Genomic DNA, 57,671 nt, shown 5'->3' with positions numbered 1-57,671 from the left:
GCCTCGCTCCACACGCCTTCCTTCGGGCGCCCCAGGTGCGAGGTGACCATCACCGCCGCGCCCTGCTCCAGCGCGCGCTTGAGCGTCGGCAACGAAGCGGTGATGCGCTGTTCGGAGGTGATGCGGCCATTCTCGATCGGCACGTTCAGATCCTGGCGGATCAGCACGCGCTTGCCGGAGAGGTCGAGGTCGGTCATGCGGACAATGGACATGGGCAACTCTTTGGCTCGGGGACGGGATGCCGGTCTGCGGCAGACGGCCATTGTATCGGGTGCGGCTGGCGGGAGGGCCGATGCCTGCGGCAGGCAGAGGCGCAGGGCAAATGCAACAGCAACGGCAACGGCCAAAGCGCTGGCGCTTCGTGGTGCTGTGAGTGGGCCGGGGTGGTGTGGGCTGGCAGGGGACGCCGTGAATCCGTCCCTGGAGGCTTGGCAGCCGCATCCATGCGGCTGACACCCCTGCCACCCCACACCACCCCGGCCTCGACAGGTTCATGAGGCGGGGCGGATGGCAAAGGCAGGAGCAAGAGCGCTTTCTGGTGTCGGGTGGAGAAAGAACAGGGTCAGATCCGTTTTCCTGCGGAAAACGGATCTGACCCCGCAGCGAGTGCGCGCAGCGCGCGACCCGCTTTTGCTCTTCTCTTCTTCTACGTGGGTGGACGCAACCGGAAACTGTCAGAGGCCGGGCGGGTGGGCTGGGCAGGGGTATCCGCGCCATGGATGGCGCGGCTAAGCCTACAGGGACGTACTTGCGGCGCCCCTGCCCAGCCCACCCGGCCGGCCAAGCGCGGCTTCTGCTCTACGCGACCAACCGCCCACCCACGAGGGGCTGCGCCGTTCGCTGGAACCTATTCCGAAGGTGCAGGCTTCTGCCGAAGCAGGCTGAGCGCCAGGCCACCCACCACCAGTACGCCCAGGCCCAGCAACGCCCACAGCAACCACGATTTCCAATCGCGCTGCGGCTTCAGCGCCGCATCGCCGGCCAGCAGCTCCGGGCTGCCTTCCAGGCGCGCCAGTGTTGGCTGCCACGAAGGATCGTTGCGCTGCCGAAGTTCCTCGATCAGCACCCCGATCGGCGCGTCCGTGCGGCGCGCGGTCGCGCTGCCCACCGCCAGTGCGTAGGGCGCCGCGCCCTGGCTCAGGAACACCAGCACTTCCGGCTGGTAACCCAGGCGCAGCGTCGGCGCGGTGGCGGTTTCCGCCGGATTCGCCACCAGTTTCCAGTAGCGGTCGCGGTGCACCCCGCCCAGCGGCTGTGCCGCCGACTGCTGGCGCTGGCCCTGCGTGCCCTGCTGCACCTGGTAGGCGATCCACGGCGCGCTGCGACGTTGCCATTCCGCACTCTCGTCATCGCGGCTGAACAGCGTCCATTGCACCAGGCTGTTATCGGTGCTGGCGACATCGGCACGTGCCACCGGGAACCGGCCATCCATCTCGAAGGTGTACTCGCCCTTGCCCGACGACGTCGGCTCCAGCGACAGCCATTCCCAGGGCAGCGTGGCCGGTGCTGGCGGCAGTTCCGCCAGTACGCCGCGCAGGGTCGGCAGGCGCGAGTCGCCCTGCGCCAGGATGCGCAGGTAGCGTGCAGCGCCGTCCACCTGCAGGCGGCGCTGCAGCAGGCGCTTGCCGGCGCGCTGCAGATCCACCAGCGGCACGTCGCGGCCAATCGATCGCCAGTGCTGCAGGTCGTCACTGGCATCCAGCTGCACCTGCACCTGCAGCGGCTGGCCGCTGTCGTTCCAGTCCAGCACCAGTGCCGCCAGCGGTTGCTGATCGAGCATGCTGGCGTCGATCAGCCAGCCGCCCTGCCCGCTCGACCCTGCCCCGCCACCCACCCGCGCTTCGACCCGGCGCACGCGCCCATCGGTATCACGCTCGGTCAGCAGCTGCAGGTCGTTGCGCTGTGCATCGGCCAGCGGCGGCAGCACGAACCACGGCAGTTCACGCTGCACCGGCGACTGCGCCAGCGGCTGGTCCGGCGCCAGCAGTGCCGACGGCAACAACTGGCTGGCCGCGTTGAACACCTGCAGATCGCTGAGATCGGCGGTCACGGCACGGCGGTAGATCGCCGGCTCCAGCACGATACGGTAGGCACCGGACTGCGCACTGGACAATGTGAGCGGCCATTGCTCGGCATACTGCGTGCGGTAATCAGCCGCCTGTACCACGACGGCGGCCAGCATGCCGAACATCGCCGGCAGCAGCGCCCTGCTCCACTTCCTCATTGCGATTCCTCCACGGTCGGCGCCGCGCTTGGCGGTGCCGGTGCCAGATAACCCACGACCGTGCACAGCAGGCCGTAGGCGATGAACGATGCGATGCCCAGCAGGTTGCCCAGGTGCTGGCGATCGACAATAACCAGCTTGGCCAGCACCACGCCCATCAGCACGGCACCGACCATCCACAACACACGCTGGCTGCGACGCGACCCCCACACCCAGGCAATCACACCCAGCACGCTCCACAACACGGTCAGGCTGGTCTGCGCCAGGCTGAAGCGCATCATCGAGGCATTCCACGCCAGTCCACCCCATTGGTGTACGCCATGCAGCACCAGGCTGGTCAACGCGAGGAAGGCCGCCAGTGCCAGCAGCGGCATGCGGATGTTCAGCAATGCCTGCGGTGCCTCACTGCCGTACAGCCAGCGCGCCAGCAGCAGCAGGCTCAGCCACTGGCCGATCTCGGCCGGATTCAGCACCGGCAGCCACAGCAGCGGTGCGGCGTCGCCCGGCAGCAGCTGGCCCAGCAGCCAACCGATCGCCAGCAGGCCGAACAGCACGCACTGCAGCGGGACGCGCGCGCTGTCGAAGGCCGCGCCCAGCGGCCAGCGCAATGCGTTCCAGCGCCACAGCGACAGCGCCGCCATCAGCAGCCACGGCAAGGTCACCAGCAGGGTCGTCCAACCCTGCGCCAGGCCGGCCTCGCCACTACCCCACAAGGCCAGCAACGAAAGCAGCGACGGCCACAGCAGCCACCACAGGAACTGCGCGATGCGGGCCACGGTATCGCCGCCTTGGCGCAGGCACAGCAGGGTACGCACGCCCAGTACCGCGAACACCGTCCAGGCCAGCGCGCCGTGGCCGGCGAACGGCTGGTGGTGTGCATCGCTCTGCATCAGGGCCAGCGGGAAGCCCAGCGCGAGCATGGCCAGCGCGGTCACGCCCAGCGCACGCGCTGGCTGCCGACGCTGCGCTTCGGCCGCCAGCCAGGCAGTGACCGCGGCCAGCACCAGCAACGCGTCCACTTCGGTGCGGTAAGGGAAGAAGCGGGTGATCTCATGGACCAGGCCGCCCAGCCACCACAGCAGGCCCCACAGGTAATACACCAGTGCGACCTCATGACGCGGCCTGCGCTGGTAGCTCCACGCCGACGCGAAGCCGGCCAGGGCCAGCAACAGCGCGCCAACGGCGGTCGGGTTGATCAGGAAGCGCAGGTCGTCGTGCCAGTGGTCGCCACCGGCAACGAAGGCGAATGCGGCGCCGATCTGCAGCAACGCGCCGGAGACCTGCGGCAGCCACCGCTTCTGGCGCAGCCCCAACCACGCCAGGCCAGCACCTTCCAGTGCAAACACGGCACCGGTGGCGCGCGCCGACAGCGCCAGCGGCACCGCCAGCGTGGCGAAGCCCACCGCAAGCACGGCATGCGACTGCGCCAGCATGGTGTACGACGCGCGTGCGATCAGCGCCCGTGCCAGTACCGCGTAGATCGCGGCCAGGCCCAGCGCGCACAGTGCCAGCGTCATCGGTTGCGCGTGCAGCATGCCCGCCTGCAGCGAGAAGGCGACCAGCGGCGTGCCGAACACCAGGCTGCCATCGATCAGGTCGCGCCGGCCGGCCGGCTGCCGGCGCGCGTACAGCAGCGGAATCAGCAGGTAGAACACGAAGAACAGCACCAGGAACGGCTCAGTGCTGCTGAACTTGTCCGGTGCGTACTGCAGCACGCCCCAGAAGGTGCCGATGCCGAAGGTGAAGGCGAAGCCCAGCAGGTTCAGCGCGCGCCATGGGCGGAACCAGGCAATGGCGAAGATGCCCGCATTGAGCACGGCGTAATAGCTGAACAGCCCCACGTGGTTGCCGCTGCCGGTGGACAACCACAGCGGTGCCATGAAGCCGGCCAGGATGCCCAGCACGGCCAGCGTGCGCGAGTTCTGCACCACCGCCAGCACACACAGCCCGGCCACCAGTGCAATGGAGCTGGCGAAGGCAACGCCCGGGGGAATCAGGTCGAAGCGCTTGAATGCCGCGAAGATGGTCAGCAGCAGCACGCCGATGGCACCGCCCTGCAACGCCAGCGCGAACAGGCGCCGGCGCTCGCGCTGGTGCCAGCCGAACGCCAGCAGGCCCAGCGCAGCCACGGTGATGCCGGCCAGGCGCAGTTCGATCGGCAACACCAGCCAGCCCTGGTCGCTGACGTACTTCAGCAGTGCCGCGACACCGGCCAGCAGCACCAGCATGCCGATCTTGACCGGCACGTTGCCTTCGGTGAACCAGCGCTTGACCGCACCGACGCCACGCTCGATGACATTGGGCAGTGCCGGTTCGGAAGGCAGCGGCGGCTGCACCGGCACCGGCGGCACCGGCGGTGGCGCAGCAGGACGGGGGACAGGCACCTCGGTGGCCGTTGCTTCGCGCACCGGTGGCTGCGGGGGCTGAGGCGCAGCAGCAGCAGCGGCGGGCGGCCGCAGGAACGGCGGATCGGCGCTGGCGGCAGGTGCGGCCACAGGCCGTTCAGGCGCGGGTGCGGTGGCGGCCGGCCTGACGGCGGCCGGCGCGGCGGCCATCGCGCTTTCCAGCGCAGCGACGCGGCGGCGCAGGCCGGCAATCATCACCAGCGCGACCACCAGCAACAGCGGGATGGCCAGAAGAACCAGTACGACCAGGGCTATCAGTGCTTCCATTGCGTGCTTCCAATGCGATCCCGCGCCCCAGCGGCGGCGGTCGACCGCCCCATGCTACGACAGGGTGGGTCCCATAAACGACGAACCCCGGCCAGGCCGGGGTCCGTCTGCGATCTACACCGGCCTTACTTGGCGGCGATGACCTTGGCCATTTCCAGGCACTTGTTGGAGTAGCCCCACTCGTTGTCGTACCAGGTCACCAGCTTGACGAAGGTGCCGTCCAGGGCGATGCCGGCGTCGGCGTCGAACACCGAGGTGCAGGTCTCGCCGCGGAAATCGGTGGCCACGACCTTGTCTTCGGTGTAGCCGAGGATGCCCTTCAGCGCGCCTTCGCTCTGTGCCTTCACTTCAGCGCAGATCTCGGCGTAGGTGGCTTCCTTCTCCAGCTCGACGGTCAGGTCGACCACCGACACGTCCGAGGTCGGGACGCGGAAGCTCATGCCGGTCAGCTTCTTGTTCAGTTCCGGGATGACCACGCCGACGGCCTTGGCCGCACCGGTGGACGAGGGAATGATGTTTTCCAGGATGCCACGGCCGCCGCGCCAGTCCTTGTTGGACGGGCCATCGACGGTCTTCTGGGTGGCGGTGGCCGCATGCACGGTGGTCATCAGGCCGCGCTTGATGCCCCACTTGTCATTGATGACCTTGGCCAGCGGAGCCAGGCAGTTGGTGGTGCACGACGCGTTGGAGATGATTGCCTGGCCAGCATAGGTCTTGTCGTTCACGCCGAACACGAACATCGGCGTGTCGTCCTTCGACGGGGCCGACATGATGACCTTCCTGGCGCCGGCATCGATGTGCTTCTGCGCGGTTTCCTTGGTCAGGAACAGGCCGGTGGCTTCCAGCACCACGTCGGCGCCGACTTCGTCCCACTTCAGGTTGGCCGGATCGCGTTCCTGGGTCAGGCGGATCTTCTTGCCGTTGACCAGCAGGTCGTTGCCCTGCACCGCCACATCGGCCTTGAAGCGGCCGTGCACGGAGTCGTACTTGAGCATGTAGGCCAGGTAATCCGGCTCCAGCAGATCGTTGATGGCCACGATTTCGATGTCGTCGCCGAAGTTCAGCACCGCCGAGCGCAGGACGTTACGCCCGATGCGACCGAAACCGTTGATACCAACCTTGATTGCCATTTCTCAAGCTCCTGCAGCCGCGACGGGTGCGGCGGGATGGATAGGGCCCACAAGTCTAGCAGGCCGTGGCTGGCCACCGTGGGCCAGGCCGGGCCGCCAGCAGGTCGGCGGACAGGATTTGATCCGGATCAAAGCGTTAGCGCGGCGTGAGGCCGAGACTGTCGCCATCCACCCAGCAACGAGAACACCCCCATGCGCAAGACCTCCTCCCTGATCGTGGCCAGCCTGGCCGCCGCCCTGTCCCTCGCCGCCGCCCCGGCCATGGCCCAGTCCAAGGGCGACTGGACCGTTTCGGCCGGCGTGCACCAGGTGGCGCCGAAGTCGAACAACGGCTGGCTGGCCGGCGGCACCCTGAAGGTCGACGTCGACAACGACGTCAAGCCGACCATCACCGGCGAGTACTTCATCGCCGACAACCTGGGCATCGAAGTGCTGGCCGCACTGCCGTTCAAGCACGACATCAACATCAACGGCCTGGGCCGCGTCGGCAGCACCAAGCAGCTGCCGCCGGTGGTGACCCTGCAGTACCACTTCAACAGCAAGGGCAAGGTCTCGCCGTTCGTTGGCGCGGGCGTGAACTACACCACCTTCTTCAGCGAAGATACCACCGGTGCATTGGCCGGCAGCAAGCTGAAGCTGCAGGATTCGTGGGGCTTGGCCGCGCATGCGGGCATCGACTTCGCGATCGGCGAGAAGGGCGCCCTGCGCGTGGACATGCGCTGGATCGACATCGACAGCAAGGTGAAGTTGAACGGCGAGAAGATCGGCACCGTCAACATCGATCCGCTGGTCTACGGCGCTTCGTACGTCTTCAAGTTCTAAAGCGGCGTGTTGAGTGCGGGGGGCTTCGCCCCCCCGCTCCCCCGCTATACGCAAAACCCTCGCAGCATGTTGCCCCGGTGATTGCCGGGGCTTTTTTTTGTTGCTGGGACTGAAGCGGTTCCGGAGCTGGGGCGAGGCGGGGAGCAGAGCCTGTACATCCGAGGCGTAATGGTTGCCTGCAATTGCAAAAGGCGGATTTTGATCCTGCATTTGTTCTTGATGTTGCCTTTGACGTTTGCATCCGCCTCCGCAGCCATGTTGGATGGGGCTGCAGGGGCAGGCGCTGCGGGACCGTCCGCGGCATGAATGCCGCGGCCGAGCTTACAGGGACGTACTTGCAGCGTGTCCCGCAGCGCCTGCCCCTGCAGCCAGTCCCCAGCAGACAGCAACGCGCCGCTCTTCAATCCACCTACCCCGCTAGAATATGTGCATGAAAGCCCTGCACTCCCTGTTCCTCGCCGCCGCCCTGGCGCCGGCCCTGCTGTCCGTCTCCGCCCCCGCCCATGCCTGGGGCGCGCAAGGCCACCGCCTGGTTGCCGAAGTCGCCGACGCCCGCCTCAACCCCGCCGCCCGCGCCGAAGTGGACCGCCTGCTGGCCACCGAAGCGGACGCCACCCTGGCCAGCATCGCGCCGTGGGCCGACCAGCTGCGCGCCAAGGACCCCGGCCTGGGCCGTCGTTCGGCCGGCTGGCACTACGTCAACATCGCCGAAGACGACTGCCATTACGAAGCACCGAAGCACTGCAGGAACGGCAACTGCATCGTCGAGGCCCTGAAAGCACAGAGCGCCATCCTGGGCGACCGCAGCCTGACCGATGGCGAGCGCCTGCAGGCACTGAAGTTCGTCGTGCACCTGGTCGGCGACATCCACCAGCCGATGCATGCCGGTTACGCTCATGACAAGGGCGGCAACGATTTCCAGCTGCAGTTCGGCAACCGCGGTACCAACCTGCACTCGCTGTGGGACAGCGGCATGCTCAACACCCGCAAGCTGGACGACGCCGGCTACCTGCCGCTGCTGCAGAGCCAGCGCGCGCCGAAGCTGGCGCGCCAGTCCAACCCGCAGCGCGACCCACAGACCTGGGCCGAGGCCAGCTGCCGCATTTCCATGCAAGCTGGCGTTTATCCGGCCACGCGTAAAATCGGTGACGAATACACCGAGCGCTACCGGCCGCTGGCTGAAGCGCAGCTGCGACTGGCCGGCGAGAACCTGGCGCAGTTGCTGAACCGCGTGCTCGGCACGCGCTGAGGAGAGTTCCGATGCCGGTCCAGGTGCAGTCGTTCTTCCACCGTGACAGCAATACCTTCAGCTACCTGGTCAGCGACCCGGCCAGCGGCGAGGCGGCGCTGATCGATCCGGTCCTGGACTACGACCCGGATACCGACGCCAGCAGTGAAGCGCCGCTGCATGCCGCATTGCAGGCCATCGAGCAGCAAGGCCTGCAGCTGCGCTGGCTGCTGGAAACCCATGCCCATGCGGACCACGTGTCGGCCGGGCGCCGGCTCAAGCAGCGCTTCCCGCAGGCCACGCTGGCCATCGGTGAAGGTATCCGCGCGGTGCAGGCCACGTTCGCGCCGCGCTATGGCCTGCAGCTTCCGGCCACCGATGAGATCTTCGATCACCTGTTCAGCGACGGCGAAACCTTTGCCATTGGCGAGCTGCAAGGACAGGTGATCGCCGTGCCCGGCCACACCAGCGACAGCATCGCCTACCTGATCGGCGATGCGCTGTTCACCGGCGATTCGCTGTTCATGCCCGACGGCGGCACCGCACGCTGCGATTTCCCGGGTGGCGATGCCGCGCAGCTGTATCGCTCGATCCAGCGCCTGCTGGCGCTGCCCGATACCACCCGGGTTTTCGTCTGCCACGACTACGGCCCGGGCGGGCGTGATTTCGCCAACGAAACCACCATCGGCGAACAGCGCGCGCACAACATCCACGTGCATGACGGCGTGGCCGAGGCGGAGTTCGTCAGCGTGCGCCAGGCCCGCGATGCTACGCTGGAAGAACCGAAGCTGATGCAACCGGCGGTGAAGGCCAACATCCAGGGCGGGGCCTGACGTACGCCGGGCAGACCCCGGCGCCATCGGTTTCCATCACGGACCGCGAGCGTTCATTTTCCCTGCGTGCGCACCACATGCTGGCCCCTCACGATCTCGAAGGTGAAGGCGTACTGCAGGGTGACCGCCACCGGCTCGACCCGTTCGGCGCCCCGGCAGTCACCGCGGTCGGCAGGCACCTTGCCAGCCGCGAAGTGGCAGACCGCTGCGGACGAGTACTTCCACATCGCCACGGCCTCCTGCGCAGCCTGCAGCAGGGGCGCATTCTCGCCCGCAGCACCTGCCGCGCACTCCGGGCGATCGGTCAATGGCAGGCTGCGCTCGACGACGCCGTTGGCATCAACCACCACCTGCAGGCAGATCGTGGTCGGCGCCAGTTCCGCACGCGGGTCACGATCGCCGACCTCCGGGTCCGGTGCCGCGTACAACTGCGGCATCCGGTAGCCCTCGGTCGCACCCAGCGAATACGCCTGCAACTGCCCACTGCCACCGCCCGCCTGCGGCTGCAGTCGCTGGTGGCCGACATTCTCGCTGCGGGTGTGCACGGTGGCCAGCCGTTCCTGGCTCGCACACCCCGCCATCAGCGCTGCCACCACGAGCAGCGGCGCGGACTTCACTGGGCGTCCTCGCTGTTGTCCATCGCAAAGGTGATCGGAATCTTCACTGCGCCTGCCACCGGCTTGCCGTTCTTCATCGCCGGCCGATAGGTCCAGCTGCGCGCTGCGGTGATCGACACCGCGTCGAACACGCCCGGATTGGTGGCACTGAGCACCCTGACATCGGTAGGTTGGCCGCTGGCGTCCACTTCCACGCGCAGGTTCACCACGCCCACCTGGCGTTGCTCGAACGCGGACCTGGGATAGGAGGGCGGTGGCATCTTGACGACCTGGATCTCCCGATCCGTGACCGCCGCTGCCGGTCGGCCGGCCATCGCATCGCCCTGGCTGGCCCACGCTACTGCGCCCATTCCCAGGCACAACCCGACGACCAGCACCTGCCCCGATACCCACGGCAATGCCTTCCGCTTGGACTGCTTCAACATGGCGATACGCTCCTTCAACACGGGTTGGCTGCGCCAATGGCAGACCGCTGGCGCAACCGGGTGGACCAGCTGCGCCTTCAGCAGCGTGCTGGCGTAAAGCCCGCGCAGCGCAGGCTGCGGGGCGATGGTGCGGGCATCGCAGGCCAGTTCCTGGTCGCGCAGGAAGCAGCGTGCGGCCCAGGGCACCAGCGGGTGGAACCAGAACACCGCACGCATAAGCAGCAACGCACCATTGGCCCAGTGATCGCCATTGCAGCGGTGGCTGCGCTCGTGCAGCAGGATCAGCCCCTGTTCCTGTGCGCTGAACTGTTGATCGAAGTCCGGGCCAACCACGATTCGCGGCCGCCACAGGCCAACCAGTGCTGGCAGGCCTGGGTCACCACTGGCCTGCCAGCTGCCATCGGCGCGCGGCTTCAGCGGGCCCATGCGCCGTTCGAAACGACGCTGTGCGCGCAGGTCGCGCAGCAGGCAGATGCCCATGCCCAGCGCCCATGCCAGCAGCAACAGCGGTGCCCATGGCAGCGACGGCCCTGCCAGTTCGTCCACGGCCCCTGGCTCGACTTTCAGCAGCACTGTCGGCACGTGCTGCAACAGCGCAGCCTGCGGCAACGGCAGCAGCAAGGTCACCAGCAGCATCGGCAACAACCACCAGCTGCGATAAGCCAGTCCAGCGCCCCCCATCCACACCAGCAGCGGTCGCAGCACGGCCAGCAGGATCACCCCCATGGCCAGCCACACGCTGGCCTGCCACAGTCCACCGAGCAGCTCAGTCATGGTCCAGCTCCTGGATCAGCTTCTTCAGTTCGGCAATGTCCTGCGCGCTCAACTGGCCACGTTCGCTGAAGTGCGCCACCAGCGGTGCCACGCGGCCTTCGAAGACACGGCCGATGAAGTCCCGGCTCTGCGCCTCCACCCACGCCTGACGCTGCAGCAGCGGCCGGTACAGGTAACGCCGGCCATCGCGCTCAGCGGCGATGGCGCCCTTGGTCAGCAGGCGGTTGAGCAGGGTCTTGATGGTCGGCTCGGCCCAGTCGCGGTGAGCCAGCGCAGCCACCACATCATCGGCGCTGCGCGGTGCCTGCTGCCACAGCACCTCCATCACAACGGCTTCGGCTTCGCTGATCGGGGTCATGATTTACATCCGTAATCGATAATCTGATTACGCGCGTAATCGAACCTCCTGTCAAGCCCCTCGACTCCGGATTCATCGGCTTTGCGCCAGCATCGAGCACTCCCGGCCGAGGCTTCGGATGAAAGCGCTTCCCAAGAAGGAATTCCCGGTCGAGCAGGCCCGACGCTTCCTCGAACCCGGCCCGATCGTGCTGGTCAGCACCGCCTGGCGCGGCCAGCGCAACCTGATGACGATGGGCTGGCACATGGTGATGGGCTTCTCGCCGTCGCTGGTCGCCACCTACCTGTGGAATGAAAACCACAGCCATGCACTGGCCGTCGGCAGTGGCGAGTGCGTGATCAACGTACCCGGCGTGGAACTGCTCGATACCGTGGTGGACATCGGCAACTGCAGCGGCCGCGAGGTCGACAAGTTCGCCCGTTTCGGGCTCGATGCGCTGCCCGCGCGCGAGGTCGGTGCGCCGCTGGTCGGGCAATGCCACTCGAACTTCGAATGCCGGTTGTACGACGACAGCCAGGTGGCGTCGAGCAACCTGTTCATCTGGGAGATCGTGCGCGCCCATGTTGCGTCCCGGCCGAAACTGCCGCGCACGGTGCATTACCGCGGCGACGGGCAGTTCATGGTGTCCGGCGTGGAAGTCTCGCGTCGACGGCGGTTCAAGCCCGACATGCTGTAATGCCCGCACTCCCCCGCACGCAGGACCGCCACGCATGACCGAACACCTCACCGACCTGGACGCCGCCGTCGACTGGTTGTTAGCGCGCGTGGACGGGCCGCTGCGGATCGGGGCACCGCTGGCGCTGGGCAAGCCACATCGGCTGCTCAACGCCCTGTATGCGCGCGTCGAGCACGATCCCTCACGGCCGCTGCAGCTGTATACCGCGCTGTCGTTGAATCCGCCGAAGGCGCGTGGCAACGGCCTGGAGGCACGCTTCCTGGCGCCGTTTGCGCAGCGCCACTTCGGCGACGATTTCCCGCGCCTGGCCTATGCCGATGCGATCGCGCGCGACGCGTTGCCAGCGCACGTGCAGGTGGAAGAGTTCTACATGCAGTCCGGCGCCCTGCTCGGTTCGCGGCAGGCGCAATCCAGCTATACCAGCCTGAACTACACCCACGCCGCCGATGCGGTCGCTCAGCGCGCACCGCAGGTGATCGTGCAGAAGGTGGCGATGCGGCCGAATGACCGCCGGCTTTCGCTGTCGTGCAACAACGACATCACCCAGGACACGCTCGATGCGATGACCGCGCGCGGCCTGCCGCGCCCGTTGCTGATCGCCGAGATCGATCCGCAGCTGCCCTACCTGGCCGGCTCGGCGACGGTCGATGTGTCGTTCTTCGATCTGGTGATCACCCCACCGCCACCGTACCCGGCGCTGTTCGGGCTGCCGCGGCAGCCGGTCGGCGATGCCGACTACGCCATCGGCCTGTATGCCAGCACCCTGGTGCGCGACGGCGGCACCCTGCAGATCGGCATCGGCACGCTGGCCGACGCGCTCAGCCATGCGCTGGTGCTGCGCCACACCGACAACGCGCGCTATCGCCGCGTGCTGCATGCACTTGATCCGCAGCTGGCCAGCCACCCGCTGGTGCAGGAGATCGGCGGCGTGGACCCGTTCGAAGTGGGACTGTACGGCTGCAGCGAGATGCTCAACGAGGGCTTCCGCAGGCTGGTGCAGACCGGGGTGATCAAGCGCAAGGTGCACGACGACCTGGCGCTGATGCAACGCATCGAAAATGGCAGCACGCTGTCCATCGACCATGCCACCCTGGCCGCCGAAGGCGAGTACCTGCACGGTGCGTTCTACCTGGGCTCACCGGAGTTCTACGAGTGGCTGCGCACGCTGCCGGAAGACGAATGCCGTGCGATCGGCATGCGCCGCATCAGCGAGATCAACCAGCTGTATGGCGGTAACGAGGCACTGGAGCGCCTGCAGCGCCGCCATGCGCGTTTCTTCAATTCCTGCATGATGGCTACCGCGCTCGGCGCGGCGGTGTCGGACGCGCTGGACGATGGACGCGTGGTGTCCGGCGTGGGCGGCCAGTACAACTTCGTGGCGATGGCACATGCCCTGCCGGAAGCGCGCAGCGTGCTGATGTTCCGTGCCGCACGCGATGACAAGGGCCGCCGGGAATCGAACGTGCGCTGGAACTACGGCCACACCACCATCCCGCGCCACCTGCGCGACATTTACCTCAACGAGTACGGCATCGCCGATCTGCGCGGCCTGACCGACGAAGACTGCGTGCATGCGATGACCGCGATCACTGAAGCGCCCTTCCAGGGCGATCTGCTGCAGCAGGCACACGCCTCGCGCAAGCTGCTGGCGGTGTCCCAGCCCGACCCGCAGCGCCAGCAGCGCAACACGCCGCAGGCACTGGCCGCGGCACTGGCTCCATTCCGTGCCGATGGCAGCCTGCCGGACTACCCGCTGGGCAGCGACTTCAACGAGATCGAGCAGGTGCTGGTCAAAGCGCTGGCGTGGCTGAAGGCCAACACGCAGACCCGCAGCGACAAGCTGCGCACCGTCTGGGCAGCGCTGCGGCAACCGGCCGGCGACGGCGATGCCGTGTACCTGCAGCGCATGGGCCTGCAGGCACCGAAAGACTTCGCCGAACGCCTGGACGCGCGGCTGCTGCGGCTGGCGCTGGCGCGTACCGCCTGAGAAAAAGGGGACGGAGGGAATTAAGTCATTTGTGCACAAACGACTTAATCCCCTCCGTCCCCTTTTTCTTCCGGCAACGAGAAAGGCCGGCTTGCGCCGGCCTTTCCTTTGTTGCGCCGAGAGGCTGCTTACAGCGCCTTGGCGGCCTCCACCACGTGCGCCGTGGTGATGCCGAAGTGCTTGTACAGCTGGTCGGCCGGGGCCGAGGCACCGAAGGTGTCGATACCGATCACCGCGCCGTCCAGGCCGACGAACTGGCGCCAGAAACCGGTGACGCCAGCTTCCACGGCCACGCGCTTGCGCACCGCGTTCGGCAGCACCGATTCACGGTAGGCCGCATCCTGGCGCAGGAACACGTCGGTGGACGGCATCGAGACCACGCGGGTCTTGATACCGGCCGCGTCCAGCTGGGCCTTGGCTTCGGTGGCCAGCGAGACTTCCGAGCCCGTGGCGATCAGGATCACGTCCGGGGTACCGGCAGCATCGGCCAGCACGTAACCGCCGCGCTCGATCTGGGCGATCTGCTCGGCGCTGCGCGGCTGGTGCGGCAGGTTCTGGCGGCTGAACACCAGGCAGCTCGGGCCGTCCTGGCGGGTGATCGCGGCCTTCCAGCTCACGGCCGACTCGACCGCATCGCACGGGCGCCACACGTCGTTGTTCGGGATGTAGCGCAGCGAGGCCAGGTGCTCCACCGGCTGATGGGTCGGGCCGTCTTCGCCCAGGCCGATCGAGTCGTGGGTATAGACGTGGATGGCGTGGGCCGGAATCAGCGCGCTCATGCGCACGCCGTTGCGGGCGTAATCGCTGAACACCAGGAAGGTGGCGTCGAACGGAATGAAACCACCGTGCAGGGCCAGGCCATTGGCGATGGCGGTCATGCCGAACTCGCGCACGCCGTAGTACACGTAGTTGGCGTTGGCGTCGTCGCTGGCAACCGACGTGCTGCCCTTCCACAGGGTCAGGTTGGAGTGCGCCAGGTCAGCCGAGCCACCGACGATTTCCGGCAGCAGCGGCGCGTAGGCTTCGATGGCCAGCTGCGAGGCCTTGCGCGAGGCGATCGTCGGGCCTTCAGCGGCCACCTGGGCGATGTAGGCATCGGCCTTGGCAACGAAGTCGGCCGGCAGCTCGCCATGCGAACGGCGGGTCAGCTCGGACGCCTCAGCCGGATACTGGCTGGCGTACTTGTCGAACAGCTGTTCCCACTCGGCCTGGCGCAGGGTGCCGGCGCCATTGGCGCGCCAGCCATCGTAGATCGCCTGCGGGATCTCGAACGGGCCGTACTCCCAGCCCAGCTGCTTGCGGGTGGCTTCCAGCTCGTCCTTGCCCAACGGGGCACCGTGGCTGGATTCCTTGCCCGCCTTGTTCGGCGAACCGAAGCCGATGGTGGTGCGGCAGCAGATCAGGGTCGGCTTGTCGCTCTGCGACAGCGCGGCCTCGATGCCGGCCTTGATGCTCTCCGGGTCATGGCCATCGACGTCGCGCACCACGTTCCAGCCGTAGGCCTCGAAACGCTCCGGAGTGTTGTCGGTGAACCAGCCCTCGACGTTGCCGTCGATGGAGATGTGGTTGTTGTCCCAGAAGCAGACCAGCTTGTGCAGGCCCCAGGTACCGGCCAGCGAGGCGGCTTCGTGCGACACGCCTTCCATCAGGCAGCCATCACCCATGAACACCCAGGTGCGGTGGTCGACCACTTCCAGCTCCGGGCGGTTGAAGCGCTGTGCCAGCAGCTTCTCGGCCAGGGCGAAGCCGACGGCATTGGCGAAACCCTGGCCCAGCGGGCCGGTGGTGGTTTCCACGCCCGGGGTCTCGTGGCGCTCCGGGTGGCCGGCGGTGTGGCTGCCCAGCTGGCGGAACAGCTTGAGCTGCTCGATCGGCAGGTCGTAACCGCTCAGGTGCAGCAGCGCGTACTGCAGCATCGAACCGTGGCCGTTGGACAGCACGAAACGGTCGCGGTTGAACCAGTGCGGGTTGCTCGGGTTATGGCGAAGGTAGTCGTTCCAGAGGACTTCGGCGATGTCGGCCATGCCCATGGGCATGCCGGGGTGGCCGGACTTTGCGGTTTCAACCGCATCGGCGGCGAGGAAGCGGATGGCGTTGGCCAACTGGCGACGGGTAGGCTGCGTCATGGTTCTGTCGGAATCGGGAGGCGGCCGCGGACGTGCGGGCGGCCTATTGTCCCACAGACCCGGGGCCGGGTTCAGGCGTAGGACCAGATCCCTTGCCAGTGAAAGGGATCTGGTCCCGCCAACCCCTTACTTGGGCGCGGCGGCCTCGATCACGCCACACATCGACTTCTTCTGGAAGTCCTCGCCAGTGGCGTAGGTGGCCGGGGTGGTCTTGGTCACGGTGATCTTGGAACCCTTGCCCTCGGCTTCAACCAGCACGTTCCACGGCAGGGTGGTCTGACCACCATTGAACTGGACGTTCTGTTCCAGGGTCAGCATCCCCAGGTCCTTGTCCACGCTGGCCACCTTCAGGCCCGACTTCACGCCCTCGATCTGGATACGCTTGAGAGCGTCGGCCGGGGTAACGTTGGGCACCACGTCCCAGGTGGTGAAGGTGCGCCCGGCGAAGAAGCTGCCGGTCTTGGTGTAGTTGGTTTCACAGGCCTTCTGGGCACTGGCGTCGAAAGCCAGCAGGCCCAGGGCGGCGACCATCACGTACGAAATCCTCATTTCTGCTCCCTTTCGCACGGCGCCAATCCCGACGCCTTCCATGCGTCGGGATAGTATCCATGGCATTCAGGGCGCGTTCAATCGAGGGGCGTGCCCAGCGCCGGTCCGTCATGCGACTCGCCCTTGGCCACCAGCGTGGTCAGGGCCAGGTCGCCGGTCACGTTCAGGGCGGTACGGCACATGTCCAGGAAGTGGTTCACGCCCAGGATCAGGCCGATGCCCAGCGGATTCACACCGACCATCGCGCAGATCATCGCCACCACCGGCAGCGAGCCCGACGGCACACCAGCAGTGCCGATGCCGCCGAGGATGCAGACCGCCATCACCATGATCTGCTGGCCAATGCTCAGGTCTACGCCAAAGAACTGGGCCAGGAAGATCACCGTCACGCCCTCGAACAGCGCGGTGCCGTTCTGGTTGGCGGTGGCGCCCACGGTCAGCACGAAGCGCGACACGCGCTGCGGCAGGCCCATCTGGTCGGCCACGCGCAGTGCGGTCGGCAGGGTGGCGTTGCTGGAGGCGGTGGAGAACGCCATCACCGTCGCTTCCTGGGTATCGCGGAAGAACGACAGCGGCGAGCGGCCAGACAGCCATACGGCAGTACCGTAGGTCACCACCATGTGCAGGCCGAGTGCCAGCACCACCACGCCCACGTAGGCGCCCAGACGGATGATCAGCTCGAAGCCGAACAGCGCGGCCAGGTTGAACATGAAGCAGGCCACCGCATAGGGGGCCAGGCGGATGACCAGGTTGATCAGGGTCATCGAGATTTCGAACACGCCTTCGATGGCGCGGCGCAGCGGGGCAACCTTCTCGTTGTCGGTCAGCACCATGCCGATGCCGAACATCAGCGCGAAGAACATCAGCGACAGGATCGCACCGTTGTCCGACGCGGCCTGCAGCACGTTGCTCGGCACGATTGACAGCAGCATGTCCATGCCCTTCGGCGTGCCATGGATGCCAGCGACGATTTCCTTGCTGCGCTCGGCGTTCTCCGACAGCATCATGGCGGCGACCTGCGGATCGACGCCCGCGCCCGGCTTGAGCAGGTTGACCAGCACCAGGCCGATGCCCACCGCGATGCCGGACAGCAGCACGGTGTACGCCAGGGTCTTCCAGCCGATGCGGCCGAGGGCGCGGATGTCGCCCATCTCCGATACGCCCATGATCAGCGCCGAGAAGATCAGCGGCACGATCAGCATGAAGATCAGGTTGAGGAACAGGCCCGACGCCGGGGTGGTGACGTAGTCCATGACCCACTTGGCACCGGCCTGCAGACCATCGACGCTGCCGCCCAGGGCATGCACGATCAGTCCCAGGACCAGGCCGATCGCAAAGCCGATGCCCATCTTCCAATGCAGGGGCAACTTCTTCTTGTCGGCAGCAGCTGCTGTCATACGCGGGTTTCCTCGAAAAATGAATGCACTCTAACAAAGCGCGCAAGCGGCGCCGGTTCAGGTTCGCCGCGTTGGATACAACGGCGCCAGGCCAGTTTCTGCTGCACCCGTAGCCACCGACCAGTGCGGTCCGTCACGGAAGACCTCACGCAGGCGCGTGCGCAACGGGGCCAGTTCGCCCTGCCCGCCCCAGCGCGCCTGCTGCAGGTCCAGCAACACCTGGCGCTGGGCCGGGTCATCCAGCCGGGCGATCACCTGCTCGATGCGCTCCACGCCCGCCATCGCACACAGACGCGCCTCCACCTGATCGAAACCCTCACCATCCAGCGCGCGGCGCAGTTCGGCCAGGCCCGCGCGTCCGCTCACCACGGTCGGCACAGAGGGCGTGCCGGCTGCAGGCGCCGCCACACGCGGGCGTCGGCCTCGCTGCCAGCCCCACAACAGGGTCAGCAGCCACAGCAGCGCCAGGCCAATGGCCGCCGCCATCCACGGCCACGGACGCTCGGACAGGCCGCTGGCGCGTGGATCGGTCGCGGCGATACGCGCATCCTGTCCATCGCTGCCCGGCAGCGCGGCAGCGGTGTCGATCGGTGGCAGCGCTGCCGGCGAGGCAGTGGCAGCGCCGGTACCGGCCGCAACGGCCAGCGTCAGGTCCGGCAGCTTGGCTTCCTGTGCCTTGCCGTTGCGCACATCCCACCAGGGCAGGCGTGGTCCCGGCACCACCAGCGAACCCGGCTGGCGCGGCACGATCGAATAGCGGCGGGTGATCTTCAGGCGCGGCGTGCTGCCGTTGAAGGTCTCTTCGTACTGTGCCGGTTCGGCAAACACCTGCGCTGCGTTGCCGGCATCGGGGACCGGCAGGTCGGTGAACTGTGCTCGGGTGGCGCCTTCGGCAACCGCTTCGACCACCACGTTGGCTGCCTCGCCGGTACGGGCACTGGTGGGCGCGCTGGTGTAGCGCAGCTGCAGGCTCTGCAGGGGCAACCACGGCTGCGGCGCCTGTGCCGGCTGTGCCTGCACCTGCAACGTGCGGTCTGCGCCAGTGGCATTCATGCGGCCATCGCCGCCCCCGAAGAAGTCATCGAAGAAACCTCCGGCGCTGCGCCCGCTGAAACGCGCACCGGACAGCCGCAACGCGCCGCTGCGCTCGGGGATCAGCAGGAAACGTCGTTCGACCACGTTGTAGCGGCGCCCGTTGACCTGGCGCACATCTGTGCGGTCGTCGCCAACGCGCTGCAACGACGCGCCCGCCGGGGTATCCAGCACCAGCTCGCCGGAGGCCAGCTGCGAGGCGAAATACAACCGCACCACCACGCCCACGCTCTGCTGCACGTACGGCGTATCGTCATCGACAACGGTTTCGATGAAGGCCATCGCATTGCTGTCAGGCCCGGCCACGGCGGCCGCATCGACCTGCAGCGTCAGCGGCGCAGTGCGCACACTGCCCACCTGCAGGCCCGGTACCACCAGCGCACCACTGCGCCGCGGCGTCAGCGCCACGCCATACAGGTTGCGCTGCTGCATGCTGCCATTGCTCCATTCCACCTGGCGGCTGCTGGTCTGGCCGCTCAGGTCGAAGTCGGTGCGCAATGGCGTGAAGTCGGGAGCGCCCTGATCGCTCTCGACATTGAGGGTGACCGTATCACCCATCGCGATGCGGTCGCGGTCCAGCCAGGCGCGTGGTTGCGCCCAGGCCAGCAGCGGCAGCCACAGCAACAGCGCCGCCAGTACCGGCCGTGACCAGTGCCCGTGCATGTTGATCGCCCGCGTCATCGCCCTTCCCTCTTCCTGCGTTCGTTTTCCAGCTGGAACTTGGCCCGCAGCAGCGCGCCCGGATCATCCGGCACACGCCGCATCCACGCTTCCACCGCCTGTTGCTCCTCGCGCTCGCGCGGCGTGCGGCCCTCCCCCCCCGGTACGGGTTTGCCGTCCTTGCCAGCCTCGCCCTCGCGTGCCTGCTGCATCGCCTGCTGCATCCGCTGGCGCTGCTGCTCATCGGCCTGGGCCTGTGCCTTGGCATCCTCCACCTGTGGTGGCGCCTGCTGGCCATCGCGGCCGCGCTCGCCGGGCTGCGGGCTCGACGGGTTCTTGTCGTCACCCGCCTTGGGCTGCGCCTTCTGGCCCGACGGCGGCTGGCCCTGGCCGGGATTCTGCTGGCCCTGCTGCGGCTTCTGGCCCTGCGGGTTCTGCTGGCCCGGGGCATCGTTCTGCTGCTTCTGCTGCCCGTTCTGCGGTGGCTTCTGCTGATCCTGGCCTTTGCCACCCGACTGCTTGCGCTTGCGCGCGGCATCGACCACGGCACGGTTGGCGACCGCATCGGCCATGCCGGGATGCAACGCCAGCGCGCGGTCGTAGGCGGCGATCGCTTCGTCGTAGTTGCCTTCGCGTGCCAGCGTGTTGGCCAGGTTGTACCAGCCGGCATCGCTGTCGATACCCTCGAACTGCCTGCGCGCAGTGGCGAAGTCGCCCTTGCGGTAAGCCTGGACCCCCTCGGCCAGGCGCTGATGCTGCGCCTGGTCGCTACGCTTCCACAGCGTGCCCTGCGCGGGTTGCGAGGCCTGCGTCGCAGGTGCCTGCGCCTGCGCGTCATTCATCCATGGCACGAGGCCGACTGCGAGCACCGCGGCCAGCAGCGCACGACGGCGGAAGGCCAGCAATGCCAGCAGCATCACCGGCGGCAGCAGCCAGAAGCCTTCGTCACGCCACTGCTTGCCTTCGCCCGGCCGCTGCGCCGCCGTGCCTTCGCGCGCGTCGAGTACACCGAGCGCACGCAGATCGCTGTCATCGGCGGAGATGCGTGCATAGCGGCCGCCACCGGCAGTGGCCACCGCGCGCAGGCTGCCCTCATCCAGCGCAGCCTGGCGGATCTGCCCGCTGCCATCGCGGTAGGCCGCACCGGCAGGCGTGCCCAGGCCCAGCACCGACACCTGCAGGCCCAGGCTGCGTGCCTGCGCTGCCGCCAGTGCAGCTTCACCATCCGCCTGGTCGCTGACCAGCAGGATCTGCCCCTGCAGCGCACCGATCTGCCGCATCAGCCGTGTTGCCCAGTCGATGCCGCGGTCGGCACGCTGGCCATCGCGTGGCATCACGTCCGGCGACAGCGCATCCAGATACAGCGCAACATTGCGGCCGTCATCAGTCAGCGGCGCCACGGTGTAGGCATCATCGGCATACACCACCAGGCCCACCTGCCCGCCCTGGCGCGCGCGCAGCAGCTCGCCCACTTTCGCGCGCGCCTGCAGCAGGCGCGACGGTGGCAGATCGGTTGCGCTGATCCGGCTGGACAGGTCCAGTACCACCAGCAGCGGTGCGCTGGCCTGGAACATCGGTTGCGCCTGCTGCCGCCAGCTCGGTCCGGCCATCGCCAGCGATGCCAGTGTCCAGCCCAGCAGCAGCGCCCATGGCAGGCGCACACGACGCTTCGCGCCGGTGGCCAGCAGATGTGGCAACAGATGTGCATCCACCGCCTGCCGCCACGCATCACTGCGCCGTTGCCGGTACAGCGCCAACGCGATGATCAGCGGCAGCGCCAGCAGTGCCCACAACCAGTCGGGCCGCAGGAAGTGCAGCGCGTTCCAGTCGGGAAGATTCGAAGCAAACGCGATCATCGGCGACGCTCCGGCCACGGCCATGCCAATGCGCCCAGCAGCAATGCCAGGCCCAACGGCCACGCATAGCGTTCCTCGCGAGGGCGCAGGCTCGGGCCCTTTGCGGCCACTGGCTCCAGGCGATCGAGCTCGGCATAGATGCCGGCCAGCTGCGCGGTATCACGCGCGCGGAAAAACTGGCCGCCGGTCATGCTGGCGATCCTCTTCAGAGTGGCCTCATCGACCGGATCCTGGTCGGTGGAAATCGGAATGCCGAACAACCGCATGCTGCCATCGCCGCCAAACGCAACCGTGTGGATGCGCACGCCTTCGGCGCGTGCGACTTCCGCAGCGCGCAGGGGTTCCAGCACACCGGCATTGCTGACACCATCGGTCAACAGGATCAGTACGCGCTGCCCCTCCGGCTGGCTACGCAGGCGCTTGACCGCCAGGCCGATGGCATCACCGATGGCGGTCTCGCGCCCGGCCAGGCCGACCACGCTGTCGCGCAGCTGATCGCGCACGCTGGCCAGGTCCGCAGTCAGCGGCGTGAGCGTATAGGCGCGGTCGCCGAAGATCAGCAGGCCAACGCGGTCGCCGGCACGACGATCCAGGAAGTCGGCCAGCACGGCCTTGGCCGCGGTGAGGCGATCGACCGCCTGGCCGCCCAGCACCATGTCGCCCTCGCCCATGCTGCCGGACACATCCATCGCCAGCATCATCTGCCGCCCCTGCTGCGGCGGCGTGATGGCTTCGCCCAGCTGCTGCGGTCGTGCCAGCGCGATGCACAGTGCACACCAGCCCAGCCACAGCAGCAGCGTGCGCAGCCACGACGCGTCAACACGGCCGCCACCAGACAGGGCTTCGAGCTCGGCGGCAGCATAGGGCACACGCAGTGCGGCGCCGGGTTCTGCACGGCGCTTCCACCAGCGCATCAGCAGCGGCATCGGGAGGGCCAGCAGGGCCAGCGGCCACGCCAGCTGCAGGTCCGGCCATGGCCAGTAACTTGCCAGCAGGTTCATCGGCGCCGCTCCAGCAGCATTGCCAGATAGCGTTCGCGGGCCCAGCTGCGCACAGCGGCCACGTCGTTGCTGTCGACACGCGGGCGATACGCGCCTTCGGCCAACAGGCTGCGGCGCGCATCGGGCAACGTGCCCTGCGGGTCCAGGCGTTGCCACCAGGCGTCATCGCGCAGTGATTCGCTGCCCGGCTTCGCATGGCGTGCGGCACGGCGCAGCAGTCCCGCGATGGCCGCCAGTTCGGCCGTAGCGTCGGGGGCGATTGCCAGTTCCTGATCGAACAGCTGCAACCAGCGCTGGCGGCGGCGGCGACGTCGCCACATCACCACGGCGATCACCAGCAGCAACAACACGACCACCGCGCCGATCATCAGGTAACCAGGGGCTGGCGGCCACCATGACGGTGCTGGCGGCAGCTGCACATCGCGCAACGGCAGCGCGGCGCTCATGCCGGCACCTCGGTCGGCGACGGCGCCAGCCAGGCGTCGCTGGGCGCATCGGTAGACAGCACCTGTACGTCGACACGGCGTGCGCCGAGCTGGCGCCGCAGTTCCTGCAGCGGTTGGACGAAGTGTGCCTGCCAATGGGCCTGCACTTCACTGCGACGCAGGTCGAGGCCGATGCGCTGCTGTGCGGTCTGGAACTGCAACGCCGCCGAGGGGGGGTGCAGTTCCAGTGGATCGACCAGCAGCACCAGGCTGAGGTCGTGATGCTGGGCCAGCGCGCTCCAGCGCGCCGGTGGAATGCGGATGGCCTGCTGCGGATCGGCCAGCACCAGCATGCGTGCCCCCGGGCGCAGCACGCGACCGGCATGGTCCAGCGCGCGCTCCAGGCCCAGATCGTCGGCTGGCGGCTGTGCGTACCAGCGGGTCAGCGCGTCGAGCACGCGCAGCACGCCGCGTGGCCCACCTGCCGGAGCGATCGGCGCTTCGCGGTCGCTGCCACGCAATGCGCCCACGCGGTCGCCACGGCGCTGCGCCGACCACGCGGCAACAGCACCGGCGCGTGCGGCCTGCACCGATTTGAAGCGCACGCGGGTGCCGAAGTACAGCGCCGGCGAGGTATCGGCCACGATCAGGCTGACCCGTTCGCGTTCGGCCTGGAACAGTTTGGTATGGGCGCGACCGGTGCGCGCCGTCACACGCCAATCGATGTGGCGCGCGTCGTCGCCGGCCACGTATTCGCGCGACTCGGCGTACTCCATGCCGCGGCCGCGGAGCGGGGACGGTGCCTGGCCCGCGTTGCCGGTGCGGCCACGGCGCGGCGGCGGCGGACGCTGTGCCAGCCGGCGCAGCGCGACCAGTTCGGCCAGCTGCGGGCGCAGCCCGTCACCTTCGAGCGCGGACGGTGCCTGTTCCAGGGATGGATCGGTCATGCGCAGGCTCAGGGTGCCGGCACCCGGGCCAGCAGCTCCTGCACCAGGCGCTCGCCGTCCCAGCCTTCGGCGGTGGCTTCATAGCTGGGCAGCACGCGATGGCGCAGCACGTCGGCGGCGACCGCGCGCACGTCGTCGGGCGTGACGAAGTCACGGCCAGCCAACCACGCCCGCGCGCGGGCGCAGCGTTCCAGTGCGATGGAACCGCGCGGGCTTGCCCCCCATGCGATGCGGCTGCCGAGGCCGGCGTCGTAGCGCGATGGATCACGCGAGGCCAGCACCAGTTCGATCAGGTAGCGCTCCAGTGCCGGTGCCATGTGCAGGTCCAGCACTTCGCGGCGGGCGTCGAAGACGTCCTGCATCGGCATCTTGTCCGGCGCCGGCGCGGCCTCGCCCAATGCGCCACGGGCACGCTCACGGGCCAGCCGCAGGATCTCCGATTCGGCGGCCTGGTCCGGGTAACCGATGCGCACATGCATCAGGAAGCGGTCCAGCTGCGCTTCCGGCAGCGGGAAGGTACCTTCCTGCTCGATCGGGTTCTGCGTGGCCATCACCAGGAACAGCGGCGGCAGCGCATAGGTATGGCGGCCAACCGTGACCTGGCGCTCGCCCATGGCTTCCAGCAGCGCCGACTGCACCTTGGCCGGTGCACGGTTGATCTCGTCGGCCAGCAGGATCGGGTGGAAGATCGGGCCAGGCACGAACTCGAAGCGGCCCTCCTGAGGGCGCCAGATCTCGGTGCCGGTGAGGTCGGCCGGCAGCAGGTCGGGGGTGAACTGCACGCGGGCAAAGTCGGCTTCCAGGCGCGAGGCCAGTGCACGGATCGCCGTGGTCTTGGCCAGGCCCGGTGCACCCTCCACCAGCAGATGGCCGTCGGCCAGCAGCGCGATCAGCAGGCGTTCGACCAGTGCCGCCTGGCCGACGATCTCGGTCGACAACGCATCGCGCAGCTGGGTGAATGCCGCACGCAGGCGGGAGGTTGCCGGCGCGGGCGGCGGCGAGACAGTTTCGGGCATCGGCGGTGGCAGATTCATGGGGACCTTTGACCGGCGCAGGACGGCACGGGTTCCCGACATCATCGCAGGGTGCCTTGCGATTGGCATCAAGAACGGCTGAACAGCGCATCCGCGCATGGCGTGAATCTACCGGCGGAAACGAGGAAGGGCCGCACAGGGCGGCCCTTCTTCGAAGACTTCGGAGCGGTGGCTCAGTTCTGCTTGGCCACGCGCAGCACCTTCGGGGTGACGAACACCAGCAGTTCGGCCTTGTCCTTGTTGCGGCCGCGCTTCTTGAACAGGTTGCCCAGGAACGGCACGTCGCCCAGGAACGGCACCTTGCTGATGCTGTTGCGATCGGTGAACTCGTAGACACCACCGATCACCACGGTCTGCCCGTCCTCGACCAGCACCGCGGTATTGACTTCGCGGCGGTTGATCGACGGCACGGTGCCGTAGCCCTCCAGCTGGATCAGCTGGTCGACTTCGTCCTTCTTCACCTGCATGTTGAGGAACACGCGGTTGTCGTTGGTGATGGTCGGAGTGACCTTCAGCTCCAGCACCACTTCCTTGAACTGCACGTTCGGCGTCGCCACGCCGCCAGCGGTACCACCGCTGATGGTGACGTAACCGATCTCCTTGCCCTGCTTGATCATCGCTTCGCGCTGGTTGGTGGTGACCACGCGCGGGTTGGAGATCACCTCGCCTCGCGATTCCTGCTGCATGGCCGACAGTTCCACGTCCAGCAGGTAGCCGGCATTGAGGATCGACAGTGCCAGCGAACCCGGGTTGCTGGCGGCGGCCACCGGCAGGTTCCAGTTCAGGCCACGGGTGATCGCCGAGCCGGACTTCACCGGCGGCGGGCCGACCCGGCCACCGGCTTCCCAGTCACGCTCGGCCTTGGCGTTGGCCAGGTCTGTTGCGACCTGCGACTTGCGGGTCTCGGCATTGGCATCCAGGCTGCCGCTGAAGTACACGTTGTCACGGCTGCCGCTGACACCGAACTTCGCGCCCAGTTCGCGGGCGAAGGTATCGGTGGCGATGACGATGCGGCTTTCGATCAGCACCTGGTCGACCGGGCGGTCGATCACGTTGATCAGCTCGCGCATGCGCGCGATCTTCTTCGGGATGTCGCTGATCATCAGCGTGTTGGTGCGCTCGTCGGCCACGATGCGGCCGCGCGAGGACAGGAAGCCACTGTCTTCCTGCGACGAGCTGCCCGAACCACCACCGCTGCCACCACCGCCACTGCCACCGATGCCCTTGGCCTCGGTCAGCGCTTTGAAGATCTGCGTGGCGCTGTGGTAGTTGATCTGGATGTAGTCGGTCTGCAGGTCTTCGCGGTTCTCGATGGCGATGCGCGCGTCTTCCTTCTCCTGCTCGAACTTGGCCAGTTCAGCCTGCGGCGCCACCCAGATCACGCTGCCATCGCGACGCTTGTCCAGGCCCTTGGCGCGCAGGACGATGTCCAGCGCCTGGTCCCACGGTACATTGACCAGGCGCAGGGTCACATTGCCCTGCACCGAGTCGGACGCAACCACGTTCAGGTTGGACTCCTCGGCGATCAACTGCAGCACGGTGCGCACCGGCACGTCCTGGAAGTTGAAGGTCACCGGCTTGCCGGTGAAGCCGCGCTGGCCGACGGCCTTGGCCGCCTGGGTGACGCTGCCGGCGGTGACCGCGCCGACGGCGGCCGGGGCCTGCCGCGGGCTGATCTCGACCACGTACTCGTTGCCGCTCTGGTAGGCCAGCGACTCCACTGCACCGCCGGTACTCAGCACCAGCTGGGTGCCGGCACCGGACGGCTTGGCGTCGATGCGCTGTACCGGCGTGGCGAAGTCGGTGACGTTCATCGGCTTCTGCAGGTTGGCCGGCAGTCGGGCATTGCCGACGTCGACCACCACGCTGTTGCCCTGCGTGCGCAGGTCAGGAATCGCGCCCTGCCCGTCGAACTGCACGATCAGGCGCCCGGCGCCGTCATCGCCACGCTTGAAATCGATCTTGGCCACCGACAGGCCTGCCGGCGCAGCGGCCGGTGCCACGGTGGCGCCCACCGGTTTTTCCGCCGGTGCGGCAGCCAGCGCCGGAGCGCAGGCCAGCATCAGCGCGACTCCCAGCGCGCTGACACGGTTCAAGGTAGAGCGCCGGATGGGACGCAGCCCCTTGGCTTGGTGAAAGGTCATCGTGCTATCCCCAGTAAACGATCATTGATCTTCAAGCGAGAGCGTTGCCGGCCGTTCCAGCCAGCCACCCGCGCCATCCGGCACCAGTTCGATCAGCTCCACGCGGTCTTCGAAGACCGCCGTGACCCGCCCGTCGCTCTGCCCCAGGTAACCGCCCGGGCGAACCCGGTAGGTGACCTTGTCCGGCCCCATCACCAGCGCCACGGTGCCTGCACCGGTACCGATGGTGCCGACCATGTCCAGCGCATCCAGCGGGAAGCCTTCCAACGGCTCCTTGCGCCGGTTCGGGTCCGGTCGCAATCCGCCGTTCCCCTGCTGCGGATTGGTCCAGGCATCGGTGAACGGATCGCGCATGCCCTGCGCGGAGTATTCAAAGGTCTCGAACTGCTGCATCACCGGCAGCGGCTCCAGCGGTTGCGCCGGTCGCGCGCGCTCGCCTTCCACCCACTTCTCAAGGTTCGGTGCGTCGCCGGGCGTGCTGGTCACGCCACGGCCGCAACCGGCCAGCAGCAGTACAGCCAGCACCATCGCACCACGTACGGTCTGCGCGCGCATCACTTCTTGCCCTCCTTGCCAGCGTCGGCCGCCTGCTGCGCCTGCACTTCGGTCTCGTCCAGGTAACGGTAGGTCTTGACCGTACCGGACAGTTCCAGTGCACCGCTGCGGACGTTGCCGCCGGTCTTTTCCTTGGGCTTGAGGTTGATGTCATGCATGGTCAGGATCACCACCCGCGGCAACGAGGCCACGCCACTGACGAATGCGCCGAACTGGTGGTAACTGCCCACCATGCGCAGCTTGATCGGCTTCTCGGCGTAGAACTCCTTGACCTGCTCCTGCTCCGGCTCGAACAGCTCGTTGGTCAGGCCGCTGGACAGCGCGGTCTGCGAGATGTCGATGATCAGGTCGGGCATTTCGGTCTTGCTCGGCAGCTGCCGCAGCATCTGCTGCAGCACCTGCTCCATCTGCGCCAGCTGCTGCTTCAGCGGCCCCAGGTTCACCGCGCGTTCCTGCTGCTTGGTGAACTCGGCGCGCAGCTCGACTTCCTTCGATTCCAGGCCGGCCAGTTCTTCGCGCTTGCCGCTGATCAGCAGCATCCACGCCACGAACATGATGACCAGCGCCAGCAACGAGCAGAAGACGATCTTGGCCTTCTGCGGCCAGTTGCCGATGTCGTTGAAATCCAGGTTCTTGATATCGATCTTCTGGCTCATGCGCGGTCCCCCTGCAGCAGCGCATTGAAGGCCTGCGGCGGCTGCGCCAGGCGGCTGCCCTCAGGCTTCGGGGCAGGTGCCGGGGCCGGCGCGGCGGCCGGAGCGGCCGGTTGGTTCGGCTTGGCCGGAGTGGCCGGCGGTGCAGCGGCCGGTGCAGCGGGAGCCGCTGCCGGCTGGCCCGTTGCCGGAGCCGCAGGCGTCGCGGCATCCGGACCCGCGGCCAACGGAGCCACCGGTGCCGGCGCAGCCGTCGCCACCGAGCCATCGGCGTTCAGGCCCGGCGTCGCCGAGACCTCTTCGCTCTGTGCCGGCAGTTTCACCTTGACCACGAACACGTAGGGCAGCGCCTTGATGTCGGCCAGCGGACCGACCTTGCCATCCTTGTCCTTCTCCGGGTCACGCGCTTCGATGATCGACAGCTCCGGATTGGTCATCCAGCCGGAGGTCTCCAGGTTGCGCATGTAGGCCGAAACGCGGGCATTGGACTGGGTGCGACCTTCCAGCGTCAGCACATCCCCTTCCTGCTTCAGCGCGGTCAGCACCACGCCATCGGGAATGGTGCGCACCAGCGCGTCGAACAGGTGGACCATCTGCGAGCGCTTGGCCTGCAGTTCCTCGATCACCTTCTTGCGGGCCAGCAGGCGTTCCTTCTGCGCGTCGAGGCGATCGATCTCCTTGTTCTGTTCCTTGACCTTCTCGATCTCGGCTTCCAGATAGGCGTTGCGGTCCATCTGGCCGCTCACCTGGCGGTCGTAATAGAACCAGATCATCAGCGACAACAGCAGGCCACCGACAGCGGCCATGCCCAGCATTGCGTAGAACTCGCGCTGGCGTTGCTTGCGCCGTTCGGCGCGCCAGGGCAATAGATTGATGCGTGCCATCAGTCGAAGCTCCTCAGCGCCAGACCGGTCGCGATCATCAGCGCGGGGGCATCCTGGGCCAACGCATGCGCGTTCACCTTCGGCCCCAGGGTCATCTGCGCCAGCGGGTTGGCGACCACGGTCGGCACGCCCAGCTGTTCCTCGACCATCTCCGGCAGGCCACCGAGCACGGCGCAGCCGCCGGCCAGCACGATGTGATCGACGCGGTTGAATTCGCTGCCCGCATAGAAGAACTGCAGCAGGCGGCTGATCTGCTGGACCGTGGCTTCCTTGAACGGCTCCAGCACCTCCATCTCGTAGCTTTCCGGCAGGCCGCCCTGGCGCTTGGCCAGCCCGGCTTCCTCGTAGCTCAGGCCGTAGCGGCGCATGATCTCGTCGGTCAGCTGCTTGCCACCGAACACCTGCTCGCGGCTGTAAAGGCTACGACCGCCGCGCAGGACATTGAGGGTGGTCATGGTGGCGCCGATGTCGACCAGCGCAACCACACCGTCGATGGACACCGGCAGCTCGCTGGCGACCAGGGCGTAGGCGTTCTCGACCGCGAAGGCCTCCACGTCCATCACCTTGGCCTGCAGGCCACCGAGCTCCAGCGCGGACTGGCGCAGCTCGACATTCTCCGAACGCGACGCGGCCAGCAGCACCTGGACCATCTCCGGGTTGTTCGGGATCGACCCGATCACCTCGAAGTCCAGGTTCACTTCCTCGATCGGATACGGAATGTAGTTGACCGCTTCCAGCTCGATCTGGGCTTCCATGTCGTTTTCGTCGAGATCGGCCGGCATCGGGATCACCTTGGTGATCACCGCCGACCCCGCGACGGCGGCAGCGGCCAACTTGGCCTTGCTGCCTGAACGGTTCATCGCCCGGCGGATGGCCTCACCGACGGCCTCCACTTCGACGATGTTCTTCTCCACCACCGCATTCGGCGGAAGAGGTTCCACAGCGTAATGTTCCACGCGGAAACGATTGCCGCTGCGGGACAGCTGCAAAAGCTTTACCGCAGTCGAACTGATGTCGACGCCTACAAGCGGCGACTGACTTTTTGGGATGAGCCCCACGGTTTCTCCCCTGCCGACGGGCACTTGGACGCAAGACCTGCGTCCGAGCATTAATAACGTATTCTTAGCAAATGGCAACGGCCCTGCTGTGAAATCCCTCACGGATTCACCATGCAGCCCCTGACTGTTCCCCTTGCGCTCCCCGGTGCCGACCCCAGCCGCCACCTTGCGTAATCTATACTCTGCGACCACGAAATTCGCAATCGGAATCTGAACCCGATGACTCGACTCCGCCGCTGGCTGCGCTGGATCTTCCTGATTGTCCTGGTCCTGGCGCTGATCGGCGCGGCCGCCGTGGGCGGTCTGTACTATGCCGTTTCCTCCAAGCTTCCCGACGTGCAGACCCTGCGCGACGTGGAAATGCAGGAGCCGATGTACGTCTACGCTGCCGACGGCAAGCTGATGGCGGTGTTCGGCGAGACCCGGCGCACCCCGATCACCATGAAGGACGTGCCCGAGCGGCTGAAGCAGGCCTTCCTGGCCACCGAGGACGCCCGCTTCTACGAACACGGCGGCGTGGACTACATGGGCATCGGCCGTGCGGTCTGGCTGCTGGCCACCACCAACGACAAGCGCGTGCCGGGTGGCTCCACCATCACCCAGCAGGTCGCCCGCCAGTTCTTCCTCAGCTCCGAGTACAGCTACACCCGCAAGCTGGCCGAGATCCTGCTGGCGCGCAAGATCGAGTCCGAGCTGAGCAAGGACGAGATCTTCGAGCTGTACCTGAACAAGAGTTTCTTCGGCAACCGCGCCTACGGCGTGGCCGCTGCCGCCGAGTTCTATTACGGCAAGAAGCTGAACGAGCTGGACCTGGACGAGATGGCCTCGCTGGCCGGTATCCCCAAGTTCCCGTCGTCGGGCAACCCGATCTCCAACCCGGAACGTGCCCGCCAGCGCCGCGACAATTACGTGCTGCAGCGCATGGCCGACCTGAAGTTCGTCAGCCAGGCCGAAGCCGACGCGGCCAAGGCCGTGCCGATGCACGCCACCGCGCATGAGCCGCCGGTGCAGGTCGATGCACCCTACGTGGCCGAGCTGGTGCGCCAGGAAATGATCGCCCGCTTCGGCGGCGACGTGGTCAACAAGGGCTACCACGTCACCACCACGATCGACTCCACCCTGCAGACCGCCGCCAACCTGGCCGTCCGTGATGGCCTGCTGCTGTACGACCACCGCCACGGTTGGCACGGCGTGGAGAAGCAGGTGCAGCTGGGCGCCGGCGACGATACCGCCGCGCTGGCCGAGCACCTGCGCGGCATGTACGGCCAGGCCGGCCTGCTGCCGGCAATCGTCGCCAGCACCGCGGCCGATGGCAGCGCCACGGTGGTGCTGGCCAACCGCACCGAGATCGTGCTGCCAGCCGGTGCCGCCAAGTGGACCAACAAGACCCCGGGCAAGCTGGTGCAGCGCGGCGACATCGTGCGCGTACGCGCCGGTGCCAAGGAAGGGGAGTGGCTGCTGGACCAGATCCCGCGCGGCCAGTCCGCACTGGTCTCGCTGGATGCCCACAGCGGCGCGCTGAAGGCGCTGGTGGGTGGCTTCAGCTTCTCCGGCAACAAGTTCAACCGCGCCACCCAGGCCCGCCGCCAGCCGGGTTCGAGCTTCAAGCCGTTCGTCTACGCGGCCGCTTTCGACAAGGGCTACAACCCAGCCTCGATCGTGCTCGACGCCCCGGTCGTGTTCCGCGATCGCCGCGGCAAGACCTGGGCCCCGCAGAACGACGGCGGAGGCTTCCGCGGCCCGATGCGCCTGCGTGAAGCGCTGGTGCAGTCGCGCAACCTGGTCTCGGTACGCCTGCTCGATGGCATGGGCGTGGACTACGCGCGCAAGTACATCAGCGAGTTTGGCTTTGCCGAATCGGAGTTGCCGCCGAACCTGTCGATGTCGCTGGGCACTGCATCGCTGACCCCGCTGTCGGTGGCGCGTGGCTACGCGGTGTTCGCCAATGGCGGCTCGCGCGTGGATACCTGGCTGATCGACCAGGTCAATGACCGCGACGGCAACCTGGTGTTCAAGGAAAACCCGGCGCTGGCCTGCCGCGACTGCGCCGGCAGCAGCGATCAGCCGGTCAACCAGGTGGTGGATGGCTTCAACTTCGGCGCCCCGGCCCCGAAGGTGGACCCGGCCGCCGCGGCCAAGGCCGAAGCCAAGGTCGAAACCCCGACGGCACCGGCCAACCCGGATGCCCGCACCGCCCCGCGCGCGATCGATGCCCGCACCGCCTACCAGCTGGTGTCGATGATGCGCGACGTGGTCCAGCGCGGTACCGGTGTGCAGGCCAAGGTGCTCGGCCGCGAGGACGTGGGCGGCAAGACTGGCTCCACCAACGACCATCGTGACGCCTGGTTCTCCGGCTTCGGCGGCCCGTACGTGACCACCGTGTGGGTGGGCCGTGACGACTTCCGCTCGCTGGGTTACCGCGAGTACGGTGGCAAGGCGGCGCTGCCGATCTGGATCGACTACATGCGCACCGCGCTGAAGGACACCCCGATCGCGCAGAACGAGCCGCCCAGCGGCATGGTCCAGGCCACGCTCAACGGCGCGACCGAGTGGGTGAAGGTGGAAGACATGGATCGCCTGACCGACTACGACCTGAACCTCAATACGCCGCAGGCCGACGCCGCCGCGTTCGATATCTTCTGAGGAAGGGTTCGGTGGGTGCCAACCATGGGTTGGCACCGATGCGACTGTAGAGCCGAGCCCATGCTCGGCTCCGGACGCCCGCGGTAGAGCAGCCGAGCATGGGCTCGGCTCTACAGGATCAACGGCACCCGCTTGCTCCCATCCGGGAAAACGCCTACGCGGATGTCACATCCGTGCGCTAGTCTGTAGCCAGGTCGCAACAGGAGTCCTCGCATGCATCGCGCCCGCCAGCATGCTGCCAGCCAGACCCGCGAGCGGCGCCACCGCCTCGCCCACGAAGCCGCCCGCCTGATGGCTGAAGGCGGCATCCGCGACTACCACCAGGCCAAGCTGAAGGCCGCCAGCCGGCTCGGCATCCACGACGATGCCTCCCTGCCGCGCAACACCGAGATCGAAGACGCCCTGCGCGAGTACCAGCGGCTGTTCTCCGGGCCCCAGCACGGCAATGAACTGCAGCGCCGCCGCGAGGCCGCGATGCGCGCGCTGGAGTTCCTGCACGGCTTCGCCCCACGGCTGGCCGGCCCGGTGCTGGAAGGCACCGCCGATGCCAACAGCCCGGTGCAGCTGCACCTGCACAGCGACGACCCGGAAGCCGTGCATCGCTTCCTGGACGAGCACGGCATTCCCGCCGAATCGCGGACGCGCCGGCTGCGCATGGACCGCGAACGCAGCCTGGACGTGCCGGTGTGGGTGTTCAGTGCCGAGGAGCTGACCTTCGACCTGGCCGTGCTGCCGTACGATGCGCTGCGCCAGGCGCCGCTGTCGCCGGTGGATGAGAAGCCGATGCGACGCGCGTCTGTCGCACAGCTGCGGCAGCTGCTGGCCGAAGCGGAGATCACCGCGTACATCGGCGGGTGACGGTTGCGCAGGTTCTGGTGGGTGCGGACCGTTGGTCCGCGCGGTGCATCAGGCATCCGGATAGCTGACCGAAGAGCAGCCGAGCATGGCTCGGCTCTACAGGAGATGCGTTGCCCTACCAGACATCATGGTGCTGCTCCTCCGTTTCATCGCCAAGCAGGCGCATCAACCAAGGGGCTCCCACCCGCTGCGGGTACGCCATCATCATCCGCGCGTGCATGTTCTGCAGATCGCCCAGCAACCAGGTCTGGTTGTATACATCGCCGAACGGGTCCGACCACGCCGTCTGTATCCGCGCGCGCTCACCGCCGTTGAGATTGGGCATTCTGTCCAACGGGATCTCCAGTACCGGCTCCAGCGCCCGATTGATGGCCGCGTTCTCCGCCTCCGCCGCACGCATGAGCTCCAGCCGATGGCTCACCTGCCAGCACGGGAAAGGGAAGCAGCTTCCGGTGGCATCGATGTATGCCGCCATGTCGGCCAGCATGTGGGCCTTCAGCTGCCACACCATTGCACTGTCCAGCAGCTGCCGCACCCGCAGTGTGCGCAGCGTGCCGGCGCGGACATCCTCCGGGGTGGTGAACGGCTCGCCCGGGGTTGGGCCGCCATGCCGCACCAGCACGATGCGATGGATCGCCTCCTGGGTGATGTTCTCCACGCGCAGCGCGGCGGCCTCCGGATGCACGCGCGGCGGCGGCACGCTCGATACCCGCCAGGTGTACCAGGCCGCCAAGCCCACGCCCGCCACGCACAGCAGGGCGAACAGCAGCCAGCGGTCCAGATTGCGGGTGTAGTAGTAAAAACGTGCCCGCCACAGATAGAACGTGCGGTAGCTGATGAACCGGCTTACCCATCGATACATTGCCATTTCCTCGGCAAGGGCCCCGGCGCGGCGGGGCGGATTACGCGCGTCACGCCGGGGCTCCATGGCTTACCAGCCGATGCCGACGCCGACGCCGACGCCCATGCTGCGTTCGCCACTGTTGGTGAACGCACCATTGAGGCTGAAGGTGGCCGAGCCCTTTTCGTTGAGCACGCGCTGGTAGCCGACCGCCATCGCCGACTCACCCTCGCTGTAGCCCACGCCCGCACCGAGGCGGTTGTAGGTGGCCAGGCCCGCAGTGTTCATCGCCATCGCGGTCTGCGCGCTGCTCATCGCCGCCATGCGGTTGAAACGCTTGTCCATCTTGTCCAGGCGACGTTCGAAATTGCTGATCGCGCCATCGGTGTACTCGTTGGCGCGGGCCAGCATCTTCTCCAATTCAGCGGTGTCGACCTGCGGCTTGGGCGTCTCGTCCTGCTTCGACTTCGGCTGCGGCGCGAGCTTCTCACCCTCGCCGACCGACGCCACCTGCTGGCCGCCTTCGGCCTGCGGCACCGGTGCTTCCGGCTCCGGCGCCGAAGCGACGGCCATTGCCCGCGGCTGCGGCGCATCGATGCGCTCTTCCAGGCCATCGATACGGCCGTTGAGCTGCTGCTGCATCGAATGCAGCTGGCCACCATTGACCGCATCACGGCTGCCGGCGGCGACCAGGCCGTTGGCCACGTTGGAGATGACCATGCCGTGGGTTCCGGCGAGGGTGAGCTGGTTGAGACCGTCGGCGCGGACCGAGGGGGTGTCCTGGAAGATCGAGTTGAGCTGACCCTCCACCTTATCCACACGGCGGCCTGCAGTGATGACAGCGCCATCGAGCGCCATCAGCGCGCCCTCAACGGTGTTCTGTGTACCGCCCTGCACCGAGTAGATCGGGGCAATGATGTTGCCGCTGGCATCCATGCCTGCGCTGCCGCCGAGGGTGGCGAGGGAGTCCTTCAGCTGAGAGACGGTCGTGGCGTTGTGATCAGCGGTGCCACGGGCGATGTTAACGAGGCGGCGCTCGGCGCCACTACTCCCAAAGGAAGCCGTTCCAGCCTCGGTGGCCTCGGCCCCTGCACCCAAGGCCAGCGCTCCGTCTGCGCCTAGATGAATCCTAGATCCGGCACCAATGGCGACACCATTGGTCGCTGCCACATGTGCGCCTGTTCCCATCGAGAAGCCATTCAAAGCTGCAGCGGACACGGTCGCCCCGCGCCCAATTGCAACAGAATTCACACCCAGCGCGGAGGAGAATGCTCCAACCGAAGTTCCACCCTCGTTGCCGGCCTTTGCGGAATCGCCAATAGCGACACCAAGAAGCCCTGCCTCGGCGCGCTGGCTAAACGAATCAACGCCAATGCTCAGATACTGATTCATAGTCTCCAGCACCGACACTCTACTGTTCGTATCATGAAGTTGACGCCCAGATACGGCCTCCGAACTTGTGGCATTCAATTGAGCATCTGCCAGCCCAATGATTTTGCGGTTTGTATTGGCGCTGTTGCGCACGTCCAGCACGGTTCCGCTGTTCTTCTCGCCCAGACGGACATTGCCGTTGACGGCGACCTGACTGACCAGCCCTTCCAGCGCAGCCGTGCTGACCAACGCCTTGGCAGCGTCTGCCTTCGCAACCGTTGCATCCGCCTGCGCCGCCGTAGCCGCTTTCTCCACGGCAGCCACCTGCACATTGGTGGCATTCAGCTGCTTGCCGTTGACCGCTTCATTGCTGCTTGCACTTACCGTGCCATCCGCCACACCGGCAACCTTCCGGCTGGCGTTGGCGCTGTTGCGCACATCCAACACAGTTCCGCTGTTCTTCTCGCCCAGACGGACATTGCCGTTGGTGGCGGTCTGACTGACCAGTCCTTCCAGCGCGGTCGTGCTGACCAACGCCTTGGCAGCGTCCGCCTTCGCAACCGTTGCATCCGCCTGCGCAGCTGCGGCCGCCTTCTCCACGGCAGCCACCTGCACATTGGTGGCATTGAGCTGCTTGCCGTTGATCGCTTCATTGCTGCTGGCGCTTACCGTGCCATCCGCCACGCCGGTAACCTTCCGGCTGGCGTTGGCACTGTTGCGCACGTCCAGCACAGTTCCGCTGTTCTTCTCGCCCAGACGGACATTGCCGTTGGCGGCGGTCTGGTTGACCAGTCCTTCCAGCGCAGCCGTGCCGACCAACGCCTTGGCAGCGTCTGCCTTTGCAACCGTTGCATCCGCCTGCGCGGCCGTAGCCGCTTTCTCCACGGCAGCCACCTGCACGTTGGTGGCATTGAGCTGCTTGCCGTTGACCGCTTCATTGCTGCTGGCACTTACCGTGCCATCCGCTACACCGGTAACCTTCCGGCTGGCGTTGGCGCTGTTGCGCACGTCCAGTACGGTGCCGCTGTTCTTCCCACCCAGGCGGACATTGCCGGTGGCGGCGGTCTGAGAGACCAGGCCCGCGAGCGCGGTCGTCTCGGTCAGTGCCTTGGCGGCGTCGGCCTTGGCAGCATTGGCCGCCGTCTGCGCGCTCGTGGCCGTGCTCTGGGCAGTGGACACGGCCTGGTTGGTCGCGAACAGCTGATTGCCGGTGATCGCGTCGGTGCTGCCATTGCTGACCACGCCGTCGGCAATGTACTGGATCTTGCGCCTCAGCGTGGCACTGCCCACCGAAACGGAGTTGACCGACGCCGTGACAGAGCCGGCACCCAGTGCCACTGCATTGTCATGGCGGGCGTTGGCCCGGTCACCCAATGCCACGGCACTGGTATTGGCCGATACCGCAAGATTGCCCAGCGCGGTGGCGAACTGCGCCTTGGCCTCGCTGCCACGCCCCAGCGCCGTGGACTGCTTTGCCGTGGCTTTGCTCAGGTACCCCATTGCAGTGGCATGTTCGGCGGCCGCATTGGCGTCACCGCCTACAGCAATGGAGAAGTTCCCGCTGGCAATGGCCCGGAAGCCGGTCGCGACCGCGCCGTTTGCGCTGCGCGTGTTTGCACCGATGGAAACGCCGGCATTCTGGCCGGTCACTCGGTTGCCCTCCGCATCGACGCCAGCCAGCGCATCGAACCCGAGTGCGACACTGCGACCGTTGTAGGCCTTGGCATTGTTGCCGATGGCGGTGCTGATGCCGTAGCTCCCCGATTCTGCGATCGCGCCCCTACCCAGTGCCAGGGTGGTGGCATCGATGCGATTGGTGGCGGACTGCGCAAGCGTCCGAACCGCTGTCAGATCATTTTTCATGGTGCCAACGTTTGCTTCGACCGCACCCAGCTTGCTGTTGGTCGCGTACAGCTGCTTGCCCGTGACGGCGTCGGTACTGGCTGCGGTGATCCGCCCATCGGCTACGTTGACGATCCGCCGCTTCTCCTTGTCACTGCCGACGGAGACGGTGTTCACTTCACTGGCAAGGGAATTTGCACCGATCGCCACTGAGTTCTCGCTCTGCGAGAGCGATCCACTACCGATGGCGATCGAGTTCTGGCGCGTGGCTGACGCCTTGTTTCCGAAGGCAGTGGACCCGATGCCCTTGCCATAGGCGTTGGCACCCACCACTGTGCTGTGCCCCAGCTGGGCCGTGGCGTTGTAGCCAACTGCAACGCTGTCCACACCACTGATGTATGCCTGTTGGCCGAGAGCAGTGTTGTAGTTGCCAAGCACCTTGGCTTTGTGACCAAAGGTGGCGTTCCACGATCCGTCGTTGTAGGCCCCGCCGCCCATGATCAGATACTCCTTGGACGTGGACAACTTGGAGCTTGCATAGGGGACCGCATCGGTTTGACCAAGGTGTGGCGCGCAGCGGAGCTCGGGCTTGCCCAGATCGAAGACGTCACACCCCCAGTACTCGACTGCGCCGGCGTCCATAGCGCCAATCGTGGACACGGAAAGCGCAACAACCCGCAACGCCAGCTTGCTTCTTGAAGCACCGCAGCGCCTTGCGACAGCCAGCTCGCTCGCCACCACCCAGCACTGCCGGGCGGCATTCCAGATACGCCGATAGATTCGATTCATGGTCTTTCTCCTTAACAGTTTGCGGAAAAGACATCCCGCGCCATGCGCGGGACGCAGGGAGGGGGATCAACTGGACTGGATGGCCACGTCCTGGACATGCTCGCGATAGCCGTCCTGGCTGAGCCGGTAGCGCAGGCGCAGAGAATTGCCCGGCTGCGGCTGGAACGGCAGGGTGAAATCGGCATCCGGGTACAGGCTGTGCGAGAGGTCGTGCGGCGTGCAGACGCCGGCCGCCGTGCATTCGGCCGCATGGACAATGCCCACGCGCAGCGTGCCGCTGTTGTGCAGCGTGTTGCCACGTACACTCAGGCTGACCACACCGTCGGCGGGCACCACGTTCACCAGCGCGCCCCATACCAGGCTGACGCCGACGTCGGCGTGCGCAGCGTCTTCGCTGCTTTCCAGTTCAGTGCCTTCCGGGCCGCGCACACCTTCGAAGTACACCCGGTATGCGGTTTCCTTCTGCACCGGCTGCAGTGGGATCAGCCGGATCAGGCGATTGCCACCGCCTGACAGCGCGAACTTGCCGGGCGTAATGGCTATGGCCGAATCGGCGACCTCGATATCCTGCTCCTGTTCGCGGGGCGTTGCCGGGTTGTCGATGCGTCGCAGGCTGGCCTGTACATACTGCGGGCGAGTGGACTGCGAGTAGACGCGGATCTGCGCACCCCGCTTGGCGTCCATCGCGGTTCGCATGGGATGGATGGACAGGTTGGCGTGTGCTGCTGGCGCAAGCAGCGCACTCAACGGCAGCATCCAGACGATCAGTTTGTTCATGGCAGGCTCCGTGTGGGATCAGGGTTTGGCGGTGGGTACGCGCAGTTCCACCGTCAGCTCGCCCTCGTAGAGACCGGGGCGCTTGCTGGCGACAGGGGTGGGAGGTGTCAGCAATGTCAGCGGTGTGGGCACGCAATAGACCGGCTGGCTGATGCCGGGCAGCATCACCAGGCGCAGCTCGGCGCTGTCGATACCGCGCAGCAGTTCTTCCACGCCATGCCGCATGCGGATATCGCGCCCGCCGTAGTTCAGGCTGACGTGGTAGTCCAGGCGCTGACGGTCGTCGCTGCCACCATCGCGGTGCCAGACCGCGAAGTCGCTGCCGGGTGGCGGGCGCGGCCCGCTGTCGCGCACGGTGACGCCGATGAACTCGCTCTGCGAGCCGAGGCCGTCGTAGAGGCACATCTCCAGCTGCTTGCGGCCGCCCACCATCTGCTTGATGGGGTCGTAGCGCAGGTCCATGTTGACCAGCGGCGCAATGGTGTCGAAGGCCGGAAAGTAGATCGAGATCGCGTCGTAGTCGGTGACGGTGAAATCGAAGTTGAAGGTGGCGGTGGCGACCGGTGCTGCGGCGGGATCTGCCTTGATATTCAGGCGCATCGTGGCCTTCCAGTGGCCTGCGACGAGACGCGAAATCTCCGATTGAGGCAGTGTCAGCTGGACTCCGGTTCCCAGAGGAAACTCCACACCTGGAGAGCACTCGAACCAAAATGATGCATTGAGCCAACGCGGGTTCTTATCCCAGAAATCGATTGAACAGATGCGTCCTGAGAGAATTCTTAGGACATGACCAACTGCGCGAATGTCCGAACGAAGCCCCGTGCGCTGCTCAACGGCTTGGACCCATACTTCTGATTGCCCGAATGCGATGGTGGGCACCCCCTCTGTAGGGCACTTTCCAGACACCGGATCTGACGCAGACCCACACACCACATGGATCTGCCCGTACTTCATCGCCACGTCATGACTGAACCCCAGCACCGTCCTCGGCGCCCACAGCTCCACGTCACCGGGCACGGCCGAGCGGTCCCACGTCATCACGATGTCCCGGCTCTGGTCGGTGGGATGCGTCTCTGGCGGCCACTGCGCCCACGCCCGCGGCATCAGCACGGCCAGCGCGCACACCAGCATCAACACGAACAACACACGCCGGCTCATGGCGTTCCTCCTGCAGCAGCGGTCTGGGGCGTGGCGGCAATCAGCGCGCGTTCCTGCAGCAGCCGGGTGACGCGCGCCTGCTGGCGGATCTCCGCCGGCAGCTGGGCCACGGCGAGCGGTTCGCAGCGCACGGCACCGACCAGCAGCACCACCTGGCGGCGCTCGCGCACCTGCAGCGGGCAGTGCAGCAGGCGGTCGTCCTGCAGCAGGTAGAGCGTTGTCTCGCGACGCGGGAAGTCGGCGACGAAGCCGCCGTTGGCGCTGGTGCCGGGCACCGGCGCGTTGAGGATGCGGGCGCCGCCCAGCGGCGCGCCGGCCAGCGTGCGGGCGGTGCCGATGAAGGTGTAGGTCACTTCGATCGGCACCGGCATACGCATCAGCCGCCCCGGGGCCAGGAACATCGGGCGCGCACCGCCCACACCGCTCACCCGGATGGCGGCCATGCTGGCGTCGTTGCTGGCGTCCTGCAGTTCGGCACGGTGCGACTGGTAGGCGGTCAACGGCAGCAGCCGGCGCTCGCCGATCTGCAACCGTTGCCGGCCCGCGCCGCTCACCTGCAGTTCGGCCGCCACGCCCTGCAGGTCCAGGTCATCGGTGGCGCCTACCTGTACCGCCAGCCCGGCGTCGGCGCCGCTGCCTGCGCCCCAGTAGGCACCGCGCCGGCCCAGTGCGAAGGCCGAGCTGTGCGTGCCGCTGTAAGCGGTCTCGCTGCGGCCATGCTGCTGGTAGTACGCCACGGTGGCGCCGGTCTGTCCGTAACGGTTCTGCAGCTGCCCGCCCAGCGATGCGCTGTAGCGGTCGTTGTTGTTGGCGCGCAGCTCGGAGGTCAGCTCACGGAACTGCGCGTCCACCTCCTGGCGATAGCTCTGGCCGACGCTGTAGTTGATCTCCGGCCGCTGGTGCTGCGGCTGTCGCATGTCCACCGCATAGCGGCGCTGGCCGTTGCCAACATGGCTGCGCTGCAGGCGGGTGAAGCTCACGTTGAGGTAGATGCCACGGTCGCGCGTGCGGGTGTCGCGGGCACTGTCGTGGCTGTGCTGCTGCCACAGGCCCAGCCGCGTGGAGACGCTGAAATCCTGCCAACGATGGCTGCGGCTGAAGCTGGCCTGCCAGGTGCGGCTGAGCTGCGGCTCACGGTGCGGTTGCAGCGGTTGCGGCGGCAGGAATGGATCCAGTGGCGCCAACGGATCATCGTCACCAGGACGGCTCCAACCGGTGCGCCAGGTCTGGCGCCGGGTATACCCCAGATACGCCGTACCACCGGCGATCGGCAGCGAGACCGATCCGCTGAGCGAGTTGGTGCAGCCCAGGCGGTCCCGTGCATCGGCCTCGAACTGGCAGGCCTTGCCACGCATGCGCTGCTGGTAGATGTTCCAGGACGCCTTGCGCCGGTATGACAGCTGATGCTGCTGGCCGTGGCTGCCATCGCTGCCGCGCATGCCGCTGAACGTTGCGCGCATTTCCTGCGTGGCCAGCACGCGGCGCAGGTCGACGCGCAGTTCGCCATAGCTGTGCCCGCCCAGATGGGCAACGCCCGCGGTAACGGCCAGGTCGCGTGCCAAGGGCACGCGCATGCCGGCCACCGCCACCTGTTCGCTGTCGAAGCGATCGCTGCGCCGCTCGTTGCGGCGGCCACCCTGCACGAACCACTGCCATTGGCTGTCGGTCCAGTCGCCGCCCTTGTCGAAGGGAGCCTCTTCGGTACGCACCAGCACGCCATCCTCGTAGATGCGCATGCGCACCAAGTAGCTGCCGAACGGGAAGTTGCGGGTATCGATCTGGTTGATGCCGGCCTGCAGGTAGTAGGTCTGCAGCAGGCGCTCGCCGTCGAACACGTCCACGCGCGCATCGCGGGCGAGCAGGACCGTCAATGGCGAGGCCTGCACGGCAGCATCGCTGTCCACGTAAGCCTGGGTGGTGCCCACGCGGGCACCGTCGAAGCGGTCCAGCGGCAGCATGCTGAAACCGAAGGTGCCGCCCTGTGGGCTGGACAGGTTGCGGCGGTCCATGCGCCCGGCCTGCAGGTAGTACTGCTGGCCCAGGTCATGGCGGTAATAGACGTTGTCGAATTCGAAATGCGCATCGCCACCGCTGCTGCGGTAGCGCTGCTGGGTGAAGTACCAGTCGGCGGACATATGGCCCCGCTGGAACAGGCCCAGAACGCCGGTGCCGCGCGCACTGAACGACTGGTAGTCGCGCCCACCGGTGAGGTTGAGCACCTGCTGGTGCAGGAAAGCGTTCTCGGCATTGCTGCTGAGCGCGTGGAAGCGTTCCGCGGCGGGCTCGCCACCGATCCACTGGCGGGCCACGAACAGGTGCACGGCGCCCTCGCCTTCGTCGTACAGCGCGCGCGCGGCCGCAGGGTCTTGCGGGGGATCCAGATAGCCGCAACCGGCCTCGGCGCCCCCGAACCGGCAGGCCAGGTGGCTGTTGCGTGGCAGCGGCTGCGACAGCGCCGGCAGCAGCGCGGCCTGCGCCTCGGCGGACAGGTCCAGTGCCTGCAGCACGCGCGCGGGATCCTCCAGCTGCACATGCTCCAGGGTGACGCGCACCGGCGACAGCCCGGCCGAGCGGCCGAACAGCTGGATGTCGAGTTGTTCGGTCTGTCCTTCGACCAGGTCTTCGAAACCGGGCGGGACGCCGCGCGCGGCCGCCAGCGGAGTGGACAACGCCAGGGCGAGCGCGACCGCCAGCCGGGTGACGGCGGGGGCGTGTGAGGTCATGGGGGTACCGCTGGAGAAGCGGCCGGCCCGGGAACCGGGCCGGCGCGGGGATTACGGCGAGGTCGCCTTCTGGTTCAGCACGACGTTGACGATGCCGCTGTAGCGACCCTTGGTGGTGATCGGGGCCGGGGTGGCCTGGGCAATGGTCAACGGCATCGAAATCGAGGCGCCCGGAGTCGAGCCGGCGCCGGTGAACAGGTCGACTGCCTTGTATTCGATGGCGGCGGCACCCAGTGCGCGATTGTTGAGGCTGATGCTCATCGGTACGGTGACGGTGCCGGTCTCATTTGCGAGGGCAAACGCACCATCGATACGCGCCTCGATATCGGCGGTGTCATCATTGGAGTGGATGCGCACGCGCTGCGTGTCCGGAATCAGGCCGCGCAGCGGATCGTGGGTAAGGTTGACCACGTCCGGCAGCGGGGTGCCGTCATCACGCAGCAGTGCCAGGGTCGGGTCGACGTCGGCGTAGACGGAGATCTTGGTTTCCAGCGCGTGCGCGGACAGCGAAGCAGTGGCCAGCGCTACAGCGAGCGCGGCCTTCTTGATGATGGCGTGCATGGTTGTCTCTCTCGGACAAAGGGGGAATATGAAAGCTCCCCTCCCCAAGGAGAAAAGGGAGGGGAGCATCGCCCGCGGGGATGGGTGCGGGCGACGGAGAGAATGTTAGAAATCCATTGCCATGCAGGCCATTCAAGCATTCCTAAAACGTTGAACGTTAAGGGGAATTCTTGAATTCGCTCAATGTTTGAGAGTTATGCAATTTCCCTCATCGGTTCAATGCAACAAACCTCATTGCTTCGCTTTTGTAGAGTCGAGCCGCGCCGAAGAATATGTGGGCGCCCTCCAGATGAACGCATCGCCATGCGCACGGAACCTGCCGCCGGGCCAAGGGCATGATTCGCGCTCGACTGCTTTTCGCGCCAGACGCGCGAGTCAACTGCCAGTCGACGCTACCTCCCGGGCAACGACAACAGGAAGCACTCCATGGCCGCCACCAATGCCAAAGGTGCCTCATTCATCGGGTAGTGCCCTGCACTTTCGATGACCTCCAGCGTTGCGTGGCGATAGCGGCACAGATAGGCCTTCTCCATCAGTGATCGGTTGAACGTTGGATCATTCCCACCCACCACCACCTTCAACCGATGTTCACCAACGATCTCATTGCTGAAATCCGTATCTGCCCACGCGGAAAGATAGGCAGCAAATGCGCCGGGCGCGGAGCACTCCATTGAGTAGCCGGCCTTCCAGTCCAACCAGGTCGCAGGCAGACGCCCGCCGCTGCTGCGATCGATGATGGCCCGCCGGGTGGCGAGGCTGCCCGCGGCACTCTCCAACAGGCGCCGCGTGGGCGCGTCATAGGCAATACCGCCGCAGGGAACGGGCGCGATGGCCAGCATGGATCGCACACGCTGTGGCGCGAGCACAGCAATGCGCTCGATCGCCATGCCTCCCATGGAATGCCCCATCACGCTGAAGGTGTCGATCCGCAGCGCATCGGCGAGCGCCAACGCATCATGTGCCACCTCGTCGATGCTGTACTGGCCCGCCGCATCCTGCATGCCGCCGTAGCCACGGCAATCCATGAAGACGTAGCTGAAATGATCACGCGACAGCCACGGCTCGATCGGCTCGAACGCATGCGCGTCACCGAACCAGCCATGCAGGACCAGGACGAAGTGAGGCCCCTGCCCCACGCGATGAAAAGTGTTGGCCATGAAGAATCGCCGCATTCGGAAGGAGAACTGATGCTAGGCAGCGCACGCCCGGCCCGCCGTCGATGGCGGGTCAACCGCTATAGAATCCGGGCCATGCGCAACTCGCTGCTCGATCCCTACGAAGACCTGCCGCGCGATGTCGTGGTCACCTCGAACGACTACGCGGCCGCGTCCACGTTTCCCCGGCACGCCCATCGACGTGGTCAGTTCGCATTCGCCGCGCGCGGGACCATCAGCGTGACGACTCCGCAGGGTCGCTGGCTGGTGCCGCCACGGCGCGCCTGCTGGGTGCCGGCCGGGATGGCCCATGAGATGACGATGCGCGGGCCGGTGACGATGCTCAACGCTTTTCTTTCGATCGAGGCCGCCGCCGCCGTGGCACTGCCGGCGCACTGCCGCGTGTATGCGGTCTCTCCCCTGTTGCGGCAGCTGCTGGAGGATGCGGTGGACCTGCCAGCGCTGTACGACGAGAACGGGCGAGCGGGCAAGCTGATGCAGTTGCTGGTGGCGGAGATCGCGTCGATGTCCACGCTTTCCCTGCACGCGCCATTGCCTGCCGATGCACGCCTCGCGCGCGTCTGCCGGGCGCTGTTCGATGCGCCTTCGCTCGCCATTGGGCTTGATGAGGTGGCTGCGGATGCGGGCATGAGCCGTCGCACGTTCACGCGGATGTTCCGCGCGGATACCGGCGTGAGTTTTTCCGAGTGGCGGCAGCAGGTGTGCCTGCTGGTGGCCATCGAACGATTGGGGCAAGGGCAAGCGGTGACACGCGTGGCACTGGATCTGGGATATGCGAGCCCGAGTGCGTTTTCTGCGTCATTCCGGCGTGTGCTGGGGAGTCCGCCGAGCCAGTATTCAGAGGTGTAGTGCCGGATGGATGTTTGGTTGCCGTGCGGACCAACGGCCCGCAGCCACCCTCCGCCGAGCGCGATCGGGGCAAAAAAAAACGCCCCGCGGCTGCGGGGCGTTTTCAGCACAACCTACGCGGGCGATCAGCCCTGGTAGTCGCGCACGTCGCTGCCGGTGTAGACCTGGCGCGGACGGCCGATCTTCATTTCCGGATCGACCTGCTGTTCCAGCCAATGCGACACCCAGCCGGAAGTACGGCCCAGGGCGAACATGACGGTGAACATTTCGGTCGGGATCTGCAGCGCCTTGTAGATGATGCCGCTGTAGAAATCGACGTTCGGGTACAGCTTGCGGGCGACGAAGTACTCGTCCTGCAGCGCAGCCTGTTCCAGCTTCACGGCCACGTCCAGCAGCGGATCCTGCACGCCCAGCTGCTTGAGCACCTTGCTGGTCATCTCGCCGATGACCTTGGCGCGCGGGTCGAAGTTCTTGTAGACGCGGTGGCCGAAGCCCATCAGGCGGAAGCCGGAGGTCTTGTCCTTGGCCTTGACCACGGCGGACTCGACGTTGTCGGCGCTGCCGATCTCTTCCAGCATCTTCAGCACGGCTTCGTTGGCACCGCCGTGGGCTGGACCCCACAGCGCGGTGACGCCCGCAGCGACCGACGCGTACGGGTTGGCACCGGTCGAGCCGACCAGGCGCACGGTCGAGGTCGAGGCGTTCTGCTCGTGGTCGGCGTGCAGGATGAACAGCAGGTCCAGCGCCTTCACCACGTCCGGGTTCAGGTCGTACTGGCCGTCAGCGGACTCGAAGGTCTGCTTCAGGAAGCGGCTGACGTAGTCCAGCGAGGTGTCCGGCTTGTTGGCCGGCAGGCCCTTGCCGTGGCGGTAGATCAGCGCCGACAGGGTCGGCACCTTGGCGATCAGGCGCACGGCGGCCTTGCGGCGCTGCTCGGCGTCGGACAGGTCCAGCGAGTCGTGGTAGATGGCCGACAGCTGCGCGATCGCGGCCGCCAGGATCGCCATCGGGTGGGCATCCTTGGCGAAGCTGCCGATCAGGGTGTTGATCGAATCGTCGACGTTGGCTTCGGCGGTCAGCTCATCGGTGAAGGCCTTCAGCTGCTCGGCGCTCGGGCGCTCGCCGTTGATCAGCAGGTAGGCCACTTCGACGTAGCTCGACTTTTCCGACAGCTGTTCGATCGGGTAGCCGCGGTACAGCAGCACGCCCTTGTCGCCGTCGATGTAGGTGATGGCGGACTTGCAGCTGGCCGTCGCGGTGAAGCCGGAATCGTAGGTGAAGAACCCCGTTTCCTTGGTCAGCTTCGCGATGTCGACGCAGTCGTTGCCAAGGGTGGGTTTGATGACGGGCAGAACGACGGACTTATCGCCGGCGTTGAGCGTGACCTGATCAAGATCGGACACTGTGTGCGCTCCTTCATGGGAAGGCGCCTGCCCAAGCGCATTGGTCAGGCACGTGAATGACGTCCTCGGCCTGTGCCGGGGATCATGTCATTATCGCACAGCAGCATTTGTCGGGTGCTAGACGGAAGTCGTATACGACAGGCGGCCAGACACCGGCCGTTGAGCGGCCCGGATCGGCAAAAGCGTTGTCACACGAACGCAGTGTTCCGTCCATCCAAACGCCCGTTGGGTTGGCGTTGGGGAAAAACAAACGGCCGCGCAGAGCGCGGCCGTCGGTTCGAAGCTGGATCGACAGATCAGCGCGCGTAGCGCTTCTGGAACTTGTCGATACGGCCCGAGGTGTCGATGACCTTGTGCTTGCCCGTGTAGAACGGGTGCGAAGCAGAGGAAATTTCAACCTTGACCAGCGGGTATTCGTTGCCGTCTTCCCACTGGATGGTTTCCTTCGTCGCCATGGTGGAGCGGGTCAGGATCTTGAAATCGGAGGTGACGTCATGGAAGACGACGTCGCGGTAGTTCGGATGGATATCGGCCTTCATGGGCTCACACCGTAAATGGGCTGGTGGTCAAGAGCGGCATTATAAGCACCGGTTGCCGCTCGGGGCAACCGGTGGCGGGCAATCGAGGTCAGTCCGCGCCCAGGGCCTGGCGCACCAGGGCCTCGAAACGCTGCTGGTCGTAGGCGATCAGCAGATCGCAGTTGTCCGGCTGGCCGGTCTGGCGGTTCCAGTCGACGATGGTGGCGCCGCGGCTGAACGTGCCATTCAGCTCCACGTTCAGCGGCCGCGACTCGACCTGCAGCTGCCCTTCCGGATTCAGCGCCCACGCCATGGCCACCGCATCGGCGGTATACCAGCGGCCGCCCTTGGCATCTTCCGACAGCGCGCGGGTCTTGCGCGAGATCAGTTCGTAGAAGCGGGCGCGGTCGGAATCGGCCTGCAGCCATTTCTCGGCGTCCTCCAGCGGCAGGCCGTGGGCAACGGTCGCCTCCCAGTCGGACACCAGCAGGTGCTTGAACGAGGTGAACACCACGTGCGCGGCTTCAGGATCGAAGGCGATGTTGAATTCGGCTGCCGGGGTGATGTTGCCGTGGCAGGTAACCGCGCCACCCATCACCACGATGCGCTTGATGCGCTGGGGCAGGGTCGGGTCCAGCTTCAGTGCCAGCGCCAGATTGGTCAGCGGGCCCAACATCACCAGCATCAGTTCGCCGGCGTGTTCGTGCGACAGGCGCAGGATGGCCAGGGCAGCGTGCTCGGCCTCGGCCTGGCGGCTCGGCGGCGGCAGGTCCACGTCGCCGTAGCCATCACGGCCATGCACGTGGGCAGCGTCAACGGAGGGATGCAGCAGCGGATCCGGGCTGCCGGCAAACACCGGTACGTCGGGGCGGCCGACGATGTCACAGAGCTTGAGGGCGTTGCGGACGGTGTATTCGAGGCCGACATTGCCGGCGGCGATGGTCAGGGCGACCACGTCGTGCCGTTCATCGGCAAAGGCCATCAGCAGGGCCAGGGCGTCGTCCACACCGGGATCGGTGTCGATCAACAGGGGGATCTTGTGGGTCATCGTTGCCGTCTTCAGATCGGCAACGAAGTGTGGACCGGGATGATGACCGTTGCAAGTACGGGGGTTGGGGTTCTGGCAGGGCTGCGCCCTGCACCCGCAGAGGCAGGAGCAACGGCAACGGCAAAAGCTGGTTTCCTGAGCGATGGCGGGGTGGGGCCGGTTGCGGGGGACGCTGCAAGTACGTCCATGTAAGCTCGGTCGCCGCATCCATGCGGCTCACGCCCCCGCAACCGGACCCATCCCGCCTTCGACAGATCGCTACCGCTGTTGGTAGGTGTCGACCTTGGTCGACACATCCACGCGATGCGTGGATGAACATCGAAATGATCAAAAGCGCTGTCTGTAGCGTCGAACCATGCTCGACTCCCGCGCGCAGCGCGAACGGCAGCCGAGCATGGGCTCGGCTCTACAGGGATCAGGCCGAGGCGTAGCGCACCGCGGTGCCGATCCAGCGCTGCACCACGCGATCAGCCAGGGCCGGTTGCTGGGCCAACAGGCGCTCGGCCAATTCATGCACGCCGGGCAGCAGGCCAGCGTCGCGGGCCAGGTCGGCAATGCGGAAACCGGCCAGGCCGGTCTGGCGCGTCCCGAGCAGTTCGCCGGGGCCGCGCAGTTCCAGGTCCTTCTCGGCGATGACGAAACCATCGTTGGTTTCGCGCATGGTCTGCAGGCGCTCACGCGCCATCTGCGAGAGTGGTGCCTGGTACAGCAGCACGCAGCGCGACACCGCCGAACCGCGGCCCACGCGGCCACGCAGCTGGTGCAGCTGGGCCAGGCCGAGGCGCTCGGCGTTCTCGATCACCATCAACGAAGCATTCGGTACGTCCACACCCACTTCGATGACCGTGGTCGCGACCAGCAAGTCGATCTCGCCGGCCTTGAACGCCACCATCGTCGCCAGCTTCTCGGCGGCCTTGAGGCGGCCATGCACCAGCCCGACGCGCACGCCCGGCAGCAGCGCCTGCAGCGATTCGTAGGTGGCCTGCGCCGGGGTGGCATCCAGTTCTTCGCTTTCCTCGATGAGCGTGCACACCCAGTACACCTGCCGCCCTTCCTGGCAGGCCAGCGCAATGCGCTCGATCAGTTCCGGGCGACGGTCATTGTTCAAGGCCACGGTCTGCACAGGGGTGCGGCCCGGTGGCAGTTCGTCGATGGCTGATACATCCAGGTCTGCGTATTCGGACATCGCCAGCGTGCGCGGAATCGGCGTGGCGGTCATCACCAGCTGGTGCGGCACGCTGTTGCCGCCCGCGCCCTTGTCGCGCAGCGCCAAGCGCTGGTGCACGCCGAAGCGGTGCTGCTCGTCGACGATGGCCAGCGCCAAGTCCTGGAACACCACCGCCTCCTGCATCAGCGCGTGGGTTCCGACCACCACCTGCGCTTCGCCGTTGGCGACCTGCTCCATCACTTTGGCGCGCGCCTTGCCGGTGACCTTGCCGGCCAGCCAGGCGATGCGCACGCCGAGCGGTTCCAGCCAGCCACGCAGATTGTTGAGGTGCTGCTCGGCCAGCAACTCGGTGGGGGCGGCCAATGCGACCTGCTTGCCCTGCTCCACCGCCAGCATGGCGGCCAGCGCGGCCACCACCGTCTTGCCGGAGCCGACGTCGCCCTGCACCAGCCGCAGCATCGGGCTGGGCCGCGCAAGGTCCTCACGGATCTGCTTGAACACGCGTGCCTGCGCGCCGGTCAGCGCGAACGGCAACTGCTTCAGCAGCGCCTTGGCCAGTTTTCCGGGGCCGGCCAGCGGCGGCGCATGGTGCGCCTGCAATGCAATACGCTGGCGACGCAGGCTGAGGTGATGGGCCAGCAGTTCTTCCATCGCCAGGCGACGCTGCGCCGGGTGGGTACCAGCCGCCAACGCGGCCAGATCGGCATCCGGCGGTGGCCGGTGCACGGTCAGCAGCGCGCTGCGCAGCGGCGGCAGGCCCAGGCCATCGAGCCAACCGTTGGGCAGCAGTTCCAGCGTGCTTTCCTCGGGCAGGCGGTCCAGCGCCTGGCCGATCAGCTTGCGCATGGTCATCGGGCCGACCCCTTCGACGGTGGGATACACCGGGTCGAGGCGGTCGCCGAGTTCGGGATCGTCGTTGCGGCCCAGCACCTGGTAGCTGGGATGGACGATTTCCAGGCCGAGGTGGCCGGGCTTGGGCGTGCCGAAGCAGCGCAGCCGGGTGCCGACCGCGAACTGCCCGACCTGCTGCTGGCGGAAGTGGAAAAAGCGCAGCACCAGGGTGCCCTGCCCTTCGTCTTCCACCGCCACTTTCAGCATCGGCCGGTAGCGCATGCCACGCTCGACCGCGACCACCCGCCCTTCCACCTGCGCCGGCACGCCGTTGCGCAGGTCTTCGATGCGGGTCAGCCGGGTCCGGTCTTCATAGCGCAGCGGCAGGTGAAGCCAGAGATCCTGCAGGGTGGCCAGGCCACGTGCCTGCAGTTTGGCGGCCACGGCCGGACCGACGCCGGCGAGCATCGCCAGGGATGCTTCGCCGGACGGTGACAGGACCGGGGTGACCGCCGCCTTGCGTGCCACGTGGCGGTCAGTCGATGACCATCACCGCGTCGACCTCGAAGCTGGCGCCCTTCGGCAGGCCGGAGACTTCGATGGTGGAACGGGCCGGGTACGGGGCCTGGAAGTAGTCCTGCATGACCGCGTTGACCTTGGCGAACTCGCCCAGGTCGGTCAGGTACAGGCCCAGGCGCACGACCTTGTCCAGCGAGCCACCCGCCGCTTCGGCCACGGCCTTGAGGTTGTCGAAGGCGCGGCGGGCCTGTGCTTCGACGTCACCGGCGCCGACGATGTCGCCGGTGGCCGGGTCAAGCGGGATCTGGCCGGAGAAGTACACGGTGTTGCCGGCGCGCACGGCCTGCGAGTACGGGCCGATGGCGGCGGGGGCCTTTTCGGTGTTGATGATCTGGCGGGACATGGGTCGCTCCGGTGCTTGGGGGAAAACAGAGCGGTGATTGTACCGGCTGGGCGCGGCATCGGCTGGGGTCGGATCCGTTTCCCGGCGGGAAACGGATCCGACCCCGTGCGTCGTGTGCGCGGAACGTCATCCACGCATGGCGTGGATCTACTGGCGGCGTACCGATTGCACGACCGACAGGCGGCGCAGGCGGCGCATCACTTCGGCCAGGTGGTTGCGGTCGCGCACCTGGATGTTGAACGCCAGCACGGCGGCGTTGAAGTCGCGGTCCAGGTAGTCCACGCGTTCGATGTTGGAATGGCTCTGTGCGATGGCGGCGGCCAGCTGCGCCAGCACGCCGGTGCCGTTCTCCACTTCCACCACCAGCGAGGTGTCGTAGTCGCCGGAGACGGTGGTGTCCCAACCGATCGGCACCCAGCGCTCGGGCGACTTGCGCAGCTCGGCCAGGTTCGGGCAGTCCATCCGGTGCACCACGATGCCCTTGCCGGCGGTGTGGTAGCCCATGATCTCGTCGCCGGGAATCGGCTGGCAGCAGCCGGCGAAGGTGACCACGCCGCGCTCACTGCCGTTGATCAGGATCTTCTCCTGCGAGTGGTGGCGCGAATGCGGGCCGCCACGCAGTTCGGCGTAGGCCATCAGCGCCTGCGCGGCCTGGGTCGGCATCCAGTTGCCCAGTGCGACCTCGGCCAGCAGGGCTTCCAGGCGCGGGAAGCGGTGTTCGGCCAGGAACGCATCCAGGCGCCCCTTCGGCAGCCGCTCCAGCGACGAATCCATCGCTTCCAGCGCACGGTCGAGCATGCGGTGGCCCAGCTGCACGGCATCCTCGTGCTCCAGCTGCTTGAGCTGGTGGCGGATGGCGGTGCGCGCCTTGCTGGTCACCACGAATTCCAGCCACTGCGGTTTCGGCGTGGCCGAGCGTGCGGTGATGATCTCCACCGACTGCCCCGACACCAGCTTGGTGCGCAACGGCACCAGTTTCTTGTCCACGCGCGAGGCCACCGCCATGTTGCCGACGTCGGTATGCACGGCGTAGGCGAAATCGAGCGCGGTGGAATTGCGCGGCAGGGCCAGGATCTTGCCCTTCGGGGTGAACAGGTAGACCTCGTCAGGGAACAGGTCGACCTTGACGTTGTCGAGGAATTCCAGCGAGGAACCGGCGGCGCGCTGCGAGTCGATCAGCTCGACGATCCACGCATGGGCACGGCTCTGTGCGCTGTTGGGCGAATCGCCGCCGAACTTGTAGGTCCAGTGCGCGGCCACGCCGCGTTCGGCGATCAGGTCCATTTCCTCGGTACGGATCTGCACTTCGATCGGCGAGCCATACGGCCCGAACAGCACCGTGTGCAGCGACTGGTAACCGTTGGCCTTGGGAATGGCGATGAAATCGCGGAAGCGCCCATCCAGTGGCTTGAAGGTGGCGTGCACCGAGCCCAGCGCGTGGTAGCAGCTGGGCACACTGCGCACGACCAGGCGGAAGCCGAACACATCCATCACCTGGTCGAAGGATTTGTTCTCGTCGCGCATCTTGTTGTAGATGCTCCACGGGGTCTTGATACGGCTGATCAGCCGATGCTCGATGCCCTCCTTGGCCAGGCGCTGCGACAGCTGCACTTCCACCTGCGCCATCGCTTCGCGGCGCACCACCGGCTGGCTGCGGATGTGTTTTTCGATGATGGCGTGGCGCCACGGGTAGAGCGCCTTGAACCCCAGGTTCTGCAGCTCGCTCTTGACCAGGCTCATGCCCAGGCGCTGGGCGATGGGCGCGTAGATCTCCAGCGTCTCGCGGGCGATGCGGCCACGCGCTTCGCGGCTCTGCGCGCCCAGCGTGCGCATGTTGTGCAGGCGGTCGGCCAGCTTGATCATGATCACGCGCAGGTCGCGCGACATCGCCAGCAGCATCTTGCGGAAGCTCTCGGCGGCCGCCTCCTGGCGGTCACGGAACTTCAGCTTGTCCAGCTTGGTGACACCGTCGACCAGTTCGGCCACGGCTTCGCCGAACTCGGCGGCCAGCGCCTCGCGGGTCAGCGGGGTGTCTTCGATGGTGTCGTGCAGGATCGCGGCGATCAGCGCTTCCACGTCCAGGCCGAGTTCGGCCAGCACCTGGGCCACGGCCACCGGATGGGTGATATAGGGCTCGCCCGACTTGCGCGTCTGCCCAGCGTGCGCGGAGGCCCCGACTTCCCAGGCACGGCGCAACAGCGGCAGCTGTTCCGGCGGCAGGTAATGGGCGGCGCGTTCGAGCTGGAGGACGTAGTCGGGTACGGCGGCAGTGGGGGCTGCGGCGACCTTGGCAGTGGGGCCTGGGTTCATGCCCGAAGCCTATTCCAGCGCGACGTTTACGGCAAATCCTGAATGCGAAACAGCCCGCACGGGGCGGGCTGTTCGGTGTATCCAACGATTACGTTGATCGATGCGATCAATCGTCGTTCTTGGACATGTCTTCGTCGGCGACCACTTCGGCGGCAGCCCACTCCAGCGCTTCGCGCTCGGCGCGCTCACGCTCGGCCTTTTCGACTTCGTCGATCAGGGCGTTGTCGATCTTGCGGGCGGCGATTTCGCGCAGCGCCAGCACGGTCGGCTTGTCCTCGGTCTCGCTGTTGTCCAGCGTGGCCTGCACGCCGTTGGCGAGCTGACGGGCACGCTTGGAAGCCATCATGACCAGTTCGAAACGGTTGTTAACGACTTCCAGGCAATCTTCTACGGTGATGCGGGCCATACGGGCTCCCGGCGACCGGTCGGCCGCTCAGTCGAATGAGGGAAAGGGGACGGAGTGTACTGGCAGGGGCTGGACAAAATCAAGCCAACCCCTACCCGATTCTTTTGGAATCAGTCAGTTGCACCCGGATCGGGGGTCAGCAGCGCCTGGATCAGGCCGGCGTGGCGGACCTTCTGGGCCTCCCGGCGCAGGCGGCTGGCAGTGAAGATGGCGCACAGCTCGTCCACGGCAGTGTCGAACACCTCGTTGACGATGACGTAGTCGAACTCGTTGAAGTGCAGCATTTCATCGCGGGCCGCGCCCAGGCGCTGGGCGATGACCGCCTCGCTGTCCTGGCCACGCTTGCGCATGCGGTCCTGCAAGGCCTGCTTGGACGGCGGCAGGATGAACACGGTGACCGTGCCCGGCACCAGCTGGCGCACCTGCTGCGCGCCCTGCCAGTCGATCTCCAGCAGCACATCCTGGCCGGCGGCCAGCTGCGGCTCCACCGACTGCCGGGCCGTGCCCTTCCAGTCGCCGTGCACCCAAGCGTGCTCGAAGAAGTCGCCGGCGGCGATCATCTGCTCGAACTTCTCGGCACTGACGAAGTGGTAATGCTGGCCGTTCACCTCACCGGGGCGCATCGCGCGCGAGGTGAAGGAGATCGACAGGGCGATCTGCGGGTCACGGGCCAGGGTGGCATTGACGATGCTGCTCTTGCCGGCGCCGGACGGGGCGGCCACGATGTACAGCGTGCCGCGCGCAACGGCGTCCGACGGCTTCGACGGGGCGCTCATGCGCGGAACCCAATTGGTTGATTTCGCAAAATTTTTCCTCGGTGTTCCAGATCCGGCGCGGAGGGTCGCGCCAGGACGGCGGGGGCTGCGCGGAACATCCTGGGACCAGGCCCGGCAGACGCTTCCCCAGGGGGCGGGCACGCAACTTTACCAGAGCAGGCCCTTTCCGGGCCCGTCCGGCAGGCGCCGCGCCTTGTGCCACATGGGCATCCGGGGGCCTGTGCTATAACCGGCCCGTACCCAACGACAGCCCGGAGGCCTGCGCCTCCCCGCCATCCCAGGAGAACGGCATGCCATCGATGAGCCGCCGCCAGTTCCTGAAAGTGACCGGGACAACCCTGGTCGGCTCCAGCCTGGCATTGATGGGCTTCGCGCCCGGCATCGCGCTCGCGGAGGTCAGGCAGTACAAGCTGACCCGCGCGACCGAGACCCGCAACACCTGTACCTACTGTTCGGTGGCCTGCGGCATCCTGATGTACAGCCTCGGCGATGGCGCCAAGAACGCCGAGCCGAGCATCTTCCATATCGAGGGCGACCCGGACCATCCGGTCAACCGCGGCACGCTGTGCCCGAAGGGTGCCGGCCTGGCCGACATCATCCACAGCAAGTCGCGCCTGCTCTACCCCGAGTACCGCGCGCCGGGCTCGAACGAGTGGAAGCGGCTGAGCTGGGACGATGCGCTGGACCGCATCGCGCGACTGATGAAGGAAGACCGCGATGCCAACTTCGTGCAGAAGAACGAAGCCGGGCAGACGGTCAACCGCTGGCTGACCACTGGCATGCTGGCGGCCTCGGCCACCAGCAATGAGACCGCGGTGCTGACCCACAAGGTCGTCCGCTCCCTCGGCATGCTGGCATTCGACAACCAGGCACGTGTCTGACACGGCCCGACGGTGGCAGGTCTTGCCCCGACGCTAGGCCGTGGTGCGATGACGAATCACTGGGTCGACATCAAGAATGCCGACCTGATCCTGATCATGGGTGGCAACGCCGCTGAGGCGCATCCGTGCGGGTTCAAATGGGTGACCGAGGCCAAGGCCCACAACAAGGCGCGGCTGATCGTGGTCGATCCGCGCTTCAACCGCTCGGCCGCGGTGGCCGATGTGTACGCGCCGATCCGCACCGGTACCGACATCGTGTTCCTGGGCGGCCTGATCAACTACCTGCTGACCGAGGACCGCATCCAGCACGAGTACGTGCTGAACTACACCGACATGTCGTTCCTGGTGAAGGACGAGTTCGCCTTCAAGGACGGCCTGTATTCGGGCTACAACGAAGAAAAGCGCAGCTATGACCGTTCCAGCTGGGACTACGCCTACGGTGACGATGGATTCGTGCGCAGCGACCCGACGCTGAAGGATCCGCGCTGCGTCTACAACCTGCTGAAACAACACTACGCGCGTTACACCGTGGAGATGGTCGAGCGCATCTGCGGCACGCCGGCCGACAGCATCCGCCATGTGTGGGACATGATCGCGTCCACCGCTGGCAAGGACAAGGCGATGACCATCCTGTACGCGCTGGGCTGGACGCAGCACTCGATCGGCGCGCAGAACGTGCGTGCCGGCACCATGGTGCAGCTGCTGCTGGGCAACATCGGCGTAGCCGGTGGCGGCATGAACGCGCTGCGCGGGCACTCCAACATCCAGGGCCTGACCGACATCGGCCTGATGTCCGACCTGCTGCCCGGCTACCTGACGCTGCCGAAACAGGATGAGCAGGACTACAACGCCTACATCGCCAAGCGCACGCAGAAGCCCCTGCGCGCCAACCAGATGTCGTTCTGGCAGAACTACCCGAAGTTCCACGTCAGCCTGATGAAATCGTGGTGGGGCGATGCCGCCACCGCCGACAACAACTGGTGCTTCGATTACCTGCCCAAGCTCGACAAGCCGTACGACATGCTGCAGGCGTACGAGCTGATGAACGAGGGCAAGATCCACGGCTACATCTGCCAGGGCTTCAATCCTCTGGCCTCGGCGCCGAACAAGGGCAAGCTGATCAGTGCGTTCTCCAAGCTGAAGTTCATGGTCAGCATGGATCCGCTGGAAACCGAGACCATCGCCTTCTGGCAGAACCACGGCGCACTGAACGACGTCGACCCGAGCACGATCCAGACCGAAGTGTTCCGCCTGCCCACCACTTCCTTTGCCGAGGAGAACGGCGCGGTGGTGAATTCCTCGCGCTGGCTGCAGTGGCACTGGAAGGGGGCCAACCCGCCGGGCGAAGCGCGCAGCGACATCGAGATCATGTCCGAGCTGTTCCATCGCATCAAAGCGATGTACGAGAAGGATGGCGGTGCGTGGTGGGAGCCGGTACGCGACCTGGCCTGGAAGTATTCCAACCCGGAGCTGCCGACGCCGGAAGAACTGGCGATGGAATACAACGGCAAGGCGCTCGTGGACGTGTTCGATCCGAAGGACGCGACCAAGCTGGTGCGCAAGGCCGGCGAGCAGCTGGCCGCGTTCGGCGACCTGCGCGACGATGGCAGCACGTCCTCCGGCTGCTGGATCTACATCGGCGCCTGGGGCCCGACCGGCAACATGATGGCGCGGCGTGACAACAGTGACCCGAC

The 57,671-nt window shown here is 66.7% G+C and carries 45 protein-coding genes (2 of these 45 running past the window's edge); 9 read left to right on the top strand and 36 right to left on the bottom strand.

Annotated elements, in window-relative coordinates; genetic code table 11:
- From AC5P74_RS03810 to gap, 4 genes are all read right to left on the bottom strand, one after another.
- Nucleotides 1–212: the beginning of a phosphoglycerate kinase gene (locus AC5P74_RS03810; RefSeq protein WP_005418866.1), read on the bottom strand. 964 nt of this gene lie to the left of the window's left edge; the window shows 212 of its 1,176 coding nt (coding positions 1–212); the start codon lies at nt 210–212; the stop codon falls past the left edge of the window.
- 635 nt (nt 213–847) lie between these two features.
- Entirely contained in the window at nt 848–2,224 is a 1,377-nt protein-coding gene (locus tag AC5P74_RS03805; RefSeq protein WP_053501263.1) for a DUF3999 domain-containing protein, read from the bottom strand.
- Nucleotides 2,221–4,896 (bottom strand): DUF2339 domain-containing protein, encoded by a 2,676-nt coding sequence (locus AC5P74_RS03800; RefSeq protein ID WP_495222449.1) that lies wholly within the window; start codon nt 4,894–4,896, stop codon nt 2,221–2,223. The genes AC5P74_RS03805 and AC5P74_RS03800 overlap by 4 nt, the downstream gene beginning before the upstream one ends.
- 125 nt (nt 4,897–5,021) lie before the next feature.
- A complete protein-coding gene (gene gap / locus AC5P74_RS03795) occupies nt 5,022–6,026 on the bottom strand; it encodes a type I glyceraldehyde-3-phosphate dehydrogenase (RefSeq protein ID WP_005418885.1) in 1,005 nt (334 codons plus the stop codon).
- A 192-nt stretch (nt 6,027–6,218) separates the two neighbouring features.
- Between gap and AC5P74_RS03790 the strand changes: the two genes are divergently transcribed.
- From AC5P74_RS03790 to AC5P74_RS03780, 3 genes are all read left to right on the top strand, one after another.
- Nucleotides 6,219–6,848 (top strand): OmpW/AlkL family protein, encoded by a 630-nt coding sequence (locus AC5P74_RS03790; protein WP_005418891.1) that lies wholly within the window; start codon nt 6,219–6,221, stop codon nt 6,846–6,848.
- Nucleotides 6,849–7,278: 430 nt separating this feature from the next.
- Entirely contained in the window at nt 7,279–8,097 is an 819-nt protein-coding gene (locus tag AC5P74_RS03785; protein ID WP_111201929.1) for a S1/P1 nuclease, read from the top strand.
- A gap of 11 nt (nt 8,098–8,108) precedes the next feature.
- Nucleotides 8,109–8,909, top strand: a complete 801-nt coding sequence (locus tag AC5P74_RS03780) for an MBL fold metallo-hydrolase (RefSeq protein WP_206620382.1) — start codon at nt 8,109–8,111, stop codon at nt 8,907–8,909.
- 53 nt (nt 8,910–8,962) lie between these two features.
- Here the strand turns inward: AC5P74_RS03780 and AC5P74_RS03775 are convergent, their stop codons facing one another.
- From AC5P74_RS03775 to AC5P74_RS03765, 3 genes are read right to left on the bottom strand one after another with little or no spacing between them, the layout of a single operon-like run.
- Nucleotides 8,963–9,526 carry a hypothetical protein gene (locus AC5P74_RS03775; RefSeq protein WP_346607689.1) on the bottom strand — a complete coding sequence of 188 codons (564 nt, stop codon included), beginning with the start codon at nt 9,524–9,526 and terminating at the stop codon, nt 8,963–8,965.
- A complete protein-coding gene (locus tag AC5P74_RS03770) occupies nt 9,523–10,725 on the bottom strand; it encodes a M56 family metallopeptidase (RefSeq protein WP_346607688.1) in 1,203 nt (400 codons plus the stop codon). Before AC5P74_RS03770 ends, AC5P74_RS03775 begins: the two co-directional genes overlap by 4 nt.
- Entirely contained in the window at nt 10,718–11,083 is a 366-nt protein-coding gene (locus AC5P74_RS03765) for a BlaI/MecI/CopY family transcriptional regulator (protein ID WP_171957501.1), read from the bottom strand. Before AC5P74_RS03765 ends, AC5P74_RS03770 begins: the two co-directional genes overlap by 8 nt.
- Before the next feature lie 118 nt (nt 11,084–11,201).
- Between AC5P74_RS03765 and AC5P74_RS03760 the strand changes: the two genes are divergently transcribed.
- Nucleotides 11,202–11,759, top strand: a complete 558-nt coding sequence (locus AC5P74_RS03760) for a flavin reductase family protein (RefSeq protein WP_065179076.1) — start codon at nt 11,202–11,204, stop codon at nt 11,757–11,759.
- A gap of 34 nt (nt 11,760–11,793) precedes the next feature.
- Nucleotides 11,794–13,746: an acetyl-CoA hydrolase/transferase C-terminal domain-containing protein gene (locus AC5P74_RS03755; RefSeq protein WP_206620380.1), complete on the top strand. Its 1,953-nt coding sequence runs from the start codon at nt 11,794–11,796 to the stop codon at nt 13,744–13,746.
- 128 nt (nt 13,747–13,874) lie between these two features.
- Here the strand turns inward: AC5P74_RS03755 and tkt are convergent, their stop codons facing one another.
- The 14 genes from tkt to AC5P74_RS03685 all read right to left on the bottom strand — a co-directional run bounded on the left by tkt (nt 13,875) and on the right by AC5P74_RS03685 (nt 30,127).
- The gene (tkt, locus tag AC5P74_RS03750; RefSeq protein ID WP_053498456.1) at nt 13,875–15,872 is read right to left on the bottom strand and encodes a transketolase; all 1,998 of its coding nucleotides are present in this window, start codon (nt 15,870–15,872) and stop codon (nt 13,875–13,877) included.
- Nucleotides 15,873–15,998: 126 nt separating this feature from the next.
- The gene (locus tag AC5P74_RS03745; protein ID WP_227837915.1) at nt 15,999–16,421 is read right to left on the bottom strand and encodes a hypothetical protein; all 423 of its coding nucleotides are present in this window, start codon (nt 16,419–16,421) and stop codon (nt 15,999–16,001) included.
- Nucleotides 16,422–16,498: 77 nt separating this feature from the next.
- Nucleotides 16,499–17,818 (bottom strand): dicarboxylate/amino acid:cation symporter, encoded by a 1,320-nt coding sequence (locus tag AC5P74_RS03740; protein WP_005418900.1) that lies wholly within the window; start codon nt 17,816–17,818, stop codon nt 16,499–16,501.
- Between the two features lie 57 nt (nt 17,819–17,875).
- Nucleotides 17,876–19,591: a BatD family protein gene (locus tag AC5P74_RS03735; protein ID WP_070490194.1), complete on the bottom strand. Its 1,716-nt coding sequence runs from the start codon at nt 19,589–19,591 to the stop codon at nt 17,876–17,878.
- Complete coding sequence (locus AC5P74_RS03730) at nt 19,588–21,426, bottom strand: VWA domain-containing protein (RefSeq protein ID WP_346607687.1); 1,839 nt, start codon at nt 21,424–21,426, stop codon at nt 19,588–19,590. The genes AC5P74_RS03735 and AC5P74_RS03730 overlap by 4 nt, the downstream gene beginning before the upstream one ends.
- A complete protein-coding gene (locus tag AC5P74_RS03725; protein ID WP_206620376.1) occupies nt 21,423–22,427 on the bottom strand; it encodes a vWA domain-containing protein in 1,005 nt (334 codons plus the stop codon). The genes AC5P74_RS03730 and AC5P74_RS03725 overlap by 4 nt, the downstream gene beginning before the upstream one ends.
- A complete protein-coding gene (locus tag AC5P74_RS03720) occupies nt 22,424–22,873 on the bottom strand; it encodes a DUF4381 family protein (RefSeq protein WP_005418904.1) in 450 nt (149 codons plus the stop codon). Before AC5P74_RS03720 ends, AC5P74_RS03725 begins: the two co-directional genes overlap by 4 nt.
- On the bottom strand, nt 22,870–23,799 hold the full coding sequence (locus tag AC5P74_RS03715; protein WP_329842643.1) for a DUF58 domain-containing protein: 930 nt from the start codon (nt 23,797–23,799) through the stop codon (nt 22,870–22,872). The genes AC5P74_RS03720 and AC5P74_RS03715 overlap by 4 nt, the downstream gene beginning before the upstream one ends.
- Before the next feature lie 8 nt (nt 23,800–23,807).
- Nucleotides 23,808–24,833, bottom strand: a complete 1,026-nt coding sequence (locus tag AC5P74_RS03710) for an AAA family ATPase (RefSeq protein WP_346607686.1) — start codon at nt 24,831–24,833, stop codon at nt 23,808–23,810.
- A gap of 173 nt (nt 24,834–25,006) precedes the next feature.
- Nucleotides 25,007–26,977 (bottom strand): type IV pilus secretin PilQ, encoded by a 1,971-nt coding sequence (locus AC5P74_RS03705; RefSeq protein ID WP_065179084.1) that lies wholly within the window; start codon nt 26,975–26,977, stop codon nt 25,007–25,009.
- Nucleotides 26,978–26,998: 21 nt separating this feature from the next.
- Entirely contained in the window at nt 26,999–27,532 is a 534-nt protein-coding gene (locus AC5P74_RS03700) for a pilus assembly protein PilP (protein ID WP_005418914.1), read from the bottom strand.
- Nucleotides 27,532–28,188, bottom strand: a complete 657-nt coding sequence (locus AC5P74_RS03695) for a type IV pilus inner membrane component PilO (protein ID WP_053498468.1) — start codon at nt 28,186–28,188, stop codon at nt 27,532–27,534. The genes AC5P74_RS03700 and AC5P74_RS03695 overlap by 1 nt, the downstream gene beginning before the upstream one ends.
- Entirely contained in the window at nt 28,185–29,069 is an 885-nt protein-coding gene (locus AC5P74_RS03690) for a PilN domain-containing protein (protein WP_346607685.1), read from the bottom strand. The genes AC5P74_RS03695 and AC5P74_RS03690 overlap by 4 nt, the downstream gene beginning before the upstream one ends.
- Nucleotides 29,069–30,127 carry a pilus assembly protein PilM gene (locus tag AC5P74_RS03685; protein ID WP_014038321.1) on the bottom strand — a complete coding sequence of 353 codons (1,059 nt, stop codon included), beginning with the start codon at nt 30,125–30,127 and terminating at the stop codon, nt 29,069–29,071. Before AC5P74_RS03685 ends, AC5P74_RS03690 begins: the two co-directional genes overlap by 1 nt.
- Nucleotides 30,128–30,346: 219 nt before the next feature.
- On the opposite strand from AC5P74_RS03685, the gene AC5P74_RS03680 reads away from it, so the two are divergent.
- A complete protein-coding gene (locus AC5P74_RS03680) occupies nt 30,347–32,770 on the top strand; it encodes a penicillin-binding protein 1A (protein ID WP_053498472.1) in 2,424 nt (807 codons plus the stop codon).
- A gap of 213 nt (nt 32,771–32,983) precedes the next feature.
- On the top strand, nt 32,984–33,628 hold the full coding sequence (locus AC5P74_RS03675) for a hypothetical protein (RefSeq protein ID WP_043034094.1): 645 nt from the start codon (nt 32,984–32,986) through the stop codon (nt 33,626–33,628).
- 115 nt (nt 33,629–33,743) lie between these two features.
- Here AC5P74_RS03675 and AC5P74_RS03670 read toward each other — a convergent pair whose 3' ends face one another.
- The 7 genes from AC5P74_RS03670 to AC5P74_RS03640 form a co-directional block, all read right to left on the bottom strand.
- A complete protein-coding gene (locus AC5P74_RS03670) occupies nt 33,744–34,490 on the bottom strand; it encodes a hypothetical protein (RefSeq protein ID WP_053498474.1) in 747 nt (248 codons plus the stop codon).
- Between the two features lie 69 nt (nt 34,491–34,559).
- Nucleotides 34,560–38,471, bottom strand: a complete 3,912-nt coding sequence (locus AC5P74_RS03665) for an ESPR-type extended signal peptide-containing protein (protein WP_495204798.1) — start codon at nt 38,469–38,471, stop codon at nt 34,560–34,562.
- Between the two features lie 66 nt (nt 38,472–38,537).
- Nucleotides 38,538–39,248 (bottom strand): pilus assembly protein, encoded by a 711-nt coding sequence (locus AC5P74_RS03660; protein ID WP_053498476.1) that lies wholly within the window; start codon nt 39,246–39,248, stop codon nt 38,538–38,540.
- Between the two features lie 18 nt (nt 39,249–39,266).
- On the bottom strand, nt 39,267–40,406 hold the full coding sequence (locus AC5P74_RS03655) for a CblD like pilus biogenesis initiator family protein (RefSeq protein WP_053498479.1): 1,140 nt from the start codon (nt 40,404–40,406) through the stop codon (nt 39,267–39,269).
- Complete coding sequence (locus AC5P74_RS03650; protein WP_053498481.1) at nt 40,403–43,129, bottom strand: TcfC E-set like domain-containing protein; 2,727 nt, start codon at nt 43,127–43,129, stop codon at nt 40,403–40,405. Before AC5P74_RS03650 ends, AC5P74_RS03655 begins: the two co-directional genes overlap by 4 nt.
- Nucleotides 43,130–43,180: 51 nt before the next feature.
- Complete coding sequence (locus AC5P74_RS03645) at nt 43,181–43,690, bottom strand: CS1 type fimbrial major subunit (RefSeq protein WP_346607683.1); 510 nt, start codon at nt 43,688–43,690, stop codon at nt 43,181–43,183.
- 392 nt (nt 43,691–44,082) lie between these two features.
- Nucleotides 44,083–44,847, bottom strand: a complete 765-nt coding sequence (locus AC5P74_RS03640) for an alpha/beta fold hydrolase (protein WP_053498485.1) — start codon at nt 44,845–44,847, stop codon at nt 44,083–44,085.
- Nucleotides 44,848–44,940: 93 nt separating this feature from the next.
- Here AC5P74_RS03640 and AC5P74_RS03635 point away from each other — a divergent pair, with 93 nt between their 5' ends.
- On the top strand, nt 44,941–45,714 hold the full coding sequence (locus tag AC5P74_RS03635) for an AraC family transcriptional regulator (RefSeq protein ID WP_206620366.1): 774 nt from the start codon (nt 44,941–44,943) through the stop codon (nt 45,712–45,714).
- 125 nt (nt 45,715–45,839) lie between these two features.
- Here AC5P74_RS03635 and AC5P74_RS03630 read toward each other — a convergent pair whose 3' ends face one another.
- The 8 genes from AC5P74_RS03630 to gmk all read right to left on the bottom strand — a co-directional run bounded on the left by AC5P74_RS03630 (nt 45,840) and on the right by gmk (nt 55,096).
- On the bottom strand, nt 45,840–47,117 hold the full coding sequence (locus tag AC5P74_RS03630) for a citrate synthase (protein WP_005418950.1): 1,278 nt from the start codon (nt 47,115–47,117) through the stop codon (nt 45,840–45,842).
- A 296-nt stretch (nt 47,118–47,413) separates the two neighbouring features.
- Nucleotides 47,414–47,656 carry a type B 50S ribosomal protein L31 gene (locus tag AC5P74_RS03625; protein ID WP_005410871.1) on the bottom strand — a complete coding sequence of 81 codons (243 nt, stop codon included), beginning with the start codon at nt 47,654–47,656 and terminating at the stop codon, nt 47,414–47,416.
- Between the two features lie 88 nt (nt 47,657–47,744).
- A complete protein-coding gene (locus AC5P74_RS03620) occupies nt 47,745–48,683 on the bottom strand; it encodes a nucleoside hydrolase (protein ID WP_346607682.1) in 939 nt (312 codons plus the stop codon).
- A gap of 415 nt (nt 48,684–49,098) precedes the next feature.
- Nucleotides 49,099–51,210: an ATP-dependent DNA helicase RecG gene (recG, locus tag AC5P74_RS03615; protein WP_005418953.1), complete on the bottom strand. Its 2,112-nt coding sequence runs from the start codon at nt 51,208–51,210 to the stop codon at nt 49,099–49,101.
- A 7-nt stretch (nt 51,211–51,217) separates the two neighbouring features.
- Entirely contained in the window at nt 51,218–51,604 is a 387-nt protein-coding gene (locus AC5P74_RS03610) for a RidA family protein (RefSeq protein ID WP_005418954.1), read from the bottom strand.
- 147 nt (nt 51,605–51,751) lie between these two features.
- The gene (locus AC5P74_RS03605; protein ID WP_005418955.1) at nt 51,752–53,914 is read right to left on the bottom strand and encodes a RelA/SpoT family protein; all 2,163 of its coding nucleotides are present in this window, start codon (nt 53,912–53,914) and stop codon (nt 51,752–51,754) included.
- A 106-nt stretch (nt 53,915–54,020) separates the two neighbouring features.
- Nucleotides 54,021–54,320, bottom strand: a complete 300-nt coding sequence (gene rpoZ / locus AC5P74_RS03600) for a DNA-directed RNA polymerase subunit omega (RefSeq protein ID WP_005410877.1) — start codon at nt 54,318–54,320, stop codon at nt 54,021–54,023.
- Between the two features lie 110 nt (nt 54,321–54,430).
- Entirely contained in the window at nt 54,431–55,096 is a 666-nt protein-coding gene (gene gmk, locus AC5P74_RS03595) for a guanylate kinase (RefSeq protein WP_005410878.1), read from the bottom strand.
- A gap of 290 nt (nt 55,097–55,386) precedes the next feature.
- Between gmk and fdnG the strand changes: the two genes are divergently transcribed.
- Nucleotides 55,387–57,671, top strand: partial view of a formate dehydrogenase-N subunit alpha gene (fdnG, locus tag AC5P74_RS03590; RefSeq protein ID WP_346608174.1) — the 5' portion only. 784 nt of this gene lie beyond the right edge of the window; the window shows 2,285 of its 3,069 coding nt (coding positions 1–2,285); the start codon lies at nt 55,387–55,389; its stop codon lies off the right edge, out of view.

This window comes from Stenotrophomonas sp. YJH_SMC_94-11 (genome assembly GCF_059370435.1).
The sequence above is the reverse complement of the archived record's forward strand: the minus strand, read 5'-3'. Positions and strand labels throughout refer to the sequence as shown.

Coding starts and splice junctions, on each gene's coding strand:
- AC5P74_RS03770 (WP_346607688.1), bottom strand. CDS start 10,725: ATGACTGAGCTGCTCGGTGGACTGTGGCAGGCCAGCGTGTGGCTGGCC.
- AC5P74_RS03690 (WP_346607685.1), bottom strand. CDS start 29,069: ATGGCACGCATCAATCTATTGCCCTGGCGCGCCGAACGGCGCAAGCAA.
- gap (WP_005418885.1), bottom strand. CDS start 6,026: ATGGCAATCAAGGTTGGTATCAACGGTTTCGGTCGCATCGGGCGTAAC.
- AC5P74_RS03785 (WP_111201929.1), top strand. CDS start 7,279: ATGAAAGCCCTGCACTCCCTGTTCCTCGCCGCCGCCCTGGCGCCGGCC.
- AC5P74_RS03675 (WP_043034094.1), top strand. CDS start 32,984: ATGCATCGCGCCCGCCAGCATGCTGCCAGCCAGACCCGCGAGCGGCGC.
- AC5P74_RS03800 (WP_495222449.1), bottom strand. CDS start 4,896: ATGGAAGCACTGATAGCCCTGGTCGTACTGGTTCTTCTGGCCATCCCG.
- AC5P74_RS03655 (WP_053498479.1), bottom strand. CDS start 40,406: ATGAGCCGGCGTGTGTTGTTCGTGTTGATGCTGGTGTGCGCGCTGGCC.
- AC5P74_RS03730 (WP_346607687.1), bottom strand. CDS start 21,426: ATGATCGCGTTTGCTTCGAATCTTCCCGACTGGAACGCGCTGCACTTC.
- AC5P74_RS03745 (WP_227837915.1), bottom strand. CDS start 16,421: ATGAGGATTTCGTACGTGATGGTCGCCGCCCTGGGCCTGCTGGCTTTC.
- AC5P74_RS03645 (WP_346607683.1), bottom strand. CDS start 43,690: ATGCACGCCATCATCAAGAAGGCCGCGCTCGCTGTAGCGCTGGCCACT.
- AC5P74_RS03620 (WP_346607682.1), bottom strand. CDS start 48,683: ATGACCCACAAGATCCCCCTGTTGATCGACACCGATCCCGGTGTGGAC.
- AC5P74_RS03705 (WP_065179084.1), bottom strand. CDS start 26,977: ATGACCTTTCACCAAGCCAAGGGGCTGCGTCCCATCCGGCGCTCTACC.
- AC5P74_RS03710 (WP_346607686.1), bottom strand. CDS start 24,833: ATGAATCTGCCACCGCCGATGCCCGAAACTGTCTCGCCGCCGCCCGCG.
- rpoZ (WP_005410877.1), bottom strand. CDS start 54,320: ATGGCCCGCATCACCGTAGAAGATTGCCTGGAAGTCGTTAACAACCGT.
- AC5P74_RS03735 (WP_070490194.1), bottom strand. CDS start 19,591: ATGACGCGGGCGATCAACATGCACGGGCACTGGTCACGGCCGGTACTG.
- AC5P74_RS03660 (WP_053498476.1), bottom strand. CDS start 39,248: ATGAACAAACTGATCGTCTGGATGCTGCCGTTGAGTGCGCTGCTTGCG.
- AC5P74_RS03625 (WP_005410871.1), bottom strand. CDS start 47,656: ATGAAGGCCGATATCCATCCGAACTACCGCGACGTCGTCTTCCATGAC.
- AC5P74_RS03650 (WP_053498481.1), bottom strand. CDS start 43,129: ATGACCTCACACGCCCCCGCCGTCACCCGGCTGGCGGTCGCGCTCGCC.
- AC5P74_RS03635 (WP_206620366.1), top strand. CDS start 44,941: ATGCGCAACTCGCTGCTCGATCCCTACGAAGACCTGCCGCGCGATGTC.
- AC5P74_RS03790 (WP_005418891.1), top strand. CDS start 6,219: ATGCGCAAGACCTCCTCCCTGATCGTGGCCAGCCTGGCCGCCGCCCTG.
- AC5P74_RS03755 (WP_206620380.1), top strand. CDS start 11,794: ATGACCGAACACCTCACCGACCTGGACGCCGCCGTCGACTGGTTGTTA.
- AC5P74_RS03610 (WP_005418954.1), bottom strand. CDS start 51,604: ATGTCCCGCCAGATCATCAACACCGAAAAGGCCCCCGCCGCCATCGGC.
- AC5P74_RS03605 (WP_005418955.1), bottom strand. CDS start 53,914: ATGAACCCAGGCCCCACTGCCAAGGTCGCCGCAGCCCCCACTGCCGCC.
- AC5P74_RS03680 (WP_053498472.1), top strand. CDS start 30,347: ATGACTCGACTCCGCCGCTGGCTGCGCTGGATCTTCCTGATTGTCCTG.
- AC5P74_RS03670 (WP_053498474.1), bottom strand. CDS start 34,490: ATGTATCGATGGGTAAGCCGGTTCATCAGCTACCGCACGTTCTATCTG.
- AC5P74_RS03700 (WP_005418914.1), bottom strand. CDS start 27,532: ATGCGCGCGCAGACCGTACGTGGTGCGATGGTGCTGGCTGTACTGCTG.
- AC5P74_RS03720 (WP_005418904.1), bottom strand. CDS start 22,873: ATGAGCGCCGCGCTGCCGTTGCGCGATGTGCAGCTGCCGCCAGCACCG.
- AC5P74_RS03780 (WP_206620382.1), top strand. CDS start 8,109: ATGCCGGTCCAGGTGCAGTCGTTCTTCCACCGTGACAGCAATACCTTC.
- AC5P74_RS03695 (WP_053498468.1), bottom strand. CDS start 28,188: ATGAGCCAGAAGATCGATATCAAGAACCTGGATTTCAACGACATCGGC.
- AC5P74_RS03725 (WP_206620376.1), bottom strand. CDS start 22,427: ATGAACCTGCTGGCAAGTTACTGGCCATGGCCGGACCTGCAGCTGGCG.
- AC5P74_RS03640 (WP_053498485.1), bottom strand. CDS start 44,847: ATGGCCAACACTTTTCATCGCGTGGGGCAGGGGCCTCACTTCGTCCTG.
- AC5P74_RS03715 (WP_329842643.1), bottom strand. CDS start 23,799: ATGACCGATCCATCCCTGGAACAGGCACCGTCCGCGCTCGAAGGTGAC.
- AC5P74_RS03765 (WP_171957501.1), bottom strand. CDS start 11,083: ATGACCCCGATCAGCGAAGCCGAAGCCGTTGTGATGGAGGTGCTGTGG.
- AC5P74_RS03740 (WP_005418900.1), bottom strand. CDS start 17,818: ATGACAGCAGCTGCTGCCGACAAGAAGAAGTTGCCCCTGCATTGGAAG.
- gmk (WP_005410878.1), bottom strand. CDS start 55,096: ATGAGCGCCCCGTCGAAGCCGTCGGACGCCGTTGCGCGCGGCACGCTG.
- tkt (WP_053498456.1), bottom strand. CDS start 15,872: ATGACGCAGCCTACCCGTCGCCAGTTGGCCAACGCCATCCGCTTCCTC.
- AC5P74_RS03665 (WP_495204798.1), bottom strand. CDS start 38,471: ATGAATCGAATCTATCGGCGTATCTGGAATGCCGCCCGGCAGTGCTGG.
- AC5P74_RS03805 (WP_053501263.1), bottom strand. CDS start 2,224: ATGAGGAAGTGGAGCAGGGCGCTGCTGCCGGCGATGTTCGGCATGCTG.
- AC5P74_RS03760 (WP_065179076.1), top strand. CDS start 11,202: ATGAAAGCGCTTCCCAAGAAGGAATTCCCGGTCGAGCAGGCCCGACGC.